Source organism: Flagellimonas pacifica (genome assembly GCF_900215465.1).
GTDB classification, from domain to species: Bacteria; Bacteroidota; Bacteroidia; order Flavobacteriales; family Flavobacteriaceae; genus Flagellimonas; species Flagellimonas pacifica.
Window position 1 is genome coordinate 1 of the sequence record NZ_OBEH01000009.1, and the last position, 57,671, is coordinate 57,671.

Here is a 57,671-nt window from a genome sequence, read left to right on the forward strand (position 1 = left end):
TTCTCTTTTACGCTGTCTATACAATATGTCAAATGAACTTCTCAATCTTACAAAGTGAGAAAAAAACCAGGTCAAACAACCCTCGCAATCCCCCCCCTTCAACACCCAGCCTCATCAGCTAAGCGGGTGCAAATATAGAACCCTTTTTTTCTTTTGACCAAACTATTCCCAAACTTTTTTTAAAGAATTTCAACCCCACTCTATAAACCCCTTTAAAACAGGGTGTTTCATAAAGGTTTGCTCCTAAAAAAACTTTAATTTATTCAAGTGGTAATTAAATATTGACTTATCCGAATAGCTAATTCCTTAGACATCAACTTTAGTTTGACTATTTAAGAAGGCTTTGTAGTTTACTTACATAAGCTTGGGCATAATGCCACATTCCCAAATCAGTTGGATGAACCCCATCTACAGTATCATCCATTTTTAAACCAATTTCTTCCTTTTTCATGTAATGAAGGTTTTCAACCCCTTGTCTTTTTAATTGAACATAAACTTGGTACTGAAGTTTATTCACTTTTTGAAAACGGTCTTTTTGCGAACCACTAACATATTCATCAGAATACCCGGCATGCTCTACTAGAAGTATAGGTATACTTCCTTTTTTAGACCTTAATCGATTTACCGCTTTCAAAACACGCTCCTTAAAAGCTCCCTCATTTTCAATACCAAGATTTTCCCATGTAACCTGTGTAAGGTTTGGCATACAGTCCAAGATGTATACTTTAGCATCTATCTCAGCAATAAGATCTATCATGGGCAGCTCCAAACGACCTGAACCACTGAAGCCAAGGTTTATCAAAGGTAAATCCAATGCCCTGCCCAATTGAGCGGTCCATGCCATCCCAGGCCTGGAAGCACAAGCACCTTGCGTTATGGATGTTCCGTACACTACAATAGGCTTTTTCTCTCGAACTGGCAAAAAATCAAAATCGGATTTTGATTCCACCCCTACTTCAAGATGTGTTATCTGATTATATAAAGGAAGATATAATCTGTACTCCCTAAATGTTTTTGTAGCTCCCAAATTCTTATAATCATATATTATAGTATCTGAAAACTTCCTTTCAGCAGCACACCATATTTCTTTTCCATGCTCATCAAAAGTATAAAGATCAACACCACTAACACCTGTAGCTGGCATATGATTCATGCCAAAACCACCCTTCCTACTTACTGTGTACCTCACAGTAATCTTAGCACTATTTGTATTAAACCTTATCATAAGTCCAGCGGATTGCCTTCCCAAATTGTAAACACCCTTACTAAGTGTATTCGCAACTCGTTCAGGGAGACGGGAATAATACTCCGCAACTCCATTAGGCCAAGCTTGACCTTCAATAACATGCTTACTATCATTTATCGGGCTCCACCATGTTATTCCATCTTTTTCTTGGGAAAAACAATGGGTGCAACTTATACTGAAAAGTATTAGAAGGATTCTGTTCATGATTTTCTTGTCAATTATAAGTTCGCTAAGCTTTTTCTTATCTATCAAAGATATACACTATTTCAGCTTTATAATTTAATTCGATTTCACACTATAATGTTCCTAAAATAAATCAGACCAAACTATATTGTGTGCGTTAAGGCAAGATGTTATCTTTGCCTCCTTATTATCATATAAAAAGGGAATGATTAAAATCACATTACCAGACGGGAGTATCAAGGAGCATCAAAATGGTGTCACTCCAATGGAGGTTGCAAAGGGAATTAGCGAAGGATTGGCGCGGAATGTTATTTCGGCCTCATTTAACGGTGTCACCGTTGAAAGCACGACCCCTTTAACCGAAGACGGCAGTTTGGTATTGTATACTTGGAAAGACAAAGATGGAAAAAAAGCATTCTGGCATTCAACATCGCACATTGTTGCCCAAGCTTTGGAAGAATTATATCCTGGAATAAAATTGACCATAGGCCCGGCTATTGAAAATGGGTTTTATTATGATGTGGATTTTGGAGAACAATCTATTTCTGAAAAAGATTTTCCTGCCATTGAAAAGAAAGTATTGGAAATAGCAAGAGGCAAGCATGATTATAAAATGCGAAGCGTTACCAAAGCTGAAGCTCTTGCGCTCTATAAAGACCAAGGCAATGAATACAAGGTAGAACTTATTGAAAACCTTGAAGATGGTACAATCACTTTTTGTGATCATAGTTCCTTTACCGATTTATGCCGCGGTGGCCATATTCCAAATACTGGAATAGTTAAGGCCGTTAAAATATTAAGTGTTGCGGGTGCTTATTGGCGAGGCGATGAGAACAACAAGCAGTTAACCCGTGTTTATGGAATTTCTTTTCCAAAACAGAAAGAGCTTACCGAATATCTTGAACTTTTGGAGGAGGCCAAAAAAAGGGATCACAGAAAACTTGGAAAGGAATTGGAATTGTTCACTTTTTCAAAAAAGGTGGGGCAAGGTTTGCCATTGTGGCTTCCCAAAGGTGCCGCACTTCGTGAACGCTTGGAACAATTTCTAAAAAAGGCTCAGAAAAAAGCGGGCTATGAAATGGTGGTGACACCCCATATAGGTCAAAAAGAGCTTTATGTTACCTCTGGTCATTATGCAAAATATGGCGAGGATAGTTTTCAACCCATACATACTCCAAAGGATGATGAGGAATTTTTGTTGAAGCCCATGAACTGCCCTCACCATTGTGAAATATATAATAGTAGTCCATTTAGTTATAAAGATCTTCCAAAACGATATGCTGAATTTGGTACTGTATATAGGTATGAACAAAGTGGGGAACTACACGGACTTACAAGAGTTAGAGGCTTCACCCAGGACGATGCACATATTTTTTGTACACCAAACCAGTTGAATGATGAATTCAAAAAGGTCATCGACCTATCATTATATGTATTGGGTTCATTGGGTTTTGAAAATTTTACAGCGCAAGTTTCCGTTCGTGATATGGAAAAGCCAGAAAAATATATTGGCGATGCCGATAATTGGGAAAAAGCGGAGCAGGCCATCATCAATGCTGCGGAAGAAAAAGGACTCAATTTTGAAATTGAAAGTGGCGAAGCTGCTTTTTACGGACCAAAATTGGATTTCATGGTAAAAGATGCCCTTGGCAGACAATGGCAATTGGGCACTATTCAGGTAGATTATAATTTACCTGAACGCTTTGATCTTACCTATAAAGGAAGTGACAATGACCTTCACAGACCCATTATGATACATCGTGCACCTTTTGGTAGCATGGAACGTTTTGTGGCCTTACTACTGGAGCACACAGGCGGAAACTTCCCGTTGTGGCTGATTCCGACCCAAGCTATTGTACTGCCCGTCAGCGAGAAACATGAAAAATATGCTGAAAAAGTTTTGAATTCGTTGGAAAATCACGAAATTCGCGCGCTCATTGATGACAGGAATGAGACGGTAGGGAAGAAAATCCGTGAAGCTGAGCTTAAAAAAATCCCATTCATGCTCATTGTTGGTGAGCAAGAAGAAGAAGCCCAAACCATTTCCGTAAGACGACATGGGGGTGAAGATTTTGGAAGCATCAGCATAAGTAAGTTTTCTGACTTGGTATCTACTGAAATAAATAGTACCTTAAAGTCGTTCTAAAAATTTAGTTTAATTAAAAAGTATACGTCATAGCAATACGAAGAAGATTTAGGCCCCAACCTAGGAGGGAAAATAAAAACCCTCACAAAATCAATGAAAATATTACAGCCCCTGAGGTAAGACTTGTTGGGGACAATGTAGAAATAGGAGTGTACCCCATTGCCAAGGCAATGGCGAAGTCCAAGGAATTGGAATTGGATTTGGTGGAAATTTCACCAAAAGCAAATCCACCGGTCTGTAAAATTATAGACTACAAGAAGTTCCTTTACGAACAGAAAAAACGTGACAAGGCCATGAAGGCCAAGGCCACTAAAGTAATTGTAAAGGAAATTCGTTTTGGTCCGCAAACTGATGACCATGATTATGAATTTAAGAAGCGGCATGCTGAAAAATTCTTAAAAGATGGTGCAAAATTAAAAGCCTACGTCTTTTTTAAAGGACGTTCCATCGTTTATAAAGACCAAGGTGAAATATTGTTATTAAAATTGGCGCAGGAATTGGAAGAATTGGGAAAGGTGGAACAAATGCCAAAATTAGAGGGCAAACGAATGACTATGTTCATTGCTCCAAAAACAAAAAAATAATTAAAGCGGGATGCTGAATGTATTTCAGCGGTAATATATAAAGAGGAGAAAATGCCTAAAATGAAAACAAAATCCAGTGCTAAAAAGCGTTTTAAGCTTACCGGTTCTGGTAAAATCAAAAGAAAGCACGCTTTCAAGAGTCATATTTTGACCAAGAAATCTAAAAAGCGTAAGCTTAAGTTGACGCACTCTACCCTAGTACATGAGTCTGACGTCAACAGTATTAAAGAGCAATTACGTTTAAAATAATTGTTCAACAACGGTACATTAATTATTAACCATGGAGTCAGGCTTTTAAAAGTGTCAAAAATTGACCGCCTGCTACAAAAAAATGAAACATTATGCCAAGATCAGTAAATTCAGTTGCTTCTAGAGCCCGTAGAAAAAAGGTGATGAAGCAAGCCAAAGGTTACTTTGGAAGACGTAAAAACGTCTGGACAGTAGCCAAAAATGCGGTTGAAAAAGCAATGCTTTATGCATACCGTGATAGAAGAAACAAAAAACGTAATTTCCGAGCACTTTGGATTACCCGTATCAATGCAGGAGCCAGAATCCACGGAATGTCTTACTCTCAATTCATGGGCAAGGTAAAATCCAACGGTATAGAGCTTAACAGAAAAGTTTTGGCCGATTTGGCAATGAACCATCCGGATGCTTTCAAAGCAATAGTTGAAAGAGTAAAATAAGATTCAATATAAACTTACCCCGCTTATTAAAATCCCGCTCAGTTGAGCGGGATTTTTGTATTTTAAGACATATAAATATGTATGAAATGTCTAAACGCCTTTTAATCTTTTCGCTTGTTAGTTTTATAACGGCAATTTCCCTTGGTCAAGATAATGGCGTTTCTTTCCTAGCCTTGGGCGATAGCTATACGGTAGGTACAGGAGAATCCAAAATAAACAGTTGGCCACTACAACTTGTTTACCTATCAAGAAAAAAAAACTTTCCAATACAATTCCCAAAAATTATTGCCAAAGCCGGTTGGACCACCACTAATTTACTGGAAGCCATTGAGGCTGAACAACCGAAACCCAATTATGACCTGGTAACCCTTCTTATTGGTGTAAACAATCAATATCAAGGAAAGGACATTCAAATATTTAAAAAAGAATTTCTAATACTTTTAAATAAGAGTATTGACTTAGCAAAAGGCAATCCAAAAAATGTATTTGTACTTTCTATTCCCGATTGGAGCGTAACTCCGTTTGCCCGTTTTAAGAATAAAAAGAAAATTGTTAAAGAATTGGGGGCATATAACGCTATAATTAAAAAAGAATCCAAAAAGCACGAAGTACCGTTTATTGAAATAACCCAAATATCAAGAAATGCTGCTGTAAATACTTCATTAATCACATCCGACGGCCTTCATCCATCTAAAAAAATGTATAAACTATGGGCAAAAAAAGTTGGGAAAAAATTATTCAAATAATCTGCAGTTTAAAATCAGTTGCCAAAAGCCGTGAGCACCAATTTTCTTCCAGACGCATAGTTCCGATGTTCACAAAGATAAATTCCTTGCCAGATTCCTAGATTCAACTTCCCTTTGGTTATAGGAACTTGAACCGAGCTTCCTAACAAAGAAGTCTTTATATGTGCCGGCATATCATCCGCCCCTTCATAGGTATGAATGTAATAAGGGGCGTTCTCAGGAACCATCTGATTGAAGTGACTCTCAAAATCAACACGAACGGTTGGGTCAGCATTTTCATTTATAGTCAAACCTGCTGAAGTATGCTTTATAAATACCTGTAGCATTCCAACATCTATTTTTCGTATCTCCGGAAAGGCATCAACAACAATTTCCGTTATCAAATGAAATCCTCTAGTATATTGCTTGAGTGTTATTTCTGACTGGTAATATTTCATAATTGGTGAAAATAATATAAACTTTACATCATTCCCCAATCAACCCATACCTTTGCAACTTTAAAAATTGACTATGGACTTTTCAAAAATAAAAATGGTTGTTTCAGATATGGATGGAACCTTATTAAATTCCAACCATGAGGTAAGCAATCGATTCTTTGAAATTTTTGAGGCACTCAGGGATAAAAACATACAGTTTGTTGCCGCAAGTGGGAGACAATATCACAGTATGGCAGACAAACTAGAGCCTATTAAAAATGATGTCATATTTGTAGCTGAAAATGGAGCTTACATTAAACAGAAGGAACAAGTATTGCTAACCACACCTATAGCCAAAAAAAGTATAACCTCCATTCTTTCTTCAATCAGCCGTGTTCCTCATGCCCACCCAGTCCTTTGCAGCAAGGACAATGCGTATGTGAATGGCAACTCTAATGCGTTTTTAGAAATGTTGCGGGAATATTACACAGAATTTAAAATTGTAGATAACCAAACAGAGGTAGAAGATGAAGTCTTAAAAGTTGCCATATATCATTTTGAAAGTTCCGAAGAACACATCTATCCAGCCGTAAAACATTTGGAAAACTCCTTAAAGGTTAAAGTATCAGGTTCAAATTGGGTGGATGTATCCCATAAAAATGCGCATAAAGGATATGCCTTGGAAAAATTAATGCAAGCACATAACATTACTTCAGATGAAATAATGGTTTTTGGCGATTATAACAATGACTTGGAAATGTTACAACTATCCAATTATAGTTATGCCATGGCCAACGCCCACCCTAATGTAAAAGAAGTGGCAAAGTTTGAAACTCTGAGCAATGATGATTTTGGAGTGGAACGTATTCTGGAAAAGGTATTATGAACGAAATAAATTTTCTTGTTAAAAAATTCAGCCTGGCTCCTCACCCAGAGGGAGGTTATTTTAAAGAAACCTATCGAAGTACCGATAAAATCAAACAGCAGGCTTTATCAGAAAATTATAATGGAGACAGAAACCATTCCACGTGCATTTATTATTTGTTGACTTCTGATACGTTTTCTGCTTTTCATAAAATAAACCAAGATGAAGTCTGGCACTTTTACAGTGGCTCTCCTTTAAAATTACATGTGATTACAGATGCTGGTGAATATTATGAACATATAATAGGAAACAATTTTTCAGAAGGTGAAATTCCTCAATTTGTGGTTCCGGGTGGTTATTGGTTCGCAGCTAAGACCACAAACCCTTATAGCTATTCATTTGTTGGATGCACTGTGTCTCCAGGGTTTGATTTTGAGGATTTTGTGCTACCAAAAAGAAAAGAACTGGTTACCAAATTCCCTGAACATGAAGAAATTATTACCCAACTAACCCGAATTTAAGTTTTCTGCTTCTTTTTTCGGGCAGCTGGAAACAATACATTGTTTAGAATCAATCGATAACCCGGAGAAGTGGGATGCAACTCCAACTCAGTTTTTGGATCTCCTACCCTGTGCTGGTAATCTTCAGGGTCGTGCCCGCCATAAAAAGTAAAAAAACCCTTTCCTTTTATTCCGTGAATGTATCGAGCTTCACTGTTCAATTTATTCTCACCAAGAACCATAACTGTGGGCTTTACCTCTGTTCTAGTAAAAGCAGTTGTCTGCCCCATAAAACCTTTCACCAAGGCTGTATGGTTTTGGGTCAACATTGTGGGTACGGGATCCCATTTGGCCGAGAATTCCATTAAGGAGAAATAATCAGATTCTTTGAGCACATTCCTCCTTTTATTGGTCATGTCAATGGACGAAAACTCATACCGCAGTGGATTACGCTCCAAAATAAAATTGGTAAATGCAAACGTTCTGCTAAAATCCAGTTTATTTTGATAATTCGCATCCGATGGGTCTCCGTCAAACATGGGTTCACAAATATCCACCCCTTCAGAAGCCAAGGCTATATCAAAACTATCTGTAGCTGAGCACATCGCAAACATAAAACCACCACCAATAACATAATTCCTTATTTTTAAGGCCACTGCCCTCTTTTCATCAGAAACTTTGCTAAACCCAAGTTTTTCAGCTAATGCTTCAGCTTCGGCTTTTGCCTCTATATACCAAGGTGCCGCTCTATAGGCTCCATAAAACTTACCATACTGCCCAGTGAAATCTTCATGATGCAAGTGCAACCAATCATAAAGTGCCAATTTATCGTCCAGAACCTCTTCATCATAAATGGTTACATACGGAATTTCAGCGTAGGTCAACACCATGGTCACTGCATCGTCCCAAGGCTGGTTTCCCTTTGGGGAATACACTGCTATCTTAGGTGCTTTTTCTAATATTACAGCTTCTTGATTTTGGGAAGGACTACTAATTTCGTCTAAAATAGATGCCGCTTGGGCATCTGAAAGTACCTCAAAGGAAACTCCCCTGATTTGGCATTCCTTTTGGATGGATTCACCATCAGGTAATAAAAATGAACCACCTCTATAATTCAACAACCATTGTACTTTTTGCTGTTTGTTCAATACCCAATAGGTAATACCGTAAGCTTTTAAATGGTTTTCCTGACTTTCTGCATCCATGGGAATCAGGATAACGGAGGCTGTTGATTTTAAAAAAAAGAAAAGAAAAAAGAAAAGAAAAAGACCTCTCGACTGCGCTCGAGGTGACTCAGGTACTATTTTTTTAGAAGGGTACGTCATTATCTGGGTCATCGTCACTGTTCATTGCGCTACCAAAAGCTTCATCTGTACTCGGAAGATTTGGTGTTGCAAAGGGGTTCTCTTCATCCGCATTCATCTTAGATTGGAATTCGAATGGGGAATCAAAGTCATCCAAGTTATCAAATTTACCTAATGCACCCACAAACTTTAACCTAATATTCTCTAATCCACCATTACGGTGTTTTGCAACAATAAATTCCGCCTGACCTTGTGTTGGGGTACGTTCTTCGTCATCCCACTCGTCAATCTTGTAGTATTCAGGGCGATAAATAAATGAAACAATATCCGCATCTTGCTCAATAGCTCCAGATTCCCTTAAATCTGAAAGGATAGGGCGCTTACTACCTCCCCTTGTTTCTACTGCCCTAGACAACTGGGAAAGTGCAATTACGGGAACACTAAGTTCTTTGGCCAGTGCTTTTAAGTTTCTAGATATTGTAGAAATTTCCTGCTCACGGTTACCTCCTTTTTGACTACCCCCTGCCGTCATCAACTGCAAATAATCAATAACTATGAGTTTTATGCCATGTTGGGATGCCAATCTTCTTGCTTTTGCACGTAGGTCAAAAATTGACAATGAAGGAGTATCATCAATGAACAAGGGAGCTTTTTCCAAAGCTTTTACCTTTACATTGAGCTGCTCCCACTCATGCTTTTCCAATCTACCCGTTCTCAGTTTTTCTGAAGACAATCCCGTTTCGGATGAAATCAAACGGGTAATCAACTGTACCGAAGACATCTCCAAAGAGAAGAATGCCACTGGAATCTCAGAATTTACGGCAATATTTCTTGCCATAGAAAGCGTTAATGCGGTTTTACCCATACCCGGTCTTGCCGCCACAATAATCAAATCACTGGGTTGCCAACCCGATGTCAGTTTATCCAATTTATCAAACCCAGAAGGGATTCCGCTCATACCTTCCTTATTGGAAATCTCTTCAATCTTCTTTTTGGCCTGAATGACTAAATCCAATGCAGTTTCTGCAGAACGTTTTAAATTTCCTTGGGTTACTTCGTACAATTTTGCTTCTGCATTGTCCAAAAGGTCAAAAACATCCTTGGAATCACTATAGGCATCTTCAATAATTTCACTGGAAATCTTGATCAAACTTCTTTGAATGAACTTTTGAAGAATAATTCGGGCATGAAACTCAATATGGGCAGAAGATGCTACCTTTTGCGTCAATTTAATGAGGTAAAAGTCCCCACCTACCGCTTCCAGCTTTCCATCTTTCTTTAATTGGGCAGAAACGGTTAATAAATCAACAGGTTCAGATGATTCGAACAATTTGAAAATCGCTTCATAAATAAACCTATGGGCATCTTTATAGAAAGCATCTGGATGTAGGATATCTATTACTTCATCTACACCCTTCTTGTCAATCATCATTGCACCAAGCACAACTTCCTCTAAATCAACAGCTTGAGGAGGTATTTTACCTCTCTCTAGATTAATAAGGGTAGACTTGTCAACTTTGTGACCAACAATTGGGCTTGGCTTGTCCATAAATGCGAATGTAGGTAATTAACCTTTAGTTAACTTTAAACTTACATCTTTCGATGTTCACAGGTCATCAACAAAATTAATGTTGAAAACTAAAAATAGTTGTTAATAACCCAAAAATGTTTGAAGAAAAAATCTAATAAAAAAAGAGGGGGCTAGAAAAACCGTTATTATCCGTTGAAGACTCCCATTTCGGCATATTTTTCCATTCTAGTTTTTACCAATTCTTTTGGTGATAACTTTTTAAGCTCTTCAAAATGGTTGGAAATTTTATTCTTAACGGTTTCGAAAGTTTTTTCCCTATTGGTATGCGCACCTCCCAATGGCTCACGGACAATTTCATCAACAAGTTTTTGCTTCTTCATGTCGGTAGCAGTAAGTTTTAACGCATCTGCCGCTTGTTCTTTATACTCCCAACTTCTCCAAAGGATAGATGAGCATGATTCCGGAGAAATGACAGAGTACCAAGTATTCTCTAACATCAACACCTTATCTCCTACTCCAATACCCAAAGCTCCACCAGAGGCTCCCTCACCTATAATCACTACAATAATAGGGACTTTTAGTCGGGTCATTTCCAGAATGTTACGTGCAATAGCCTCACCTTGGCCTCTCTCCTCAGCTTCAATACCGGGATAGGCACCAGGTGTGTCTATAAAACAAACTACTGGGATTCCAAACTTCTCTGCGGATTTCATCAGGCGCAATGCTTTCCGATACCCCTCTGGGTTGGCCATACCAAAGTTTCTATATTGACGGGTCTTAGTGTTATATCCCTTTTGTTGGCCAACAAACATATAGCTTTGATCGCCAATTTTACCTAAACCACCGATCATGGCCTTATCGTCCTTAACATTTCTATCTCCATGAAGTTCCAAGAAAGTATCTCCGCAAATGGCATTTATATAATCCATGGTATATGGCCTATTGGGATGCCTTGATAGCTGTACACGTTGCCATGCGGTCAAATTCTTGTAGATATCCTTTCGGGTCTCTCCTAACTTCTTTTCAATCTGCTGGCAAGTTTCGCTAACGTCAACATCACTTTCTTCGCCAATGACCATGCATTTTTGAAGCTGGTCTTCAAGTTCTTTTATGGGAAGTTCAAAATCGAGGTATTCCATGTAAAGTTTATTTCAGAAATATGGTGGGGACAAATATAAAACTTTAAAGATGACTCCTAAAAACTTGACAAGCTATTTAATGGATAAGATTGCCCTTCAATTTTGATCATCGTTTGGCTTTCATCAACAAATAAACTGCAAAAACACCAAAAATAAGGTTGGGAAGCAATACTGCCAACAGCGGCGAAAAACCAGATTGTTCTGCCAAGGTCCCAAATACCTTATCAAAAAAAATGTAGATAAAAGCCACCCCAATACCGAAGGCCAGGTTTAATCCCATCCCCCCCCTACGTTTAACAGATGAAACGGCAACAGCTATAATTGTAAGCACAAAAGCAGCAATGGGCAAGGCCCATCTTTTATATTTCACCAATACATATGCATTGATATTAGAGGCACCCTTACTTTTTTGATCTTCTATAAACTCATTGAGTTCAAACAAATTTTTAGTTTCCGCAACGTATGATATTGGTGTAAGGTCTTCTATTTTAAAAGTAAACAAGGTATCTAACCGCCTTTTAGTATGTATTTGCTCAACATTATTTTCTAGATTTCTTTTTACATAATTCGTCAACCTATAGATGCTATCCTTCTCTATCCATCTAATACTTGATGCAGAAATCTTGTAATCCAGTTTTTTATCTTCTCCAAAATGTTCGTAGGTAAAATTTGTACCATTCTTTCTATTGGGATCAAAACTACTTACATAGATATAATCGTTCTCATTTAATTGATTGAAGATATTATTGGTAACCTGTACTTTCCTCCCCTTTTTGAAGTATTTGTAATCAAACTCATTATATCCAATACTTGCATTGGGCACAATGAACATCCCCATCATAAAAATAAGGATGGCTACCAAAGTTGCCCCAATAAGATAGGGCCGTAAAAACCGCCAATAAGATACACCTGAACTTAGTATGGCAACAATTTCAGTATTACTGGCCAGTTTTGAGGTAAAAAATATAATGGATAGGAATAAAAAAATGGGAAGCAAGAGATTGCCAATAACCAATGTAAAGTTGCCATAAAATACTATTACTTCACTTAAAGGAGCCTCATTATCAATAATTTTACCCACTTTTTCCGCTAAATTGGCCATGATTCCTATGGGTACAAAGAGCATTAGCATCCCCAAGAAGGTAACCAAATAGCGTTTTAGGATATATTTATCAAGTATCGTAAGCATTACAATCTTTTGTCCATTTGTTGTACCATTTTGGTCTTCCATTCCTGAAAATCCCCTGCTAAAATACGTTCTCTTGCAGTACGCACCAACCATAGATAAAAACCGAGGTTGTGAATAGTGGCAATTTGTTTGCCCAAATATTCATTTGCTGCAAATAGGTGCCTCAAATAGGCTTTTGAATATTCGGTGTCCACAAAGGTGATTCCCATCTCGTCAATTGGTGAAAAATCATCTTCCCATTTTTTATTTTTGATGTTGATAGTGCCATGTGAAGTGAACAACATTCCATTACGCGCATTTCGGGTAGGCATTACGCAGTCGAACATATCAACTCCCAACGCAATATTTTCCAATATATTAATAGGTGTACCAACACCCATCAGATATCTTGGTTTCTCTTCAGGGAGAATATCGCAGACAATTTCTGCCATTTCATACATCTCCTCAGCTGGTTCTCCCACAGAAAGTCCACCTATAGCATTTCCTTCAGCACCTACTGATGCAATATATTCAGCTGATTGTTTCCGTAAATCTTTATAAGTGGAACCCTGTACAATGGGGAAAAAACTTTGCGAATACCCATATTTAAATGGGAGCTTGTCCAAATGGGCCATACATCTATCCAGCCATCTATGTGTCATGTGCATGGATCTTTTGGCATAGTTGTAATCACAAGGGTAAGGTGTACATTCATCAAAGGCCATAATAATGTCAGCACCTATGGTCCGTTGGATTTCCATCACATTTTCAGGTGTAAAAAAATGACGAGATCCATCAATATGAGATTTAAAATTTACACCTTCCTCCTTTATCTTTCTGTTGTTTGATAGTGAATAAACTTGGTATCCACCACTGTCTGTCAGGATATTTCTATCCCAACCCATAAATTTATGAAGACCTCCAGCATGTTCTAAAATACCCGTTCCAGGACGTAGATATAAATGATAGGTATTTCCTAAAATAACATCGGGGTTTATTTCATCTTTTAGTTCCCGTTGGTGTACTCCTTTTACCGATGCCACCGTACCTACTGGCATAAAGATTGGAGTCTCAATTTTACCATGGTCGGTCATCAACTCACCAGCCCTTGCCTTGCTCTTATCGTCTTTTTGTAAAAGGGTAAATTTCAATACTTGCTTTTAAGACCGCAAATATAGCCAACTCATTTCCACAAAGCCTTAACAAAAAAATAAAGTTTATTGGTAGGACACATTTCGTAAAATAATCCATTAGTGCTTGTATAGCAGCATGATTGCCGTTACTTTTGCCCCCATAAATTAAATACGATGCCAAACAATAATGAATTACAGGATTTAGTGACCCAGGTAAGAAGGGACATTTTAAGAATGGTACACAAAGTAAATTCAGGACACCCAGGAGGATCATTGGGTTGTGCCGAATTCTTTGTAGCACTGTATAACGAAATCATGGAGCTAAAAGATGGTTTTGATATGGATGGACATGGAGAAGATCTTTTCTTCCTTTCCAACGGTCATATCTCTCCTGTTTATTATAGTGTTTTGGCTAGAAGAGGGTATTTTCCTGTTGATGAACTAAGCACCTTTAGGTTAATAGACTCACGTCTTCAGGGCCACCCTACAACCCATGAAGGTTTACCTGGAATCCGTATTGCCTCTGGTTCCTTAGGGCAGGGAATGTCCGTTGCTATTGGAGCCGCTTTGGCTAAAAAATTAAATGGCGATAATCATTTGGTCTATAGTTTACATGGGGATGGAGAATTGCAAGAAGGCCAAAACTGGGAAGCCATTATGTACGCTGCTGGCAATAAAGTAGATAACCTCATTGCAACCATAGATAGAAACGGTCAGCAAATAGATGGTAGCACAGAAGATGTTCTGCCACTTGGTGATGTTTCCGAAAAATTTAGGGTCTTTGGATGGGACGTTATGGAGATTGAAAATGGAAATGACCTTGGACAAGTAATTAAAGGATTACAAGAAGCGAAAAGAAGAACTGGAAAAGGTAAACCTGTTTGTGTAGTAATGACCACTGAAATGGGTAATGGTGTAGATTTTATGATGCATACCCACGCTTGGCATGGTAAGGCTCCAAGTGATGAACAATTGGCAACCGCCTTAGCACAAAACCCAGAAACTTTAGGTGATTATTAATTTTTAAGAAAAAGACATGACAAAGTATATAGATCAAGGAAAACAGGACACTAGAAGTGGTTTTGGAGCAGGAATGACAGAATTGGGAAGAACAAACCCCAATGTTGTTTCACTTTGTGCCGATTTGGTCGGGTCACTTAAAATTCAAACGTTCATTGATGAAAACCCAGAGCGTTTTTTTCAAGTTGGTATAGCCGAAGCAAATATGATGGGTATTGCAGCTGGATTGACTGTTGGAGGTAAAATTCCCTTTACAGGCACCTTTGCGAATTTCTCTACGGGAAGGGTATATGACCAAATCCGCCAATCAATAGCTTATTCTGGTAAAAACGTAAAAATTTGTGCTTCGCATGCAGGTATTACTTTAGGAGAAGATGGTGCAACCCATCAAATTTTGGAAGACATCGGACTTATGAAGATGTTACCGGGTATGACAGTCATCAATCCATGTGATTTTAACCAAACCAAAGCTGCAACTATTGCCATTGCAGAACATGAAGGTCCAGTATATCTTCGGTTCGGAAGGCCAAAAGTGGCTAATTTCACTCCTGTTGATCAAAAATTTGAGATTGGAAAGGCATTAATGCTCAGTGAGGGAACCGATGTAACCATCATAGCCACTGGACATTTAGTATGGCAATCCTTAATCGCAGCTGAAAACTTGGAAAAACAAGGCATCTCTGCAGAAGTCATTAACATTCACACCATTAAACCGTTGGATGATGAAGCTATTTTGGCTTCTGTAAAGAAAACAGGGTGCGTTGTAACCGCAGAAGAACACAATTATTTGGGGGGCTTGGGTGAAAGTGTTTCTCGAGTACTCACCTCCAATTATCCAGTGCCGCAAGAGTTTGTGGCAACACAGGATACTTTTGGGGAAAGTGGAACTCCTGATCAGCTTATGGACAAGTATGGCTTGAACAATAAAGCCATTGAGGCTTCCGTTTTAAAAGTGTTGAAACGAAAATAGTTTTCGGTATCATCTTTGATATTCTTCAATCTATTAAAACGAAACACTTATGAAAAAAACACTTCTAGTAGCAGTGTTGTCCCTTATGGGTACAGCTGCATTTGCTCAAAGCGGAACAGGATTTGGTATTAAGGCTGGACTCAGCTACAACAAAAACGGAGATCTTATTCAAACGATAAGCAACTCTGCCCAAAATGCAGTTGAAGGAGCCGAAGGAAAAGCCGGGTATCATTTTGGCTTTTGGGGAAAATTGGATTTTCCTAAAATGTATATAAGACCCGAATTGGTTTATACCAAAACCAAAAGTTCTTATGATGTGGGTAGCAGTTCCAATGATTACGATTTGTCAAAATTAGACCTTCCAGTATTGATTGGCGTTAAAATTGTTGGCCCACTCCATGTTTTTGCCGGTCCAGCATTTCAATATATTCTTAATAATGATCTTGGAGATATAGAAGTTCAAGATGTGGAAAACGATTTTTCTGTTGGATTAAATACCGGAGTTGGTGTTAATCTGGGAAAAGTTGGATTGGATGTTCGCTATGAACGTGGTTTTTCTAAAAATGAAGCTCGAATCATCAGCAATAATGTTACAAACATTGAAGGTCGGGTTGATTCAAGACCATCACAAGTTATTTTTGCACTGTCTTTGAAATTGTAAAAAAGATTTCTGTAATAAAAAAGGCCACTTATAAGTGGCCTTTTTTATTATATATCAATTGACATCTGAATCCAGATAATCTGGTGTTCCATCATTATTGGAATCTGGGTAAGGAGGTCCAATAATATTGCCATTGTCGTCAGATATTTCATTTTTAGTAGACACCCCATCCCCATCATCATCAGCGTCTAGAAAATCGGCAAACCTTAAGGTAAATCCACCGTCAATTTCAGATTGCAAATCTGTATTATCATCGTACAGATAACCATTACCGTTAACATCTTCATCAATAGAAGGTATACCATCATTATCATGATCTGTTCTGTTCAAAGTAAACAAGTCTATATTGAACATCAGTGGATCATACTGTGGAATCTGTCCCTGCGCTCTATTGAAATTCGCTAGCCCAGAAGGGAAAATAATAAGTCCAACGCCATATTCATCAACGGTTACGGTTCCATCTCCATTATCTATTATAGCGTTTCCTTTCTTAAAATTGGGAATACCTTCAGCAAACCCTCTAAAACCCTGTGCAAGGTTTTGCAACTGGGCCAAATCAAACCAAACCGGGTTGTTCAAAGAAGCATCAAATGAAGTTCCGTTCAAAAGTTTGCCTTCATATCTTACATATACCGAATCGGCTACCGTAGGGAAACATTCGTCGCAGTTCCCTGCGCTCCGTATATCATCCAATTCGTCCAACGTAGGTCTGGCAGAAAGATAATATAGAGTATGTGGCACATCAGTTTCTTCCTCTGTCAATGCAGGATGTTCTGAAGACGAAACTTTAACTACCGAACTCCTTACAAAATCGGATAATGGCTTTTTATCAGCATTTTCACCAGCTATGGTGTCAATGGTAATCCTAAAGTCAAAACCAGCAGGTGGAGCCTCAAATTCTTCGTAGTTGTAAAAGTGGGTGTCTAAAAATTCCTTTATCTCTTCATCGTTTTCAGGAGCCACTTCTGCCAATAATCTTGGAGGCACCACTTCAATTGAAGGTCCTCCATCATCATTGTTACATGAAGAAAGTAATACCATTGAAAACAAACAAACAAAAAAACTGTACTTCATCAAGTATATTATTTAGCTGCGCAAGATACAATTTTCCGCTATTTTTGCTTATTCCATTAACAAAGATTTGCGGGTTCCATGCGAATAGACAAGTACCTTTGGTGTATTAGATACTATAAAACGAGAAACGTTGCTGCCAATGCCGTTAAAAAAGGCCAAGTAAAGGTCAATGGTAGTACTGTAAAGCCCTCTAGGGAAGTCTACCCAATGGACAAGGTAGTAATCAGAAAAAACCAAGTTGATTATCAACTCACAGTACTGGATATTCCTGAAAGCCGTGTAGGAGCCAAGTTGGTGGATATCTACAGAAAAGACACAACCCCAAAAGAAGCTTTTGAACATAGCGACCTGTTAAATTTAGCAAAGGATCACTACAGAAAAAAAGGATTAGGACGTCCCACTAAAAAGGATAGAAGAGATATTGATGGATATTTAGATGAATCCGAATAACAGGTTTCTTTATCTTTGAATTATATATACTTGATTTATGGAGAACCGTATTCTAACTCACGACCAAGTACAACATATTGCCAAACGTATTGCGTATCAAATCTATGAGGCAAATGTTAATGAGAAAGAAATTATTGTTGCAGGGATTGATGGGAGCGGTTCGCTTTTTGCCAAAAAGATAGCAACTGTACTAAAAAAGATAACAGAAGCCGATATTGTATTGTGCACAATGAAAATGGACAAGAAAAATCCTTTGCAAAGCGGAGTTAGTATTTCACTTGATGAAGAGGCCTACAAAAACAAATCTATAGTACTTGTAGATGATGTCCTTAATTCTGGCACCACTTTAATTTATGGTGCCCATCATTTTTTAAGAACTCCAATAAAACAATTGAAAACGGCGGTTCTAGTAAATAGAAATCACAAAAAATATCCGATTAAAGCAGATTATAAGGGTATTTCCCTTTCCACTTCATTAAACGAGCATATTAGGGTGGAGTTTCAAACTAAGAATGATGCGGTTTATTTAGAGTAATAAATCCTCAATTTCTGCTACAACTTCTTCCAATTCCTTTTTATCACAGCTGATGATATGCTTAGCAAGCTCATAGTATTGCCTTCTTTCAAAAATGTGTTTACCAATAAACTCGGGCAATTCATGATCTTCAAGATCTTTCACCAAAGGGCGCTGATCCTTTTCTTTCGAAATTCTTTCCACTAGAGCAGAAACAGATAGTTGTAAGTATATGGAATGATTTGAATTCTTTAGTATAGTATCCATATTGTTACTATAGCATGGTGTGCCTCCACCTGTGGAAAGAAGAACCGATTCGTTTTCATTCAAAACCTTTTGTAACATCTTATGCTCAAGTTTCCTAAAAAAAATTTCTCCATTTTCAGAAAAAATAGCACGAATAGTTTTTTTTTGATGTTCTTCAATATATGAGTCCAAATCAATAAACTTGGCTCCTAATTGCTTGGCTAACAACCTCCCAACAGACGACTTACCACTTGCCATATAGCCCACTAAAACTACTTTCATTAATTGGATTTAAAAGTGATTTCAAAAAAACACAAATTTATCATTAAATCATCTTGCAAAATAGATTATTGATATTATATTTGCACCCGCTTAGCGCAACATTCTGTTGTTCTAAATTGAAAGACCTGATAGCTCAGTTGGTAGAGCATCTCCCTTTTAAGGAGAGGGTCCTGGGTTCGAGCCCCAGTCAGGTCACTTTAAAAGGTAGTAATTATTCAAAAAGTCTGTAGTTAACTACAGACTTTTTTTATTGCTTCAATTGAATGACATATACTGATGCACAAGTACTTTTATCATATCATATGGTATTTGAAAAAGTTCAAAAGCATCAGATTAACTCTATTGTTCTAAACCAGATTCCCATCTTTTTCCGCTAATACCAGCTATTTTTTATCAGTATTATATATGGAAAACTCCCTGATAAAAGGTTTTGCGATACTTTTAGTTACCACTAACCTTAAAGAAAACACTTCGGTTTTATCAAATTTGGCAATATATTTATGTCCAATACAGCTTCCTTTTGCAAGTACTTTCCAACCACTCTTTGTTCTTCCTTCCACTTGGAACTCCCTTACCCTTTCTCCCTGAGTAATATCTTCCATAAGTACCACATGGTCAATTTTTTGTTTTTTCTTGATTTTTAGGCTTAAATGCTTTCCTGAACCCGAAGTGATTGCCAAGGGATTTGAAAATAGGTATTTGATTTCATCTCCAAATTCCTTTAGTCTATTCATATCTGGATCTGGAACTAATCCGGTAGGATTAATTACCACGCCTAAAAGAAGGTTGCTATTATGCCCAACTGAATTATAATACATGTCCAATAATTGATTTGTGGAAGAAATGCCATGTTCTTGATTTGGACTCCAAAACCAATTGTGCACTCCATTTTGCACTCTTAAAGGGACATCCACCATTGCGGGGGACCAGATTTTTCCATTAGGGTCTCCCTTTCCCAATATGGGTTTCCAGTTTTCTGCATTGTGAGAGACATTATCTCCCTTGGGCATAGTGGACCAACATGGATAATCTGCATAACCAGCTTCATTGCCAACCCATCTATGGTCACTTCGCTTGGAAGAATTATAGAATACCGAATTGGGTTGGTACTTATCAAAAATGGGAAGAACATCAGGGCCTCCTTCGTGTGGTAGTTTTACACCGGCATCGTACCAAATTTGCATTAAGTCACCATACCTTGAGCAAATCTCTTCTGTCATCTTTTCTGCCAAACGATTGAAAATTTCTTGCTTTTTGGAACCTTTTCCACTACCCCAATCAACAAAATGCCCCCAAAGTCCTTGATAAAAATTTCTATGTGTGCTAATGTATATCCCGGGCTTTATGCCAAATTTTCGACAGGAGGCCACAAAATCGCCGACAATATCTCCTTTTCCATCTCGCCAAGGAGACTGCTTTAGTCCATATGGATATAAATCGCTTTGCCATTGTAAAAATCCATTGAAATGTGTAGCTGTAAAAATGGCGTATGTAGCGCCCGCTGCCTTTGCTGCCTTTATCCATTGATCAGTATCCAATTTTTCTGGATTGTACAATTTGGGGTCAAAAACCTTTTTGGATGTATTGTTTGGAGAAAAATCTCCAGCTGGAATGGCAATGTCAAAATGAAACAGTACACCTATTTCACTGTCCTGCCAAGCTACTTGGCCGGGGGTTGGAATTGGTATGTCTTTCTGTGCCAAAATCAAGTTTGATAATAGGATGAGGCAACTCCATAGCAATAATGCCTTTTTATGGTTAAGCTTTGTGTTATTTTCTTTATTCATTTTGATTACTAAAATTATTAATAAGGTGTTTCAATTTTTAAATTTCAACACATAACTTACTGTAAATGCACCCCCATAAATATTTTGACCTGATGGCACGTACAAATACCATGGCTTTCCGTTTTTTAATAAGATCTGTGGTCGTTCAAATTTAGCATAAGGTCTATTTTTAGCACCGTAATGCACAGTTACATCTTTCATGTTAAAATCTACATATTGGTTGATACGATGAAAACCTTTTTCGTATCTATCAAAATGGATTCCATCATTAGATGTCCATAAAATTCCACCGCCAGATGTTATCATACCATGGTTATCTGTGGTCAATAGAGCAAACTTATCGTTGTACATAAAGGCATAGCCATCTTCAATATTGCGATCGTTCGCAGTAACAGGAAAAGGCATTTGAACATATGGTCCTTCCAAATTTTCTGCTATTGCCAATCCCATCCTTGCTTTCTCTGATTTGAAATAAAGAAAGAAACCTCCATTTGGATGCTGTAAAAAAGCTGGATTATTCACACCATTTCCTGCATTGTAATTCCAGTACTTCTTGTTTTTGGGAGGGCTTAGAATCATTCCATCCCCACCCACTCTATTCCATGGTCCATAAGGAGTATCGGCAAGTGCCATTCCAATTTGTTGATTAGATGGATGATGTGGTCTATTCGGGTTTGTATTTCCTATGTAAAGCAAAACATATTTGTTTCCCACTTTGTGAACGGTTGGATTGTGTGCTCCATATTTATCCCAAGTATCTTTTCCTGTTCCCTTTATTGCAATATCTGAAAATGTAAAAGGTCCCTCAGGTGAATCTCCAACATAATGCGCAATTTCACTTTGTGAACGCCAACCAGGTTCTACAGAGTTGCCAGGCCATCTAGCCACAAACAAATGTACTTTTCCATCATCTCCAACAATAGGTGAAGTGCCCCAAATAGTATATCCCGGTTCTTTAACGGCTATACCTTTGAACTCCCACATATCTGCAAAAGTGTTTTTTAAAAGTTCTGTGCTCACTTGACCGTTTACAAACTTTGAATACAAGAGCAACAACAAAATCGTTGTTAAGTTGATAAAATTTGGATAGTTCTTCATTTTGTAATACATGGTAAAAACCCAAACAGGAATAGTTTATTGGAAAAATAACGAATTACATTAATTGTTTGATTGAAAATCTGATTCCTAAATCATAATCAATATACATATGTGGTATATTAAACAGACCTGATTATTTATGTTATGAAAAATGATTCAAGATCGGATGCAAATTTGCAGTTATCCAAATCCACTTTTAAAACCATCAATAAAACTCAATTTATAACTTCATACTATTGCTGTCCAATTATTAGTAGTTTTAAACATGAATCATGCTCTTTTTAATAAGAAAAATGAAAAAGTATTAACCATTGCTTCCCTTTCAAAAAGTGTAATGAACACTCTTTTTGAAACACCTAACTTTTATGCCATATTTTTCTTTACCAAAGGTAAAGGCACTATACTCATGGACAAAATAGAAAGGGATATTCAGGACAATTACATTCTATTCTATTATCCATATCAACAACTGGAATTGAATGGGACTTTTGAAGGATTTTACATTCGGTTCCATCCTGATTTTTTCTGCATAGATATCCATGCCAAAGATATTGGCTGCCAAGGGCTTTTGTTTAACAATTTTTTAAATGATACCATTCTTCGCTGTTCTGTTGAAGAATACGAAGTACTCTACAACTCTTTTTTAGGTATAAAAAAAGAATTGTTGACCAAAGATATAGGACAGTTGGATATGGTATCCAGTCAACTGAAAATGTTCTTAATAAATGCTGTGAGAATCAAAAGAAGTCAACAACAAGGCCAGGTGCAAACCAAAGAAAACCTCCACCTCCAATTGGAGCAACTTATAGGAAAATACTACGCCACCGAAGCTTCACCTGAATTTTATACCAAAAAAATGGATGTATCATTGACTACATTTAACCGCTTGTGCAAAAAGTATTTTCGAAACAGTTTTGTTTCCATTCTAAATCAGAAAAAAATAGCTGTGGCAAAAAACCAACTGTTCCTAACCAATAACTCCATTAAAGATATTGCCTATCATGTTGGATTTAATGACCCACTGTACTTTACCCGGGTGTTTAAAAAATATAGTAGTGTTTCACCAAAAGAATTCAGAAAACAGCTAAAAGAAAACAGATTGGTTTAATTATCCATGTTTTGGTTTTATACTCCTAAAATTAGTGTTTATCTACCTTTTATTTTTGTTTCAAACCTTAAGCAATAGAAATTTAAGGTCATTACATTCGTCAATCCTGGCAATAAAACCAAGTAAGTAGCGGTATGATAATCAGGAGGATACCAGAAGATAAACAACACTTAAATATTAACACCATGAAACAAAATCAATTATGGCTAAACAGTCTAATAACCAGTAATCCACAAGAGGGTTTTGAGTTGGCAATAAAACTCTCAAGAATGGGTGTAAAATCTACACAACCCGATATGGAAGTTTTAAAAAAACTAAGAGTAGAATATGCCAATAGCGCTTCAGGGTTAACAATGGCCTCTCATGTAATAGCAGTAAATTTTCAAACTATTTCAGCAGCGAACAATTATTGGAGATAGTCAATAAATTTTAAGATATGTTGCAGTCTTAGCATGGCTGACACTAAATAGGTATACTTGGAAATTTCCATGATCTCACCCTACACAGATACTCATACTATGCTAAACTTTACCATGGCAACACCCCTAAAGACACTTACTTCTTAAATAGTTTTTGGAAATTGATTTAATCTCATTCAGCTGGTCACCAGCTTTGCCAAAGCTAATATTGGCTTGAGAATCCATTTCTCTTCCATTTTTATTAAACATATACCTTTCATCGAATATCAAAGAAATGAGCTTTAATAAAGTACAACATATGGCAAGAAAAACAGTTTAATAAGTAAAAATGCCCCATGAAAAGAATATTGGTTTTTGTTTTAAGCTGTTTATTGGTTACATCTTGTACCAAAGATGATGATTCGGAAAAAGATTTAGCAAAAGAACTAAGTGAACAACAAAAAGAATTTGTTAAAGAGTATAAGCATGTTGTAGTTGATGACTTAAATCTCAAATGGAAAAAAGAGATTAAGCTTTTTCTAGATGGTACCATAACCACCGATTATGAAGATATGGTTAAAAATACCTTGGCAACATTTAACAACTTTTTTTCAGATGGTATGAAAATCACTTTGGTCAATACCTTAGCTGAATCCAATGTACACCTTTACAATGGGCCAAAAAGTGAAATTGCCAATTTATGGCCAGATATTTACAATGCAATCGGTGATAGTGATGTGGGATATGGCTCTTCCTCTTGGTTTTCAAATTCCGCCGAAGGAGAAAAACTTATCGATTCTGGAAGAGTTTGGGTAAACCAAAATACAGGGATGCCGTTATTCTCGCATGAACTGGGTCATGTTTTAGGATTGGGACATAGCAGTCAAAAATATTGTGGTTCTTCAATTATGTGCAGTGTCCCTGCTCAGGAATTTTCATCTTTTGATATAGCAATGATGAAGATATTATATCATCCTCAGATTAAATCAGGAGCCACTTTTGAAGAAATTGAATCAATAGTAACAAAGTTATTGTTGAGCAATGAAATTTCATTTTAGACCATTAGGATAAGTAATCAAAAAAGCGGAGATTTTACTCCGCTTTTTTGATTGTTGTGGAACAAACGATTATATGTGGAATGTGCTGTTAATCTATTTTATATTTTCATTGGCGACCTGAATTTCAATGGAAGCTTTCTCTCCTGTAGCTTTCCAAAAATTATAGGTATTCCCCCAATAACTATCAGGTTCTCCTTTTCTAGCAAAATTCTCCAAATCCTTGTTAATGGAATCAATTTTTTCCTGGGCAAGTTTTGATGTAGATATGATAACGGTTAAAGCTTTAAATTCTTTTTGGGAGTCTTGAACAGACGGAATCCTCTCTCCATGTTCCGCTACAAGGTCTTCACTTGTAACTGTTATTATACGATCTGCCGTAAATTTTCCATATTCTCCGGTCGAAACAGGGTTTTCCGCTACCTGAATGGACTCCAATTCATCTTTGTCGATAAGTCCCATTACATAAAGCTCTACGTTACTATAAGGCAAGGAGTTGCCACCATTAGCGTTAGAGCCAAAACCTTCTCTACCATTTACTTTTCCATGGTATGTCCCATTGCCCAAATCGTCAAGCTCATCAAAACCTCCAAGTTGACCTCCGGCGCTCGAATAACCCCAATGTCCGCCAACTGTTGTTGATAGAAATCCATGATTGGCCCAATAATGGGCAATTTCATGTAAAAAAGGTCCGGAAACAATGTATTCTGTCCTAGGCATATAAATAACACTCTTTAACTTGCCTTGGGAGCCATAACTTGCAGTACCATCATAAGTGGAAGAGCCTATTCCCTGAATATCATTTTTTGCTTTATATGATATCCCGTAATACAAATCCTGCGGTTGACTTTCCTCCACAGATAGAATAAAAATGAAGTCAAATTCATCATTAAAATATTGATATACTTTTTTGGTAACCACCTTTAGGTCGCCATCGTCAGTTATAAATTTATTGTATTCCACATCCGACAGAACAAAGTTTACCAACTTCTTATCTTCATCTAACACAAAGCTTTCTTCAAATTCATTTGTATCTGATGGGTTTGTTACATCTGTATCGTTTGAATCTTCCTGGCTTTCTTCAGTATCTGTTGATTCTTCTTTATCAACAATTCCCACTTCTTCCAAACTATCTGTACTACACGATATGTTTGTAATTGAAAATAAAAAAAGGAAAAACAGGGCGTTAAAAAGGGAGATTACCCTTGGCGTAGAGGCTCTTAACATAAGTGTTCAATTTAAGGTTTGAGGTATGGTACTAACGCAGAAAAGGAGAACATATTTTATCAACCCCGGTCCTAAATGGCTGATTAGTTATAGCATAGTGTTTAAACCTATACGACCAACAACAAAACTGCTTTAAAACTTACAAGGGAAGTATGGATTTGCCATCCCTAACATCGGCAATTAAACTTTCAATAGTGGTTTCTTCCAAATTTTTTATAAACGAACTGTTTGCATCACCAACCAAGCGGTGCAGTGCACAGGGATTTTCATTATCGCACTCTTTTAAACTCAGCATACATGAACGTAGCCGTTGTTCACCGTCAATGATATCAACAATCTTAATTAATCGAATGGATTTGTTTTTGTCATCCAAATAAAAACCGCCTTTTGGCCCTCTTGAAGATGAAACAATATTGTGTTTGGAAAGTTCCTGTAACAATTTTGCCAAATAGGATTGCGGAACATTTATACGTTCATATATATCCTTTACCATCATTTTATTATTCTCATTGGTGTTCAATGCCAAAAAAAGGACCGCCTTCATGGCATATTTAGCAGAATTGGTAAGCATATACTTATTTCAATTTTTATACAATACTAAAAAGATGTTTTTGTCGCAAATATGACGAATATCATATTCTAACCTAATACAGGACAATACATTTGGTAAAAATTTAACAACTATTGTCCAATGAGAATTATTCTAAAAAACAGCATTTTCTTTTTCGTGTTACTCCTTTTAAGCTGTGGAGGGAAAGAAGAGAAAAAAAAGGATGGCTTTGAGGTTCAAAGACAAAAAACAAAGGAACAACCGGTAAAAGCTGCTGAAACAAATACACAAAAGGCCTCAGAAAAGATAGACCTTACCAACAAGGGTGTAGGGCCAATTACATCAATAAACATACCTGATGAAATAGATCAAACTCTTGCCGCTGAGGGCAAAGCTGTTTTTGATCAAATGTGTATGGCCTGTCACAGAGTGGGCAAAAAATTTATTGGTCCCGCTCCCAACGGTATTTTGGAAAGACGTAGTCCTGAATGGGTAATGAACATGATTCTTAACCCAGAAGGCATGGTAAAAGAAGACCCGTTGGCAAAAGAACTTTTATTAGAATTTAATGGATCACCCATGGCTAACCAGGGCCTTACAGAGGAACAGGCCAGAGCCGTGCTCGAATATTTTAGAACCTTATAACATTTTACTATGAAAGTACTGACCAAAATCAAATTATGCTTTGGTTCGTTACTAGCGGTTTTTATTATGATGAGCTGCAAGAACGAAGCTAAAACAGAGACTACCTCCACTAAAACGGAAGAAGCCCAAAAGAGTGCTAAAAAGCAAGGACAGGCATTCCTTAAAGATGACGAAGCCCAACCCAATGTTCTAGATATAGCCATTGGTTCCGAAGCTCACAGTACTCTAGTTGCCGCAGTACAAGCTGCTGAACTAGAGAATGCCTTGGTAAATGCAGGACCATTGATGGTTTTTGCTCCAACAAATGAGGCATTTGACGCCCTGCCCGAAGGAACCGTGGAGAACCTGTTAAAACCAGAAAACAAAAACGCATTGGCCAACATTTTAAAATACCATGTTACTCCTGGTAGGTATACCAAGGATTTTCTCAAAAAATTTAAAAAACTGGGGCAAGCCAATAACCAAAATGTCCCTGTAGAAGTTAAAGGGGATGATGTTTATGTGGGCGGAGCCAAAATTGTGGCCAGCGTTCCTGCTGGTAACGGAATAGTCCATGTAGTGGATAAAGTAATATTACCTCCTAATTAGAAAACGAAACTTTCATAAAAACGATGACAATGAAAAAAATACATTATTTACTGTTTACCCTAGCTGGAGTCGCCATGCTATTTACCAGCTGTAATCAGCAAGGGAACAAAAGCTCTAACGGAGCTCTTTCTTCAAGTGCAGCGGAAAAAGTATATGTGGCTCCAGGGGAGCATGATGAATATTACGCCTTTGTTTCTGGTGGATTTAGCGGTCAGTTATCCGTATATGGTCTTCCATCTGGGCGACTTTTTAAAGTAATTCCTGTGTTCTCTCAAGATGCTGAAAAAGCTTGGGGATATAATGAAGAAACCAAGCCCATGTTAAATACCTCCCATGGCTTTGTACCTTGGGATGATTCCCACCATCCTGATATTTCGCAAACCAATGGGGAACTTGATGGTCGCTACGTTTTTATTAACGGAAACAATACTCCTCGTATTGCAAAAATCGATTTATCCACTTTTGAGACTACAGAAATCATTGAAGTTCCCAACAGTGCGGGTAACCACAGTTCTTCCTTTGTAACCGAAAATACCGAATATGTGGTTGCAGGTACACGTTTTTCAGTTCCAGTACCACAAAGAGATATGCCCATCAAAGAATATAAAGGGAATTTTAAAGGAGCATTGACATTTATCAGTGTTGCTCCTGAAGATGGCGGTATGGATATCAAATTCCAGTTATTGATGCCTGGTTTTGACTATGACCTTTCTCACCCAGGTAGAGGGGCATCACATGGTTGGTTCTTCTTTACCACCTATAATACGGAAGAATCCCATACCTTGATGGAAGTTAATGCTTCACAAAACGATAAGGATTTTATTGCCGCTGTAAACTGGAAAAAAATAGAGGAATATGTAAATAACGGCGGTGGAACCATGATGCCATCAAATTATGCACATAACGTCTATGATGAGCATACCCATACGGCCACTTCTACCATGAAAAAAGAAGTATTGACCGTAGACCCAACTAAAGTTCCAGGTGCTGTTTATTTCTTACCTACTCCAAAATCCCCGCATGGCTGTGATGTAGATCCATCTGGAGAGTATATAGTTGGTAATGGTAAATTATCTGCAGATTTAACAGTGCATTCCTTTACCAAAATGTTAGCCGCCATAGAAAATGAGAAATTTGACGGTGAAGCGTATGGCATTCCAATCTTAAATTTTGAAGATGTTCTTGCAGGAACCGTAAGTCAACCAGGACTTGGGCCATTGCATACAGAATTTGATGGACAAGGAAATGCGTATACAACCTTCTTTATTTCCTCCGAAGTTGTAAAATGGAAATTGGGAACATGGGAAGTTGTAGACAGACAACCTTGTTATTACTCTGTGGGCCACTTGATGATTCCTGGAGGTAATTCAAGAAAACCTTTTGGAAAATATGTGTTGGCCATGAACAAGATAACCAAAGACCGTTATCTACCAACAGGGCCAGAGGTAACACAATCAGCTCAATTATATGATATCTCCGGTGAAAAAATGGAGTTGTTGTTAGACTTTCCAACTGTAGGTGAACCACACTATGCCGCCGGTATTGCTGCAGATATTGTAAAGCAGAGATCTAAGAAAATCTTTAGTCTTACGGACAATAAACATAAATATGCCACCACCTCAGATGCCGATGTTAGAGTTGAGCGTAATGGAAAAGAAGTTCATATTTATATGACCATGATCAGAAGTCACTTCAACCCAGATAATATTGAAGGTGTTAAAGTAGGTGACAAGGTATACTTCCATGTAACCAACCTGGAGCAAGATTATGATGTTCCCCATGGTGTAAGTGTAATCGGCGCTAATACCTCAGAGCTTTTAATCATGCCAGGACAAACGGAAACATTTGTTTGGGAACCCAAACAAGTTGGTGTATGGCCATTTTATTGTACAGATTTCTGTTCTGCTCTCCATCAAGAAATGCAGGGTTATATCAGAGTATCTCCAGCTAATTCAAACATTGATCTAAGCTGGTCACTAGGAGAAGATTAAACTAAACAAATATTAACTCTCTTTATGAAAAGCGGGAGGGGAAGCCCTTCCGCTTTTTACAAATACACAAGTATTGAACAGATGAAAAAGAAAGCTAAAATTTTGATGTTTGCAGGTGCATTATTGCCCCTATTGCTCTTTGTGTTTCCACTTTGGAAAATAACCTTGGAAGCCCCTCAATATCCTACTCCTTTAGGTATGTACATCTACATCAACGATTTTGCAGATGCCAATCCTCATGACATCAAAAATATCAACTTGATGAATCACTATGTTGGCATGAAATACATTCCAGATGCCATACCAGAATTTAAAATATTCCCTGCCGGTATTATCATAACCACTATTATTGGGCTTCTAATTGCCTTTAAAGCCAATTACAAATGGTATTTATACTGGTTTATTTTGATGGGGGTCTTAAGTGCCGCTGGGCTTTACGACTTCTATTTATGGGAGCATGACTATGGATATGACCTTGACCCAAAGGCCATCATGAAGTTTACTAATCCTGATGGCTCCATAATGGGCTTTCAGCCTCCCCTTTTTGGCTCAAAGGATATTCTTAACTTTACTGCACACTCCTACCCCCAATTGGGTGCATTTGGTCTTGCTTTGGGTATGGGGATTTCTTTTGTCGCTTACTTGATTGGAAAGAAAAACAACAAAATTCAATAATATGAAAAGGCAATTTGGGGCTTACATATTAATTGTTATGGCAGCAACTGCTTTTATTCAATGTAGTATCAAGCCCCAACCTATTGTCTATGGCACTGACGGATGTCATTTTTGCAGTATGACCATAGTAGATACCCAACATGCTGCCCAAATGGTTACCAAAAAAGGTAAAGCATTTAAGTTTGATGCCATTGAGTGCATGATCAATTACCGCAATGAAATTGATGCTGATGACATAGCCCAATATGTATGTAACCATTACACAGCTCCAGAGGAATTAATTGATGCCACACAGGCAACCTTCCTAATCAGTGAGGGAATCCCAAGCCCAATGGGCGCCTATTTAACCGCTTTTGATTCTAAAACTGGGGCCGAATCAGCACAAAGCAAGCACGAAGGCAAATTATTTACGTGGGATGAATTGTTGGAACACCTCAATAACTGAATTCGAAAACCCTGAGCACCGTATAGCACTATGAAAGAACTAGTATTGGTTTTACTCCTCCTATTGGGCTTGTTCTCCCATGCCAAAACAATTGAAATATGCGCTTCATGTGAAGTAAAGACAATCAAAAACGGCATTGTAAAAGCTTCAGATTTTGATACCCTTCTTATCAAAAAAGGTACTTATAAAGAATTCAATATCATAGTTGACAAGCCCCTCACCCTACTGGGAGAAAATTATCCGGTAATAGATGGAGAAGATAAAGGTGAAATTATCACCATAATATCAGATAATGTAACAGTAGATGGTCTTTTCATTATAAATGTCGGTACAAGTTACACCTCTGACTATGCTGCTGTAAGAGTTGTAAAGAGCAAAAAATTCTTAATCCAGAATGTTGTCTTGGAGAAGCTCTTTTTTGGCATTTATTTAGAAAAATCCAGAGATGGTAAAGTCTATCACAACAAAATTATAGGTGACGCGGTGGAAGAATTCAATTCTGGTAACGGAATACAATTGTGGTACTGCAAGAACATTGAAGTGGAGCAAAACATTGTACAACATGTACGGGACGGTATTTATTTGGAATTTTCCGATGATATCATAATCAAGAACAACATCAGTTCCAACAACGTGCGCTATGGGTTACATTTTATGTTTTCAAATAACGATATTTATGAAGACAATGTTTTTGAGAAGAATGGATCTGGTGTAGCCGTCATGTTTTCTAAAAAAATTAAAATGTACAATAATACATTTAGCGAAAATTGGGGAACGGCATCATTTGGTATACTGTTAAAAGAAATAAACGATGCAGAAATAATCGGAAATACATTTGAACAAAATACGGTCGGCATCAGTATAGAAGGCTCCAATAGGATCAAATATTCAAAGAATGATTTCATCAATAATGGCTGGGCGCTAAAAGTTAGGGGCGCATGTTATGGCAATACATTTTCTTCCAATAACTTTATGCACAACTCCTTTGATGTTTCCTATAATAGCAAATTGAACGACAATCTTTTTCAAGGGAATTACTGGAGCAAATACACCGGATACGACCTAGATAAAAATGGAACTGGTGATGTCCCCTACCGCCCCGTAAAACTCTTTTCCTATATTGTTAACCGTACCCCTGAAACCATTGTTTTATTACGAAGTCTGTTCATGGATATTATCGATTTTTCGGAAAAAGTATCTCCCGTCTTTACTCCTGACAACTTGATGGACAATGCCCCCTTAATGAAAAAAATGTAATGATAGCTGTAACTGACCTTTATAAAAAATTTGGAAAAAACCAGGTGTTAACTGGATTGAATCTCACTATTGATGGAGGTGGAGTTTTTGCCGTACTAGGACCCAATGGTTCTGGAAAAACCACATTGATAAAAAGTATTTTAGGAATGGTCACCATGAACAGGGGAGAAATATTGGTCATGGAAAATCCTGTAAAAACTAAATGGAAATACCGCAAAGAAATCAATTACCTTCCACAGATAGCCAATTTTCCGGGAAACCTTAAAGTAAAGGAACTTATCAGAATGATCATAGATCTAAGACAAAAACCTAGTGATTCTGAAAGGTTGATCAAGATGTTCAAATTGGAACCTTTTTTAGATAAAAAATTCTCGACTTTATCAGGAGGTACAAAACAAAAAGTAAACCTTGTGCTTACTTTTATGTTTGATAGTCCCCTACTCATTTTGGATGAGCCCACCACTGGGTTAGATCCTGCTGCCTTGATCAAGCTTAAAGAATTGTTACAAGAAGAAAAGAAAAAGGGCAAGACCATTTTGGTAACCTCACATATATTGCAATTTGTTGAGGAAGTAGCTGATGAAATTGTATACCTACTTGAAGGAAAAATATACTTTAAGGGGGGCATTTCACAATTAAAGACTATGACCAAACAAACTGATTTTGAACACGCCATTGTGGCCATTGCAACTCAAGAAATACATGCTTAAGATTCTAAAATATAGTTTTTACGACCTTATGCGTAGCCGATGGAGCTACGTATATTTCTTTTTCTATCTGGCATTGGGGTTTGTACTGTTGTTTTTAAACAATGATGTATCCAAAGCGGTTATAACACTCATGAACGTCATTATTGTTCTGGTACCCTTAATAGCTACCATTTTTGGTGTAATGTACTACTACAACTCTAAGGAGTTTACAGAATTGTTACTGGCACAACCTATTAAACGCACTTCTATTTTTCTGGGTCAATATTTCGGAGTAGCGGGCTCTTTGTCTTTGAGTCTGGTACTTGGCCTGGGTATTCCATTCATCTTTTATGGACTTTTTAGGAGTAATGCCATCTGGGATTTCTCACTTTTATTGGTTACCGGAGGGTTTCTTACCTTGATTTTTACAGCGCTGGCATTCAATATTGCGCTTTCAAACGAAAACAAGATTAAAGGTTTTGGCTACGCCGTTCTGTTATGGTTGTTCTTAGCAGTTATTTATGATGGATTGTTTTTAATGTCGTTGATTGTATTTGAAGAATATCCCCTGGATACCTTCTCATTGGTTTCCACTATGCTCAATCCCATAGATTTATCAAGGACTCTTATTCTATTAAAATTGGACATTTCTGCATTATTGGGATATACTGGAGCTACTTTCAAGAAGTTTTTTGGAACGGATTTTGGTTTTTTCGTGTCGATGGGCATTCTAATACTGTGGACCATATTCCCAATTTGGAGATTAGTGTACAAGGCTAGAAAAAAAGATTTTTAGAAATTGTGTAGCTTTTGATTCGATAAATAGGCAAGATTAGAAAAACATTGTCTAAACAAAAATCAATTACCTTTCTATCAATAAGTTATAAGACAAATTCCTACCAACAAAAGGCAATCGCTCTCTTTGATTTAAAATCACCCTATTGACATTCTTCTAAATTAATTGTCAAAAAACGTAAAAAACGCTGATCAATCCTCCGATATTTTATATTTTGCTGGAATAATTTTTCAATACAATGCAGATAATAGAATCTTCCCAGGTTTATGATGTAATTATTGTAGGCTCAGGTGCTGGTGGTGGAATGGCCACTAAAATTCTCTCCGAAGCTGGACTCAAGGTGGCTGTTGTTGAGGCAGGCCCGTTTTTTGACCCATCGGATCCCGAACAAATGACCCAATTAAAATGGCCTTACGAATCACCACGACGAGGTGCAAGCACAACTAGACCCTTTGGGGATTTTGACTCAGCCTATGGCGGATGGGATATTGAAGGAGAACCCTATACAAATACTGAAGATACTGACTTTAAGTGGTTTCGTTCCAGAATGCTAGGTGGGCGTACAAATCACTGGGGAAGAATTTCGCTTCGTTTTGGACCAAAAGATTTTAAAAGAAAAGATCAAGATGGCCTAGGTGACAATTGGCCCATTGGCTATGACGATGTTAAGCCTTATTACGATAAAGTGGATAAGTTAATAGGTGTTTTTGGAACCAATGAAGGACTTCCCAATGACCCGGATGGTTTCTTTCTACCACCCCCAAAACCAAGGTTGCATGAGCTATTTTATATAAAAGGTGCCAAAAAATCCAACATTCCCGTGTATCCATCAAGAATGTCCATGCTTACCAAAAAAATCAATAATGACAGAGGAGTATGTTTTTATTGTGGACAGTGCTCAAGGGCATGTCAAGTATCTGCGGATTTTTCGTCAGGTACCTGTCTTATTTTCCCAGCACAAAAGAATGGCGGGCAAATAGATTTATTTGTCAACTGTATGGTTCGGGAAGTGACTACTAATGACGAAGGAAAAGCAACTGGCGTTTCATACATTAACAAAGAGGATAGAAAAGAATATAAACTAAAAGGAAAAGTAGTGGTGATGGGTGCTTCTGCATGCAGTACTGCAAGAATTCTTTTAAATTCCAAAAGTTCACAACATCCCAATGGCTTGGGCAACAGCAGTAATATTGTTGGCAAATACCTTCATGATTCTACAGGGAGTAGCCGGGTAGCTTTTGTTCCCGATATGATGAACAGAAAAACCTATAATGAAGATGGGGTGGGTGGTATGCATGTATATACCCCATGGTGGTTGGATAACAAAAAACTGGATTTTGCCAGAGGATACCACACCGAAATGTGGGGCGGAATGGGAATGCCCAGCTATGGTTTTGGTTTCAACCCAAATGACTTCAATAAATTCTTTGGGCTTAAAGTGGGAGGTTATGGCAATGACCTAAGAAAAGATGTTAAAAAATACTACGGCTCTGTTCTTGGTATCGCTGGAAGAGGAGAATCCATTCCTCAAAAAACTAATTATTGTGAAATTGATAATACCAAAGTTGATGAATATGGTATCCCAATTTTGAAGTTCAATTACCAATGGACGGATCATGAAATAAAGCAGGTTAAACATATGCACGATACTTTTGAAGAAATCTTTCACAATATTGGCGCTGAGCCTCTTGGAAGCAAACCTGGTAAAGAACAGGATTATGGCATTTTAAAGCCTGGAGAAATCATTCATGAAGTAGGTACTACCAGAATGGGCGATAACGAAAAAACATCTGTGGTCAATAAATACCAACAGTTGCATGATGTTGATAATGTTTTTATAGTGGATGCAGGACCGTTTGTATCCCAAGCGGATAAGAATCCAACATGGACCATTTTAGCACTCTCATGGAGAACCTCAGATTATATAGTTGAACAACTTAAACAGCAAAACATCTAAGTAATGGATAGAAGAAAAAGTTTAAAATCGATTTTGCTTGGTGGTGTTGCCAGCGGATTGGCTGTTCATGGATGTAAACCCAACCCTAATGAAGCAGTTACCCAAGAAGTTGTTACCGCTAGCAACTATACTTATGGTAGAACCCCTAAGGAAAAAGAACTTGATGAAAAGTTGTTGAAAGAAGTCTTTTTCAATCAACATGAAATGGAGAGTATGTCTGTACTGTGTGATTTAATTTTGCCTGCCAATAACGATTCTGGTAGTGCCACCGACGCAGAGGTTCCCAATTTTATTGAATTTATGGCCAAGGACCTTCCTGAGTTGCAAACTCCTTTACGAGGTGGTTTTATGTGGTTGGACCATAAGAGCAACACAGATTACAATGTTATGTTTATGTCCGCTTCAGAAGAACAGCAAAAAACCATATTAGATACCATAGCTTATCCTGATCCAGCAGTTCCCGCTGAAGAACAACCCTTGGAAGTCCAATTTTTTACACTCATGCGAAATTTGACCCTTACAGGGTATTATACTACTAAAATGGGTATAAAAGATCTTGGCTATAAAGGAAATATGCCCAACGTTTGGGACGGAATTCCTGAAGATGTGCTGGCACAGCACAATGTAGCTTATGATGATGAATGGTTGGCCAAATGTGTAGATCAAAGTAAGCGGGGCATTATAGCTGAATGGGATGAGAATGGGAATCTGTTAACATAGGTTATTCAAACTTTCATTGAAACATTAGCTTTTTATTAGGGCCTATTAGCGCAAATACTTTGCGAAACATTATTGGTGCAATTTAAATTTTGACGATATTTGCCCGCAAATTCCAAAGAGGCCCACGTGGTGGAATTGGTAGACACGCTACCTTGAGGGGGTAGTGTTCGTAAGGACGTGCTGGTTCGACTCCAGTCGTGGGCACAAAAAACCGCATTTTATGCGGTTTTTTTTATGTCTACAGCTAAACACCAGCAGCGGTTAAAGACAATCATCATAAAAACTGTAGCTTAAAATAATTTAATAACATCAACAGGCAAGACATCCTAGTGAAAAATCCCTCTAATGCTTTGAGATTTCCTTAGATTGTTTTTCTCCTTTTAAATGGCTTGTTTCTTCTGACCTCTAACCTTCTAATATTTAAAGACATCCTTGAATTTATAAAAAATTCTTTCCGCAACACTAAGGTCTTCAGTGATGATTTCTGCATTACCAATAAGTTCCTGATCAAAAGGCAGCTTCCGGTTATAAGAAGTCATTGTTCCATTGGGAAGCGAAATGTAAACAAAATAGTTCCCTTCTTTATCTGGCGATATTGATATATTCTTGACCTTACCAGATAGCATACCATACTGTTGGTATGGGAAATTATCAAGTTTAACCAATGTCTTTTGACCCAAGGTTACCTTTCCAGCATTTTGGGAAGGGATGGTCAACTTACCTACCAAAACCGATTTATCCGTAGGCAATATGGAAAAAACAACCTCACCTGAATTTATAAATTGGTTAATTCCCCAAAACTCTTGAAAACTGACAATGCCTTCAATGGAAGAAGAGAGCACATAGGTGTGTTCCCAATCCCTAATTGCTTTTTTAAGTGCATTGTACGATTGTGAAAGATTGGTCAAAAACCGAGTATCATCTTCTTGTCTGTTTATTTGTGTTGTTTTAAGCGTCTGTCCTGCCGAGGATATGGCCTCTCGCATCTGGGAAACGGAAATGGCCATAGCACTAATATTCTTTTCCATCTGGAGAAACTCCAGTTTTTTGGATTCGAATTCTTGTTGGGATATTACCCCTTTTTTGAATAATTCTTCATGCCTTTCAAAATCCCTCTCTTCCAGTTTATATTCCTGTTCCAAGACCTTCTTTTGCCTTATCTGGTCTTTCAGCCGTAACTTAATTTCTACCAATGATCGCCTATTTCCAGACAATTGGTTGGTGTACGGATCTAATTCCTTGAGCAAGGAATAGTCCACATAGCTCTTTTCAAAATTTATATAAGCGGTTTCCACATCTCCCAATACTAGATCAGAGGTCAAATCCAAAGGAAACATCAAACCTTCCGAACTTAGAGGTAAAGTATCCAATATTGCCTTTAAAAAATAAACGTCATTGGTGTTTGCCGTATTCCTAATTACCGCCAAACGTTGTCCAACCCCTACCGTGTCTCCGTTCTGTATGTAAATATTAGCCAAAGCTCCAGAATACCTTGTTACAATTCTTTCGGTAGGTTTCTCGGTGGTTACAATAATTTTTGCAGTGACAAAATCTGGGTATTTTATGATAAAGGACAGAATGAGTATGATAATGGTGAACATAAAAACTAGGGTAATCCCCCACCTCACAATCCACGCGGGTGGATTGGACAGTATTTCCTGTACCTCTTCAGACCTCAGATTAAGTTCATCCGTGTTGTGATTTTCCGGCATATTCCTTTAAGTATTAAGTCTTTCAAGTTCCAACTGGTTTTTTACCAAATTATAGTAAGCACCTTTTTGATTCAATAGTTCCTGATGTGTTCCAGATTCCGTTATCCTACCTTCATCCATGACTACGATTTGATCTGCATTCTTTACCGTACTTAATCTATGTGCAATAATAATGACGGTTCTGTTCTTAAAGAACTTGTTTAAGTTCTCCATAATCACCCGTTCGTTTTTGGCATCGAGAGCAGAAGTGGCTTCATCAAAACAAAGTAGATGAGGGTTCTTGTAGACAGCCCTGGCAATAAACAACCGCTGTTTTTGACCAGTGCTTACCCCTATGCCCTCATTGCCAATCTTAGTATTGAACCCTAAAGGCAATGATTGTATAAAATCATAAATATTGGCAATCTTGGTAGCCGTAATAAGACGTTCTTGGTCAATTGTGTCTTCACCAACAGCAATGTTATATGCAATTGTGTCATTGAACACGTAACCTTCTTGCATAACCACACCACAATAATCTCGCCATGTCCTATGAGAAATACTGTTTAAATATTGGTCCCCATATAAAATATTTCCTTTATTGGAATCGTAAAACTTCAGCAATAGTTTCATCAATGTGGTTTTACCGCTACCACTTGCTCCCACAATAGCCGTAACCTTGTTGGCGGGAATTTCCATATCCAGCCCTTTTATGACATTCTCATCACTACCCAAGTATCTGAAATAAATATTTTTAAGAAAAAGACCTTGCTCGGGCTTTATCTTATTGACTAATTGCTTTTCCCTGTCCTCTTCTTCTTTTTTGTCATGGATCTCTGCCAAACGTTCCATACTGATTTTGGCATCCTGATAAGAACGGATAAAATCTACCATTTGACCAATTGGAGAATTTAGTTGCCCGATGATATATTGTATGGAGAGCATCATCCCCAAGGTAATATTGCCTTCTATTACCAAAACGGCAGAAGTAAAGGTGATAACAATGTTTTTGAGTTCGTTGATTACGGATGAGCCTACTCCTTGGGTCTGTTCCAGTGCCAAACTTTGTATGGATACCTTGAACAAACGTGCCTGCACAAATTCCCACTTCCATCGCTTCTGTTTCTCCGCATTGTGCATTTTAATCTCCTGCATCCCATTAATCATTTCAATAACAGTGCTTTGTTCCTGACTTAACTGGGAAAATCGCTTGTAGTCAAGTTCTTTTCTTCTTTTGAGGAAATACATAATCCATAGAACATAAATGATACTGCCAATAGCGAATATTGCAAAAATGGATGGACTATAATAAATGAGTACCGCCCCAAACACTACTAAATTGAACATGGAGAATAACGTGTTCAGAGTAGAACCGGTCAAAAGGTTCTCTATCCGGCTATGATCATTAATGCGCTGCATGATATCCCCTGTCATACGGGTATCAAAATAAGCAATGGGAAGTGCCATAAGTTTGATGAAAAAATCCGAGACAAGTGATATGTTGATACGGGTACTGAGATGCAATAATATCCAGCTTCTAAAAACCTCCACGCTGGTGCGGCCCAAAAACAACATCACCTGCGCGGCAAGTACAACGTAGATAAAATTAACATCCTGATTTTGGATACCCACATCCACAATGCTCTGAGTGAGAAATGGGAAAATGAGCTGTAACAAACTACCCACTAATAACCCAATACAGAGTTGAATCAACAACCCTTTGTATTTGAACAAGTATTGAAATAGAAAACGAAGCGATTTTTTATCAGTATCCTCCCAATGAAATTTTTTGAACTTTGGGGTAATTTCCAACAACAATGCAATACCTTCTTTGGTATTTTCGGTGGCATTGTTGCCAATCCATCTAGCCAAAAACTCTTCCTTAGAATATGTAATCAGTCCATAGGAGGGGTCAGAAACAGAAACAATGCCCTTTTTTATTTTATAGACAACCACAAAATGCTTTTTGTTCCAATGCACTATACATGGTAAAGGGGCATCCTCCAGTTGAGTAAAATCCAACTTTACCCCAATTGATTTAAAGCCAATAGCTTCAGCAGCATCACTCAACTTTAAAAGATTGCTACCCTCCCTTGTTGTTTCTGACAACTCCCTAATCTCCTGCAATGAAATCAGCTTACCATAATGCTTGGCAATAATCCGAAGACAAGTAGGACCGCAGTCCTTGGCATCGGGTTGTTTGTAGAAAGGGAAGCTATTGTTTTTTCTATTCATAAAACTTATAAACAAATCATCGGCCAATAATTTTTAGAATAATTAGCCGATGATGAAGCATTATACAATTATTAACAGGAGCAGCTTGCTATAACACTTCCTGGACCTCCAAAGTGATAGCAAATATGATTCCCAACACTTAAACAGTCTGATCCAACAGGATGCGGGAATGTTCCACCAATTGTACATGTAAGTGTACAATTACCACTTCCTCCCAGAATTGTCTTCAATGCATCTCTTTGAAGAAAATTAGAAGAATCTAATTTCAACGTTTTTAAACTCTTTTTTTTCATGACTAAACAAATAATAAAATTAATTTTGCCTGGACGGTTAGGGTCACCCAGGTTTGTGACCACATTTCGCGAAAATGTATCGTCTTGGCCTAGGTTCTCCTAGGCCATTTTTGTTTTTTACTCCAAAACGTCTTTTAAATCTTCCACATTATACTCCTTGGGTAGTTCATGTCCATTTACAAAAATGGTTGGAGTATGGGTTATTTTCTCCGCTTCGCACCAAGCACTCATTCTTTTTATTTTTTCTTCCTGTTTTTCCAATTCACCATTCATAGGGTACTTGTTTGAAAAAGCCTCGTAATCTTTATCATCAGCCAAGTACCAATCATCCAATGCCTGCTGTGTCCTTTGCCTGTCTCCCTGAGCTTCTATAGCTAAAAAATGAGCTACCGTCTTTGATCTAATATCATTTTTGTTTGCCCGAGCAGTAAATAATATCTGTAGATTGATTTTTCCTTTCTTGACCAATTCTTCCAGAACTGGGTGCGCATTGGCACAGGGGCCACAATATGGATTACATACTTTTACTATATTATATCTTGCCGTTTTGTTCTCAAAAGCAATTCCCAACCCTTCCGTACTCTTTTCAATTTTTCGGGTCTTGGCAAGGAGGCCAAGAAGTACATCGGGATTGTTCTTTATCTTTTTAAGCCCTCTTTTATATAGATTCTTCTCCTTTTTTCCTTCAAGCAAAGGTTTTAGCCATTTCCATATTGGAATCGGCAACATAATTAGAACCACCAACAAAGGAAGTGCGTTGTATGAAATTTGTCCATGATGAAAATTTCCAAAATAAGCTAATACGATCTCTATCAGAAGAACCGCTTGTACAATTATGCAAAACTTGCACCATTGTTTGAGAATCAGTCCTTGATAATACAAGGAAATAATTATTGCTGGAAGGGTTAAAAAGCTTAGATAAGCCATTGGAACCAATGATACATCAGAAAACCCCATAAAAAGCAGATAAAACAAAGTGCCGAAAAAGTAAGCAAATCCAATAAGGCCAAGACTTAACTGACCATTGAACAATTTGGCATACTTTGAATTTAAGACCGAATCGCAATTAATTTTTTTACCACCAGAACAAATACTTTGCAAAGTGGGGTTGTACTTGTCGACCTCGTACCATAAAAGCATGAATCCTGCAGATAATCCGATCAATTTTAGCAGAAGATAACCACCAAAAAAAATGGAGCCTGAATTATCAACCAATGAAAAACTAGAAATACTAAGACCAATCCATAGAAGCAGGAATATACCAATTGTCCACTTAAAGATATTTGATATCCTTTTTTGGTACAGTTTTTTTTCTATCCCAGGCTCCTTTGACTCTTCAGTAGTTTCTGCCAAAAGACAAATACCAGTCCATCTTTTTGAAAAATCCTGGGTAGACAGGGTGATAGATTTTCCCTTTTCATCCAAAAATACAGCCACACCGCTGGAAAAATGCTTCAGCACATGAAACATTCCGCCACTATCAGACAATTGAACAATACAAGGAAGAGGTGCTTCTTCTAATTTGTCCGAATCTATTTTAACGGCCAAGTTATTTATCTTGTATTCTTCCAAAGTATCTGAAATACACAACAAACTAGGGTGTTCAGGATGAGACAATATGCTATCTTCAAGAAACTGTCTCGTATACTCAATGTTTAGTTCGGGCAATAGATGTCTTGCCGCCGATATGCAGTTATCCATAGTGAGGTACATTTCAATTTGAGGGAATTACCAACTTAAAAGTAGGAATTAATATACAACAATATCCGTATTTTCTGTTAAATAATTATGCTCATAGTTTAAATCCGTTAATTCTCATAAGCAATAATTTAGGAAGACCTCATCGGCATAAAATCATCGGTGTTTTTAGAAAATCAATCGAATTGTCCTTTTTGACACTTTCAAAATTTTATTGCGATAAATTAGGTCAACTCCAATTTAATTGTAAATTTGTTTAACGTTTATATTGAAAAGATGAACAATGTAAAAAGCTCTTTCAGCATCCGGGATATGGAGAATCTCTCCGGAATTAAGGCCCATACCATAAGAATTTGGGAAAAAAGATACAATCTGTTCGCTCCAGAAAGAACTACTACAAACATTAGGACCTATAGTCTTAGTAGTCTGCAAAAGCTGCTCAATATTACCTTACTATACAATAACGGTTACAAAATTTCCAAAATCGCAAAACTGGAAGAAGCACAAATTCCGGTGGTTGTTCGGGAAATTGTTTCTAACAATAGTGAAAAAAGTCATGCAATCAATGCCTTTAAACTGGCCATGGTCAATTTTGACCAGACTTTATTTCTCAATACATATAACAGCTTACTTTCCGAAAGGTCATTCAGGGATATCTTCAATGAGGTTTTTATTCCTTTATTGAATGAGTTAGGGCTTTTATGGCAAACGGACACCATAAGTCCAGCTCATGAGCATTTTATTTCTCATCTCATCAAACAAAAAATATACATCAACACTGAAAAGTTACAACTGATAGAGCCTTCGAAAAAGGATAAGATCTTTGCACTTTTTCTACCAGAAAATGAAATTCATGAACTTGGGTTGTTGTATCTCAATTATGAAATAACCTTGAGAGGGTACAAATCTATTTACTTAGGGCAAACCATGCCTATGGATAGTTTGACCGACCTATTAAAGTATTATGACAATGTTCACTTTGTATCCTATTTTACTGTTGCGCCAACCAAGGAAAAACTAATTTCCTATCTAGATAAATTCTCTACAACCCTAAATGCCTCTAACAACTCAAAACTCTTTGTTTTAGGACATCAAATTCAATACGTTACGGAGGAAGAACTTCCAAATACCATTAAAATATTTCATTCCATTGAACAATTAATTGCTACCTTTTAAATTGTTTGACCCCCATGAAAAAAGTCATTATCATTGGTTCTGGGTTTTCGTCACTATCAGCTGCATGCTATTTGGCAAAAGCTGGATATCAAGTGGAGTTGTTTGAAAAGAATAATAGTGTTGGTGGAAGGGCTAGACAATTGACAAGGAATGGTTTTACTTTTGATATTGGTCCTAGCTGGTACTGGATGCCTGACATCTTTGATAAGTTCTTCGCCGATTTTGAAAAAAAAACCTCTGATTATTACCGGTTAGATAAGTTAGATCCTGCCTACAAGATTTTTTTTAAGGATGATATAATGACCATTGGCGATTGTATGGACAAGATAAGTGCAGAATTTGAACGCATAGAATCAGGAAGTGGGAAACATTTAAAAGCTTTTATTGACAAAGCTCAAGAGAACTATAACATTGCCATTAACAAGGTTGTTTTGAAGCCAGGCCTCTCCCCTCTAGAACTTGTTACCAAAGAGACTGTATTTAGGGTTGATCAATTCTTTAAAACCATAAGCCAAGAAGTGCGCAAAAGGTTCAAAAATCCAAAATTGATTTCCACTTTGGAGTTTCCTGTTCTTTTTTTGGGAGCCAAACCCAGTAAAACTCCTTCATTCTATAATTTCATGAATTTCGCAGATTTTGGATTGGGTACATGGCATCCAAAAGGAGGTATGTACGAAATCATTAAAGCCATGAAGAATCTTGCGGAAGAATTAGGAGTAAAAATCAATACCAATAGCGCAGTGGATAAAATTCTGGTTGCTAATGGAAAGGTATCCGGAATACAGAGTACTAACAAAAGTTATAATGCGGATATTGTGGTCAGTGGTGCAGATTATCATCATTCCGAAACCTTATTGGAGAAAAAGCATAGACAGTATTCTGAAGCTTATTGGGATAGGAAAACATACGCTCCATCCTCCCTGCTCTTCTATGTTGGTTTCAATAAAAAATTAAAAAACGTAGAGCACCACAACCTTTTCTTTGATACTGATTTTGAAAAACACGCCCAAGAAATTTATGATAGTCCCAAGTGGCCTAGCGAGCCATTGTTTTATGCAAATTTCCCTTCTAAAACAGATTTCTCGATGGCACCCAAAGATTGTGAGACTGGTTTTTTTCTAATTCCCATTGCTCCAGGGCTAAACGACACTCCAGAACTAAGAGCTCAATACTTTGATATTGTAATAGATAGATTCAATAAACGCACAAAACAAGATGTGAAAAATTCTATTATCTTTAAGGAGAGCTTTTGTGTTAACGATTTTATTGAACAATACAATTCATATAAAGGCAATGCTTATGGCATGGCAAATACACTTAAGCAAACCGCCTTTTTAAGACCCAACCTCAAAAGTAGCAAAGTAAAAAATTTGTTTTTTACAGGTCAACTCACTGTTCCGGGGCCAGGAGTTCCGCCATCCTTAATTTCCGGAAGGTTGGTTTCCGACCTTATAACCCAAAAAACGTAAGCCTATGAAAACTATTTTTGATCGCGTCTCTTACGATTGCAGTAAAATTGTAACAGAATCTTACAGTACATCATTTGCTCTAGCCACCAAAATGTTGGCAACTTCCATAAGAAAGGACATTTACAATATTTATGGTTTTGTCCGCTTTGCAGATGAAATTGTGGACACTTTTCACGATTATGACAAAGAAAAGTTGTTTGCAAATTTTGAACAATCTTTGGAGAATGCCCTGACCAGTAAAATTAGCTTGAACCCAATACTTAACTCTTTTCAATATACCTATCACAAATACGATATTCCCCATCATCTGGTTGAGGCTTTTATGAAAAGTATGCGCATGGACCTCTCCAAAAAAGAATATAACACCATTGATGAATACAAAGAATACATCTATGGATCAGCAGATGTGGTTGGGTTAATGTGCCTCTATGTCTTTGTAAATGGCGACAAAAAAAAGTATGAAGAGTTAAAAGAATCAGCAATGGCATTGGGGTCTGCCTTTCAAAAAGTAAATTTTCTTCGTGACCTGAAAGCTGATTATGAAGATTTAAACCGTTCTTATTTCCCTAATACCAATTTGATGGAGTTGGACGAGGTTTCCAAAAAACGGATTGTAGACGAGATTAAATCGGACTTTGCACTGGGTTACTCAGGAATTGTGAAACTACCGGAAGCAGCCAAGTTCGGAGTGTATACCGCATATAAATACTATAAAAAATTGCTTCAAAAACTGCAAAGCACACCACCTGTGGAAATAAAAAATACCCGTATTCGTGTTCCCAATTATCAAAAATTCGGACTTTTGGCTGAATCGTACGTGAATTATAAACTACAATTGCTCTAGATGAAGGTTTTTGTTTGGATTCTCATATTTCTTGCCACCTTTTCGGTTATGGAATTTATGGCATGGTTTACCCACAAATATGTTATGCATGGTTTTCTGTGGAGCCTACATAGAGACCACCATAAAAAAGACCATGACTCATGGTTTGAACGAAACGATGCCTTCTTTATTTTTTATGCCATAGTAAGCATGATTTGCTTCTATTCAGGTGCGGAAACTGCATTCTGGTATGGGTGGCCCTTGGGTTTTGGTATTTTGGCCTATGGTATCGCCTATTTTTTAGTACACGATATTTTCATTCACCAACGGTTTAAGCTTTTTCGTAATGCAAATAATTGGTATGCCCGAGGCGTAAGGAGAGCGCATAAAATGCATCATAAACACTTGGAAAAAAAAGAAGGTGAGTGTTTTGGGATGTTAGTAGTACCCTTCAAATACTTCAAGAAATAAGGCTATTCCTGTAAGAGTTTATCTAAAAGGTTTCTAGTACTTTTTGAATTCCAATTTGCTGCACCCTTTTCATCCACTACTATCTTTCCCGATTTACTTATGATATACGTAGCTGGTATGCTTTTGGAAAAAAACATATCGGGGGTTGAAGATCTTTCAAAATATATGGGAACCGTATAACTTTTTTTCTGAACGAAATGAGAAACTTTTTCAGGTTGTTCATTAGTCACCAATACAAATTTCACCTTGTCCCCATAATCAGCATACAATTTTTCTAAGCTTGGAAGTTCAGCTACACAAGGTGGGCACCATGTAGCCCAAAAATTGACCAGAAGCACTTCTCCCTTACTTGATTGAAAGTCCATTTGGTTGCCATTCAAACTTACCAACTTCCAATCATAATCTTCAAGAATTTTCTGCTCATCAGCTTCAACAATTACAGCGCTTGCAGCAAAAAACTTTCCAATAAAAACCTTTAAATGAAATCCAACTGGGGTGAATACGATTAAAACAATGGCCAATATCCAAAGGACATTGCTAATTTGATTTTTAGAAAGTCTCATTTAATTATTCAGCAATCAGTTTATCCAACAAGTTGTAAACCTTGGTCGTACTCCAATCAGCAATCTTTCTTTTATAGATAGCAATATTGCCTTTTTTGTCAATAAGGTATGAAGAAGGCACTTCATCAGGATTAATCGGTGTTTTTTCACCAATGATCAAATAAGTAACCGGAAACGTGAAACCATGTTTTGCCATGAATTCCTCAACCGGTGGCCTGTTCTCATTAGTGATGATATAAAAGTCCATTTTGCCATTATATCTATTGTACATTTCCTGGATACTCACAAGTTCTGCCTCACTGGGCAACTTCCATGAAGCCCAGAGATTAATGAAAACTACATTGCCTTTAGATTTTTCAAAATTAAAAAACTTCCAATCGGCATCCTTTAACTTCCAATCGTAATCTGTAATCCTTTCTCGTTGAGCTTCTTCAATAATTGGTGGAGAAAAGGAGAATAACCGGTTCAATATAACCTTACCATAATGTCCCATTGGGGTTAAAAAAAATGATAGCACAAAAAGAATCAGTGCAATGTTTACTATGGTCTTTTTACCGATTTTCATTTTTTGAATTTGGTCAAAACTAAAAAACTCCTGAAACAATATCAGGAGTTTTCTTAATTATCTAAAAATAGATTTATTTAGGCATTCTCTTTTTTAATCACATTCAATGCTGATCCTTCTTTAAACCACTCAATCTGGGATGCATTGTAGGTATGATTGACCATAATGGTATCCGTACTTCCATCCGAGTGAACAACTTCCAAGGTCAATGGTTTTCCAGGTGCAAAATCCGTGATATCCACAAAGTTAAATGTGTCGTCTTCTTGAATTAGATCATAATCATTCTCATTGGCAAAGGTCAATGCCAACATTCCCTGCTTTTTCAGGTTGGTTTCATGGATTCTTGCAAAAGATTTCACCAATACTGCTGCTACACCCAAATGCCTTGGCTGCATTGCCGCATGCTCTCTTGAAGAACCTTCGCCATAGTTATGATCTCCTACCACAATGGTTTTGATTCCTTCCTTTTTGTAGGCACGTTGCGCATCCGGTACTGCTCCATATTCACCTGTCAACTGGTTTTTAACAAAATTGGTTTGATTGTTAAAAGCATTGACCGCACCGATTAGGGTGTTATTTGCAATATTGTCCAAGTGTCCACGATATCTTAACCAAGGACCAGCCATGGAAATATGATCCGTAGTACATTTTCCAAGTGGCTTAATCAACAATTTAACGCCTTGAAGGCTCTCTGCAGCAATAGGAACAAATGGCTCTAGAAGCTGTAATCTTTCAGAAGTTGGGGAAACAACAACCTGAACGCCGCTTCCATCTTCCATAGGAGCTATAAATCCAGCATCTTCCACAGCAAAACCTTCTGGTGGCAATTCATATCCTCTTGGTTCATCCAACATTACTTCCTCGCCATCTTCATTGATTAATTTATCGGTGACAGGATTAAAATCCAAACGCCCGGCAATGGCTATGGCAGTTACTAACTCCGGTGATCCCACAAAAGCAAGAGTATTGGGGTTTCCATCGGCTCGTTTAGCAAAGTTTCTGTTGAAGGAGTGAACAATAGTGTTTCGTGGTCCATCAGCCGCCTTATCGCCATAACGGTCCCACATTCCTATACAAGGTCCACAAGCATTGGCAAAAACCGTTGCTCCAATGGAGTTAAACGTATCTATAAATCCATCTCTGTCAATAGTATACCTCACTTGCTCGGATCCCGGTGTTATGGTAAACTTAGATTTTGTTTTTAAGTTTTTATCTGAAACTTGCTTGGCCAAAGATGCCGCTCTTGAAATATCTTCATAAGAAGAGTTGGTGCATGAACCAATCAATCCTACCTCTACATTGATAGGCCAATCGTTTGCCTTGGCAGCTTCACTCATTTTAGAGATTGGAGTTGCCAGGTCTGGTGTAAAAGGACCATTTAAATGAGGCTCCAAGGTGTCCAAATTGATTTCAATTACTTGATCAAAGTATTGTTCTGGATTGGCATAGACTTCTCCGTCTCCCGTTAAATGTTCTTTAACTTCCAGGGCCGCATCAGCAACATCTGCTCTGTCAGTAGCTCTTAAGTAACGATCCATGGATTCGTCATATCCGAAAGTAGATGTAGTTGCACCCACTTCAGCACCCATATTACAAATAGTACCTTTCCCTGTGCAGGACATTGAAGTTGCGCCTTCTCCAAAATATTCAATGATAGCTCCGGTTCCTCCTTTGGCAGTAAGGATGTCGGCCACTTTTAAAATAACATCTTTTGGTGCTGTCCAGCCAGAAAGTTTTCCAGTTAATTTAACCCCTATTAACTTAGGGAATTTCAATTCCCAAGCCATTCCAGCCATTACATCAACAGCATCCGCACCACCAACTCCAATGGCAACCATTCCTAATCCGCCAGCATTTACCGTATGGGAATCCGTACCAATCATCATTCCTCCCGGAAATGCATAATTTTCAAGTACCACCTGATGAATAATTCCTGCTCCCGGCTTCCAAAAACCAATACCATATTTGTTAGAAACCGATTCCAAGAAGTTAAAAACTTCATTACTGGTTTCGTTAGCTCTTTTTAAATCGGTCTTTGCATCTATTTTAGCCTGAATTAAATGATCGCAATGTACCGTTGTAGGCACAGCTACTTTTGGTTTTCCGGCATGCATAAATTGCAATAATGCCATCTGCGCAGTGGCATCTTGACAAGCTACTCTGTCTGGGGCAAAGTCCACATAGTCCTTACCTCTTGAAAATTGTGTGGAAGGTGTACCTTCCCAAAGGTGTGAATACAATATTTTTTCAGCGAGTGTCAAAGGTTTTCCCACAAGCTCACGGGCTTTTTCTATGCGCTCACCCATAGAGGCATAAACCCCTTTTATCATGTCAATGTCAAATGCCATTCTAGATTGGATTTAAGATTTTTGTAATTTGGCTAATTTACTAAAATACCTTCGATTTAGTAATTAGAATTTGGCAAATAAGTCGGGGAGATTTTGTATTTATAACAATTCTGAAATGATTTTTTCTTCAGAAACGCCTTCTGCCTCGGCTTTATAGTTTTTTAGAATTCTATGTCGAAGAATTCCCATGGAAACAGCTTTTACATCTTCAATATCTGGTGAAAACTTACCATGCACAGCTGCATGGGCCTTTGCCCCCAATACCAAATTCTGTGAAGCTCTTGGTCCTGCTCCCCAATCTACATAATTGTTTACAAATTCTGACGAGTTCTCAGTGCCAGGTCGAGTTTTATTGACCAATTTGACCGCATAGTCAATTACATTGTCCGGTACTGGTATTCTACGAACCAAATGTTGCACTGCTATAATTTCTTCTGCATTGAACAATGTTCCTACCTCTGCTTCCTCATCAGTTGTGGTAGACTTCACAACTTGAATCTCTTCAGCTATAGATGGATATTTTAGTTCAATTGCGAACATAAAACGATCTAACTGAGCCTCAGGTAACGGATAGGTTCCTTCTTGTTCTATTGGATTTTGTGTAGCTAACACAAAATAGGGCATATCCAATTTATGTTGTTCACCGGCAATTGTTACAGCTCTCTCTTGCATGGCTTCCAAAAGTGCTGCCTGCGTTTTGGGAGGAGTCCTGTTGATCTCATCCGCCAAAATAATATTGGCAAAAACGGGACCCTTGATGAATTTAAAGTTTCTGTTTTGGTCCAACACTTCGCTTCCCAAAATATCACTGGGCATTAAATCTGGTGTAAACTGAATCCTTTTGAAATTGAGCCCCAAAGTTTGCGCAATGGTATTGACCATCAACGTTTTTGCAAGGCCGGGAACACCAATCAGCAAAGAATGTCCTCCTGTATATATGGAAAGTAGGATTTGCTCAATTACTTGCTCTTGACCAATTATGATCTTGGCAATTTCATTTTTTAATGCTTGATGTTTTTTAACAAGATTTTCAATGGCAACAACGTCCGACATGCATTTATTCCTTTACCCAGTTGTTAGCAAAATCGCAACCTCTATTTCCGGCATTGACGTGTATATAGGTGTCTTCGATATGCTCTTCCATCCAATCTTTAATGGCCTTGAACTGCTTTTCCCGAAGTGCCAATTCTTGAATTTTCATATAATCTTTGGCAAAATCTGCTTTGTGCTCATCATATCTGTTGGAGATTTTCATAATCTTGAACTTAGGAGCTCCACCTCTTGGGTTGTCTTCCCTAAGTGGTTTGGTTATTTCACCATCCTTTATATTTCTTACCTGATTGTATAATGTTGGGTCCATATTAGTCAGTTCAAAACGGGAACCAAAGTTAATAGGGTTACGCAGAATACCACCATCAAATTTTGTCTCTTTCTCATCTGAAAAATTTAATGCGGCATCCCCAAATGTATATTTCCCATCCAAGATATGTTGACGGATAGAGTCCAACTCTTTTACTGCTACATCCATTGCTTCTTGCGGAATTTCTGGAATTAATAGAATATGGCGTAAATCCAACTCTTGCCCTCTAATTTTTTCGATATAAATAATATGGTACCCAAAATCTGTTTCAAAGGGCTCTGAAATCTCACCCTCTTGTAAACTGAATGCCACATCTTTAAACTCTTTCACAAACTGTGTCTCCCTGGTCATACTGTAAAACCCGCCTTTGGATTTTGACCCTGGATCCTGTGAATATAGTATTGCCTTTACATTAAAGCTTGCATCGTTATCCTCAACATCCTCTTTTATTTGCTTTAATCTGTCTATTACCTTTTGCTTTTCCTCTTCTGGAGCGGTAGGTTGTTTTACAATTTGTGCAATCTCTAGTTCAGCACCAAAAACAGGTCGCTGGTCTTCTGGTATCTTATTAAAGAACTGACGAACTTCTTCCGGTGTAACCTCAATTTCCTCTACAATTTTTGATTGCATTTTTTCAGAAAGCATACGAAGTTTGTTGATTTCAAAAAGCTCGGTTCTGAAACTTTCAACATCTTTCTTTTTGTAAAACTTCAGCACTTTTTCCATAGAGCCAACTTGTGCCACCAGTTGTTGGATTTGCCGATCGCTCTGGGCATTTACCTCGTCATCAGAAACCAATAAACTATCTTGTACCGCCTGGTGGGCATATAAACGATCCTCCATCAGTTTGCCCAAAAGACCACATTTTGTTATATCTTGAGTAGATGCTCCCTGGCTTTTTAAATCGATCAATGTCTTGTCCACATCAGAATCCAAGATTACATAATCCCCAATTACCGCCGCAATGCCATCTAGTTTTATCTTCGTGGTTGAGCTTGTGGTATCCCTCTTTGTAATTAGACTTTCATCGGCATCTTGCGCGCTCACATAGCCAAGTGCCAAAATAAAAGTTATTGCAAATACTATTTTATTCTTTTTCATAAACCTCAAATTCATTCTTCTTAATTGCTTCATCAATGATTTCCGTTTCCAACTTTCTTATGTAATCCAGTCTTCTCCTGTTCAATATCAGTTGTCTTATGTCTGGTGAAATATATTCAAATGGTGCGGTATCATTAACTTCTAGAACATCGGTCACCTTTCCCAAATATACCCCTAAGGAATCTTCCAATTCAAAAAATTGTGATTTTTTTAAGTACTTCTCCTCATTGAGTGATGTAAGCAGTGGTATTTCTTGTTTAACCCTTGATGCACTTACCCAAATGGAATCGTTAAAGTGAATTTTTTTAAACTGTACGGCAATGGAATCTAAATAATTCTTGTCCTCTACCTCCCAATTCTTCATTTTGGTTATCACTCCTCCCTTATCCAAAAACTGGGCAGGTAATCCAACAAACCGTAATTGCACCAGCTTTTCATTAAGTTTAAAGTTCTCTTTTTCTTTTTCGTAGTATTGCCTAAGCTGTGAGGTGGTCACCGCTGTGTCTTGAGCCTTGAGCACCAATGCTTCTACATAGGCTCTTGTATAGAGGTCTGCCCTGTAATCAGAAACCAAGCGATCAAACTCTGCGAGTTTTTCTTCAGGAAGGTTAATCTTTGACTTGGACAACAACAACTGTTTTGATGCCCAATTGTTTATATAATCTGTAACAAAGAGTGTGCTATCCTCTGCAGACATATCTTCCCTAATTAGAGAAGATATATCTTCTTTATACAAAAAAGTGTCTCCCACCCTTGCCAAAGGTTCTTTTTCCTCTTTTTCCTTAAATAGAGAACTACATGAGGAAAGAGTAAAAACCACGATTGCACAAAAGATAGAGGCAATATTTATTTTAGGGAAAAACATTCCGCAAAAATAACAATTACATAATGGCACGCAAGCAGGTTGCTTTCTCATTAACAGATTTTTATCATGTTCCTTAAACTGTGAAATTTATTACATTAGTGCAACCACAACCAAACCAACATGAAAAAAATCTTGGACCGCAGAATAAAGATGATATGGGATTTTCGTGGACCCGGTGCAGCCAACACCGCTCAACACTATCAAAAACACTTAGAAGAGTTTATTGTAATTGAGGAGCTAAAATTTGACATTACCGGAGTAAAGCATTTCAGTGAAACTCATAGTATTACCTATATGGTGGTAGCAGAGTTTGAAATGGGCGAAGTCCGAGATATTCTTAAACCACATAGAGGTGAAGTTTATTTGGATGATACTTAAATAACTTCTATAAATAATAACTAAATATATTACATGCCGAACAAATTTGCCGTACTTATTATAATACTGTCCTTTTTGGCCTTTTCTTGCAGTGAGGTAAAAAATACAAATCCTTTAGATGAGATTCTTGCTTCTGAAAATTCTATGATAAAAATAGTCATGGATAGCTTGGAGCAACATGAAGTTCAAATATTGTATACACGAATTGATAGGAAAAATGATACCATCCAGTTTACGGATTTTGAATTTCAGGTAGATAAGGATAATTATTTTTATCCTGCCAGTACTGTCAAGTTTCCCGCAGCGGTTGCCGCGTTGGAAAAACTCAATGAAATAGATTCTCTTGCTATGGGCACCCCTTTTTATATTGAAGGAGATTCTATAGAAACCAGTTTTACTAAAGCCATTTCTGAAATATTTGCAGTCTCGGATAATGCCGCCAACAACAGGTTGATTGAATTTTTAGGTCAAGATGACCTAAACAATCGTATGAAATCCAAAGGGGTTGGACCCATCCGTATTGCACATCGTCTATCTACTCTAAATGCTGATGAAGTAACCACCAAACCCTTGATTATATATTTGAACGATTCCACAACGGTTACCGGTGTTCCTATTATGAATGGTTTTCCCACTCCTATAGAATTGAACAAAACCTTAAAAGGCAAAGGTTTTTATGCTGATGATTCACTTTACCATGATCCTTTCGATTTTTCATTAAAAAATTATTATCCCATTGAAGCCCAACATGCTCTTTTAAAAAAAATTATTTTCCCAGAAGCTTTTCCAGAGGAGCAACGATTTAACTTAAGCCCAGCGCAACATAAGTTTTTACTCAAGACCATGCATGCCCTTCCTAAAGATTTGGGTTATGATAGTGAAATCTATTATGATAGCTACGTAAAGTTTTTAATGTTCGGTGATTCTTCGGAACCCATACCTGAACATATTAAAATCTACAATAAAGTAGGTTATGCCTATGGAACACTAACTGATTGTGCCTATATTAATGATGAATTGAACAATATAGATTTTATGGTCACAGCTACTCTTTTGGTCAACAAAGATGGTATCTTTAATGACAATGCCTATGAATATGATGAAATTGGAATACCTTTTTTGGCACAATTGGGCAGGGAATTGTACAATTATGAATTAAACCATAAGCGATGAGCAAACTGACTTTTGATTGTTTCACAAAAAAAATCTATATCAAGGCCTCTGTGGAAAAGTTGTACTGGTCTTGGGGAACCTCTGAAGGAATAACTTCGTGGTTTTTGAGTGAGGCGGACTACAATTCCGCTTCAGGAGAGAAACGGGCCATTGATGAAAACATTCAGCCAGGGGATGCCTATACTTGGAAATGGCACAACTGGGACAGCAAGGAGATTGGAAAAGTCCTGAAGGCCAATGGAACTGATTTTTTGGAAATTTCCTTCGCAGATAGCAAGGTTTCTGTATCCTTAGAGGATTACGACAAAGCCGTTTTGCTTACGTTAAAACAGTATGAAATTCCAATAGATGAAGAAAGCAAATTAAGTATTCATCATGGCTGCAGCAATGGCTGGACATTTTGGTTGGCCAACCTAAAAGCATATTTGGAACATGGAATATTGCTCAACGAAACCGAATTCGATTTAAGAAATATTCCCCTATCCGGTTACGAGTTTGTGAATATGTAGCAAATCCTTATCCTTCCAAAATCTTGTTAGGTGCTTCCCATTTTCCATTAAAAAGCAAAACCTCATCAAAATTCACCCCTTCTATAGGTTTGAGTATCTCATTTTCAGAATCCCATTCAATTCTTCTTCCCAATTTCCAAGACAATCCAGCCATGTGGGCAGATATTACTTCCTCGAAACCTTCTTTGATTCCGCAACTTACCTTACCGCCATTTTTGATAACACTTAACCACTCCCGCATGTGCAAAAAGGTTGAATCTACCCGAACTCCGTCAATATAAGTCCACATAAGGCCTTTATCGGCAAAATATTGCGAAGTCGCCGATGATATGGCATCTGGAACATTAGCAGCAGGATTGTACTGATAAATCGGAATATGCGGCTTCATTTTTTCCGCTTCCAACATATCGGCATATCTGGTAGATGCAGTATCAGGCCAAATTGTAAGTTTGTTGCCCAATTCCATGGTGGCATCATGTCCCATTAAAATGGTTGGTCTGCCAAATGAATTTCCAAGAGAAGCACTATAACAGAACGTCATTCCTTTTTCTTTTCCTTTGGATTGACTGCTACCTGTTGAAAATCTAGGAAATTCCATATTTACCTGAAGTACGTCGGGTACGTTCCTACCGTCATTATGGGTATAAATACCTCCGGATGCAGATACGGCATCTGGGATGCCCATATTAAGCACACAGTTCAATCGGTCGTAATCATGCGTTAGTAGGTCGCCTGAAAGTCCTGAACCATAGGCCCACCATTTGCGCCATCTAAAAAAATGGTTTTTGTTAAATGGAATTTTAGGAGCCGACCCTAAAAACTGTTCCCAGTCAATGGTCTGAGCACTGGCTTGTTCATGAATATCATAATTCCATGCTCCGTTATCATCGTTTCTATTGGTATTGGTCTGTATCAAGGAAACATGGCCCAACGTACCTTTTTCCACAATATCTCTGGCCGTTCTAAAACTCAAAGTTTGTCTATGCTGGTGCCCAACCTGCAAAGTAGCTTTAGATGCCTGGGCTGCTTCCTTCAAGCGATAGGTTTCTTCAACCGTATGCGTCATGGGTTTTTCCACATAAACATGCACATTGTTGTTTAATGCCTCAATGGCCATTGGTGCATGCCAATGATCTGGTGTAGCAATAACCACCGCATCAATTTCCCCACTATGAATCATTTCTTTATAAGTGGTAAACCGCTTAATTTTATTTTCTGGTGTCGAAAATGATCTAAGGGCTTTCTCTGCCCTAACATCAAAAACATCGCAGATTCCTGCCAAATTCACATTGAGTCTGTCTTGAGCCAAAAAGTCTTCCAATACTTTATTGTTTGGGTCTTCTTCCTCCGCCAATCTCATTTCCTCTTTCCATTCGTCCGTGGCAAAGCCCAATGATCGGCAGAGTTGCTCTCCTCTGATCCCAAAACCAATTATTCCAATCCTAACCGGGTTACCGTCAATTCCAGGGATAGCTGGAGGCAAAGATGGACTTATGTTCAATTGATTTAAAATCTCCGATCTTTTCTTTTTACGGTTGACCACTGAAGCTGCACCGGCCCACCAGACAGCACCCAAAATGGGAAGTCCCCCTAAACCTTTCAATAAATCTCTTCTAGTCCAGTTCATTGCTATTGTGTTTTGGTTAATTGTCCTTTTCTAAAATGACCCAGCCCAAAAAAGTGGGCAGTTGGATAGTTATAAATTAAAATACAGGCTGCCAATTCAATTAGATTTTTGTTCACCAACCAGTAATTGCCTTCTACATTGATTTGTTGCACTCCTGGTAATGACGGATGGGCCAGGTAATAAAGACTCAATAGACCGATACCGACCAAGGCACCTTTTTTTTCAAAAATTCCAAGAATGAAGGTAATCCCTACTACCAATAGAGCTGTAACATTCATGGTATCCACCCAATCTATCAATGAAGGAGATGTTAAGGAATGAAAAATGGATTTGAAAGGTCCTTGGGCAGAGGCAAGGTATCCGAACGAAGTCCATTCTGGATTGTACAATTTAACAATACCTTCGTATAAAAAGTGCCATCCAATCAAGATTCGCAAAAGTGTAATGCTGATTTTGACCCTACGGTCGTGAGCTGTGGTGACCATAATTTGGTGTTTTTGATTAGTATTGAACCTATCAAATCTACAACAAACTCAAAAAAAGTATTATGACATTTATCAAAAATATGTCTTCACGAGCCTGCTAGGATTGGCTTGGTATACCATAAAGATCAAAATCGGAGGCATCGGTAATCTCAATATCAACAAAACCACCAACTTTTACGTAATGTTTGGTGGCATCAATGAGTACTTCATTATCCACATCAGGAGAATCAAACTCTGTTCTGGCCACAAAATGGTTGCCTTCCTTGCGATCAACAATACATTTAAAGGTCTTACCTATTTTTTCTTGGTTGAGTTCCCATGAAATTTGGGACTGCAGTTCCATAATCTCATTGGCCCGTTGCTGTTTTATTTCTTCAGGGACATCATCCTCCAAGGAATAGGCATGGGTATTTTCTTCATGGCTGTAGGTAAAGCATCCCAAACGCTCAAAACGCATGGCTGCAACCCAATTTTTTAAGATTTTAAAGTCTTCTTCTGTTTCACCCGGGTATCCAACGATCAAGGTGGTCCGAATAGCCATTTTGGGGACAGCTACTCTAAAATCCTGCAGCAACTTCGTTGTTTTTTCTTTTGTGGTACCCCTTCTCATACTTTTTAAAATGGGGTCGGCAATATGTTGAAGTGGAATATCGATATAATTGCAAATCTTTGGTTCGTTTTTCATCACTTCCAAAACATCCATTGGAAAACCCGTAGGAAATGCGTAGTGCAAACGAATCCATTCTATACCTTCTACCTTTACCAAAGCTTGAAGCAATTCGGCCAGATTTCTTTTTTTATACAGGTCCAATCCATAATAGGTCAAGTCTTGAGCAATTAGGATCAATTCCTTTACTCCTTTGGCAGCCAGCTTTGCTGATTCTTCTACTAACTCTTCAATAGGTTTGCTTTTATGCTTACCGCGCATTAAGGGAATGGCACAAAAAGAGCAGGGCCTGTCACAACCCTCTGCTATTTTTAAATAGGCATA

Annotated in this window: 56 protein-coding genes, 2 tRNA genes and 1 pseudogene (1 of these 59 running past the window's edge); 34 read left to right on the forward strand and 25 right to left on the reverse strand. The window is 37.7% G+C overall.

Features of this window, described 5'->3' with window-relative positions:
* Window positions 1-328: 328 nt before the first annotated feature.
* Window positions 329-1,450, reverse strand: coding sequence for an SGNH/GDSL hydrolase family protein (locus tag CRO15_RS19035; protein ID WP_133067296.1), 1,122 nt, complete (start codon window positions 1,448-1,450; stop codon window positions 329-331).
* A 184-nt stretch (window positions 1,451-1,634) separates the two neighbouring features.
* Here CRO15_RS19035 and thrS point away from each other — a divergent pair, with 184 nt between their 5' ends.
* The 5 genes from thrS to CRO15_RS19060 all read left to right on the forward strand — a co-directional run bounded on the left by thrS (window position 1,635) and on the right by CRO15_RS19060 (window position 5,591).
* Window positions 1,635-3,575: a threonine--tRNA ligase gene (thrS, locus tag CRO15_RS19040; RefSeq protein WP_097047450.1), complete on the forward strand. Its 1,941-nt coding sequence runs from the start codon at window positions 1,635-1,637 to the stop codon at window positions 3,573-3,575.
* A gap of 35 nt (window positions 3,576-3,610) precedes the next feature.
* Window positions 3,611-4,159 (forward strand): translation initiation factor IF-3, encoded by a 549-nt coding sequence (gene infC, locus CRO15_RS19045; protein ID WP_280950998.1) that lies wholly within the window; start codon window positions 3,611-3,613, stop codon window positions 4,157-4,159.
* Window positions 4,160-4,210: 51 nt separating this feature from the next.
* Entirely contained in the window at window positions 4,211-4,408 is a 198-nt protein-coding gene (rpmI, locus tag CRO15_RS19050; protein WP_073181711.1) for a 50S ribosomal protein L35, read from the forward strand.
* Between the two features lie 92 nt (window positions 4,409-4,500).
* Window positions 4,501-4,845 carry a 50S ribosomal protein L20 gene (gene rplT, locus CRO15_RS19055; RefSeq protein WP_097047452.1) on the forward strand — a complete coding sequence of 115 codons (345 nt, stop codon included), beginning with the start codon at window positions 4,501-4,503 and terminating at the stop codon, window positions 4,843-4,845.
* A gap of 86 nt (window positions 4,846-4,931) precedes the next feature.
* The gene (locus CRO15_RS19060) at window positions 4,932-5,591 is read left to right on the forward strand and encodes an SGNH/GDSL hydrolase family protein (RefSeq protein ID WP_165770006.1); all 660 of its coding nucleotides are present in this window, start codon (window positions 4,932-4,934) and stop codon (window positions 5,589-5,591) included.
* Window positions 5,592-5,605: 14 nt separating this feature from the next.
* On the opposite strand, the gene CRO15_RS19065 is transcribed toward CRO15_RS19060, so the two are convergent.
* On the reverse strand, window positions 5,606-6,028 hold the full coding sequence (locus CRO15_RS19065; RefSeq protein ID WP_097047534.1) for a secondary thiamine-phosphate synthase enzyme YjbQ: 423 nt from the start codon (window positions 6,026-6,028) through the stop codon (window positions 5,606-5,608).
* A gap of 73 nt (window positions 6,029-6,101) precedes the next feature.
* Between CRO15_RS19065 and CRO15_RS19070 the strand changes: the two genes are divergently transcribed.
* Both CRO15_RS19070 and CRO15_RS19075 read left to right on the forward strand, forming a co-directional pair.
* On the forward strand, window positions 6,102-6,893 hold the full coding sequence (locus CRO15_RS19070) for an HAD family hydrolase (RefSeq protein ID WP_097047454.1): 792 nt from the start codon (window positions 6,102-6,104) through the stop codon (window positions 6,891-6,893).
* Window positions 6,890-7,393 carry a cupin domain-containing protein gene (locus tag CRO15_RS19075; RefSeq protein ID WP_097047455.1) on the forward strand — a complete coding sequence of 168 codons (504 nt, stop codon included), beginning with the start codon at window positions 6,890-6,892 and terminating at the stop codon, window positions 7,391-7,393. Before CRO15_RS19070 ends, CRO15_RS19075 begins: the two co-directional genes overlap by 4 nt.
* On the opposite strand, the gene CRO15_RS19080 is transcribed toward CRO15_RS19075, so the two are convergent.
* The 5 genes from CRO15_RS19080 to tgt all read right to left on the reverse strand — a co-directional run bounded on the left by CRO15_RS19080 (window position 7,390) and on the right by tgt (window position 13,665).
* Window positions 7,390-8,709: an asparagine synthetase B gene (locus CRO15_RS19080; RefSeq protein ID WP_243397027.1), complete on the reverse strand. Its 1,320-nt coding sequence runs from the start codon at window positions 8,707-8,709 to the stop codon at window positions 7,390-7,392. The two genes, CRO15_RS19075 and CRO15_RS19080, sit on opposite strands and share 4 nt — an antisense overlap.
* Entirely contained in the window at window positions 8,681-10,225 is a 1,545-nt protein-coding gene (gene dnaB / locus CRO15_RS19085) for a replicative DNA helicase (RefSeq protein WP_097047456.1), read from the reverse strand. Before dnaB ends, CRO15_RS19080 begins: the two co-directional genes overlap by 29 nt.
* A gap of 167 nt (window positions 10,226-10,392) precedes the next feature.
* Window positions 10,393-11,346, reverse strand: a complete 954-nt coding sequence (locus CRO15_RS19090) for an acetyl-CoA carboxylase carboxyltransferase subunit alpha (RefSeq protein ID WP_097047457.1) — start codon at window positions 11,344-11,346, stop codon at window positions 10,393-10,395.
* A 106-nt stretch (window positions 11,347-11,452) separates the two neighbouring features.
* Window positions 11,453-12,535, reverse strand: coding sequence for an LptF/LptG family permease (locus tag CRO15_RS19095; protein ID WP_097047536.1), 1,083 nt, complete (start codon window positions 12,533-12,535; stop codon window positions 11,453-11,455).
* Window positions 12,535-13,665, reverse strand: coding sequence for a tRNA guanosine(34) transglycosylase Tgt (tgt, locus tag CRO15_RS19100; RefSeq protein WP_097047458.1), 1,131 nt, complete (start codon window positions 13,663-13,665; stop codon window positions 12,535-12,537). Before tgt ends, CRO15_RS19095 begins: the two co-directional genes overlap by 1 nt.
* Window positions 13,666-13,818: 153 nt before the next feature.
* Between tgt and CRO15_RS19105 the strand changes: the two are divergent.
* The 3 genes and pseudogenes from CRO15_RS19105 to CRO15_RS19115 all read left to right on the forward strand — a co-directional run.
* A pseudogene (locus CRO15_RS19105) lies at window positions 13,819-14,667 on the forward strand (transketolase); the annotation flags it as partial.
* Between the two features lie 16 nt (window positions 14,668-14,683).
* Window positions 14,684-15,637, forward strand: a complete 954-nt coding sequence (locus tag CRO15_RS19110) for a transketolase family protein (RefSeq protein WP_097047460.1) — start codon at window positions 14,684-14,686, stop codon at window positions 15,635-15,637.
* A 49-nt stretch (window positions 15,638-15,686) separates the two neighbouring features.
* Entirely contained in the window at window positions 15,687-16,298 is a 612-nt protein-coding gene (locus CRO15_RS19115; RefSeq protein ID WP_097047461.1) for an outer membrane beta-barrel protein, read from the forward strand.
* 54 nt (window positions 16,299-16,352) lie between these two features.
* Here the strand turns inward: CRO15_RS19115 and CRO15_RS19120 are convergent, their stop codons facing one another.
* On the reverse strand, window positions 16,353-17,372 hold the full coding sequence (locus CRO15_RS19120) for an FKBP-type peptidyl-prolyl cis-trans isomerase (protein WP_116458929.1): 1,020 nt from the start codon (window positions 17,370-17,372) through the stop codon (window positions 16,353-16,355).
* Window positions 17,373-17,450: 78 nt separating this feature from the next.
* Here CRO15_RS19120 and CRO15_RS19125 point away from each other — a divergent pair, with 78 nt between their 5' ends.
* Window positions 17,451-17,822: an RNA-binding S4 domain-containing protein gene (locus CRO15_RS19125; RefSeq protein ID WP_097047463.1), complete on the forward strand. Its 372-nt coding sequence runs from the start codon at window positions 17,451-17,453 to the stop codon at window positions 17,820-17,822.
* Between the two features lie 37 nt (window positions 17,823-17,859).
* Window positions 17,860-18,357 (forward strand): phosphoribosyltransferase family protein, encoded by a 498-nt coding sequence (locus CRO15_RS19130; protein WP_097047464.1) that lies wholly within the window; start codon window positions 17,860-17,862, stop codon window positions 18,355-18,357.
* Here CRO15_RS19130 and CRO15_RS19135 read toward each other — a convergent pair.
* Window positions 18,349-18,864, reverse strand: a complete 516-nt coding sequence (locus tag CRO15_RS19135) for a shikimate kinase (RefSeq protein WP_097047465.1) — start codon at window positions 18,862-18,864, stop codon at window positions 18,349-18,351. The two genes, CRO15_RS19130 and CRO15_RS19135, sit on opposite strands and share 9 nt — an antisense overlap.
* 122 nt (window positions 18,865-18,986) lie before the next feature.
* Here CRO15_RS19135 and CRO15_RS19140 point away from each other — a divergent pair.
* Window positions 18,987-19,059, forward strand: a tRNA-Lys gene (locus tag CRO15_RS19140).
* 188 nt (window positions 19,060-19,247) lie between these two features.
* Here CRO15_RS19140 and CRO15_RS19145 read toward each other — a convergent pair.
* Together CRO15_RS19145 and CRO15_RS19150 are read right to left on the reverse strand one after the other, a co-directional pair.
* Entirely contained in the window at window positions 19,248-20,651 is a 1,404-nt protein-coding gene (locus CRO15_RS19145; protein ID WP_097047466.1) for an alpha-L-fucosidase, read from the reverse strand.
* Between the two features lie 30 nt (window positions 20,652-20,681).
* Window positions 20,682-21,749 (reverse strand): glycoside hydrolase family protein, encoded by a 1,068-nt coding sequence (locus CRO15_RS19150; RefSeq protein WP_165770007.1) that lies wholly within the window; start codon window positions 21,747-21,749, stop codon window positions 20,682-20,684.
* A 265-nt stretch (window positions 21,750-22,014) separates the two neighbouring features.
* On the opposite strand from CRO15_RS19150, the gene CRO15_RS19155 reads away from it, so the two are divergent.
* The 3 genes from CRO15_RS19155 to CRO15_RS19165 all read left to right on the forward strand — a co-directional run bounded on the left by CRO15_RS19155 (window position 22,015) and on the right by CRO15_RS19165 (window position 24,313).
* Entirely contained in the window at window positions 22,015-22,857 is an 843-nt protein-coding gene (locus CRO15_RS19155; protein WP_097047468.1) for a helix-turn-helix transcriptional regulator, read from the forward strand.
* 185 nt (window positions 22,858-23,042) lie between these two features.
* Complete coding sequence (locus CRO15_RS19160) at window positions 23,043-23,276, forward strand: hexameric tyrosine-coordinated heme protein (protein WP_097047537.1); 234 nt, start codon at window positions 23,043-23,045, stop codon at window positions 23,274-23,276.
* A 335-nt stretch (window positions 23,277-23,611) separates the two neighbouring features.
* Window positions 23,612-24,313: a DUF2927 domain-containing protein gene (locus CRO15_RS19165; protein WP_097047469.1), complete on the forward strand. Its 702-nt coding sequence runs from the start codon at window positions 23,612-23,614 to the stop codon at window positions 24,311-24,313.
* A gap of 93 nt (window positions 24,314-24,406) precedes the next feature.
* Here CRO15_RS19165 and CRO15_RS19170 read toward each other — a convergent pair whose 3' ends face one another.
* Window positions 24,407-25,537: a hypothetical protein gene (locus CRO15_RS19170; protein WP_097047470.1), complete on the reverse strand. Its 1,131-nt coding sequence runs from the start codon at window positions 25,535-25,537 to the stop codon at window positions 24,407-24,409.
* 139 nt (window positions 25,538-25,676) lie between these two features.
* A complete protein-coding gene (locus CRO15_RS19175) occupies window positions 25,677-26,108 on the reverse strand; it encodes an RrF2 family transcriptional regulator (RefSeq protein WP_097047471.1) in 432 nt (143 codons plus the stop codon).
* Window positions 26,109-26,228: 120 nt separating this feature from the next.
* Here CRO15_RS19175 and CRO15_RS19180 point away from each other — a divergent pair, with 120 nt between their 5' ends.
* The 11 genes from CRO15_RS19180 to CRO15_RS19230 all read left to right on the forward strand — a co-directional run bounded on the left by CRO15_RS19180 (window position 26,229) and on the right by CRO15_RS19230 (window position 36,054).
* Window positions 26,229-26,732, forward strand: coding sequence for a c-type cytochrome (locus CRO15_RS19180; protein ID WP_097047472.1), 504 nt, complete (start codon window positions 26,229-26,231; stop codon window positions 26,730-26,732).
* A 9-nt stretch (window positions 26,733-26,741) separates the two neighbouring features.
* On the forward strand, window positions 26,742-27,320 hold the full coding sequence (locus tag CRO15_RS19185) for a fasciclin domain-containing protein (RefSeq protein ID WP_097047473.1): 579 nt from the start codon (window positions 26,742-26,744) through the stop codon (window positions 27,318-27,320).
* 29 nt (window positions 27,321-27,349) lie between these two features.
* Window positions 27,350-29,311: a Sec-dependent nitrous-oxide reductase gene (gene nosZ / locus CRO15_RS19190; RefSeq protein WP_097047474.1), complete on the forward strand. Its 1,962-nt coding sequence runs from the start codon at window positions 27,350-27,352 to the stop codon at window positions 29,309-29,311.
* 105 nt (window positions 29,312-29,416) lie between these two features.
* On the forward strand, window positions 29,417-29,986 hold the full coding sequence (locus CRO15_RS19195; RefSeq protein WP_097047538.1) for a hypothetical protein: 570 nt from the start codon (window positions 29,417-29,419) through the stop codon (window positions 29,984-29,986).
* A gap of 1 nt (window position 29,987) precedes the next feature.
* The gene (locus CRO15_RS19200; protein ID WP_097047539.1) at window positions 29,988-30,431 is read left to right on the forward strand and encodes a nitrous oxide reductase accessory protein NosL; all 444 of its coding nucleotides are present in this window, start codon (window positions 29,988-29,990) and stop codon (window positions 30,429-30,431) included.
* A gap of 30 nt (window positions 30,432-30,461) precedes the next feature.
* The gene (locus CRO15_RS19205; RefSeq protein WP_097047475.1) at window positions 30,462-31,688 is read left to right on the forward strand and encodes a nitrous oxide reductase family maturation protein NosD; all 1,227 of its coding nucleotides are present in this window, start codon (window positions 30,462-30,464) and stop codon (window positions 31,686-31,688) included.
* Entirely contained in the window at window positions 31,688-32,398 is a 711-nt protein-coding gene (locus CRO15_RS19210; RefSeq protein WP_097047476.1) for an ABC transporter ATP-binding protein, read from the forward strand. The genes CRO15_RS19205 and CRO15_RS19210 overlap by 1 nt, the downstream gene beginning before the upstream one ends.
* Window positions 32,391-33,173 (forward strand): ABC transporter permease, encoded by a 783-nt coding sequence (locus CRO15_RS19215; RefSeq protein WP_097047477.1) that lies wholly within the window; start codon window positions 32,391-32,393, stop codon window positions 33,171-33,173. The genes CRO15_RS19210 and CRO15_RS19215 overlap by 8 nt, the downstream gene beginning before the upstream one ends.
* A 238-nt stretch (window positions 33,174-33,411) precedes the next feature.
* Entirely contained in the window at window positions 33,412-35,130 is a 1,719-nt protein-coding gene (locus CRO15_RS19220; protein WP_097047478.1) for a GMC family oxidoreductase, read from the forward strand.
* Window positions 35,131-35,133: 3 nt separating this feature from the next.
* Complete coding sequence (locus CRO15_RS19225) at window positions 35,134-35,850, forward strand: gluconate 2-dehydrogenase subunit 3 family protein (protein ID WP_097047479.1); 717 nt, start codon at window positions 35,134-35,136, stop codon at window positions 35,848-35,850.
* Window positions 35,851-35,970: 120 nt separating this feature from the next.
* A tRNA-Leu gene (locus CRO15_RS19230) sits at window positions 35,971-36,054 on the forward strand.
* 209 nt (window positions 36,055-36,263) lie between these two features.
* Here the strand turns inward: CRO15_RS19230 and CRO15_RS19235 are convergent.
* The 3 genes from CRO15_RS19235 to CRO15_RS19245 all read right to left on the reverse strand — a co-directional run bounded on the left by CRO15_RS19235 (window position 36,264) and on the right by CRO15_RS19245 (window position 41,770).
* Window positions 36,264-37,562 carry an HlyD family secretion protein gene (locus CRO15_RS19235; RefSeq protein ID WP_097047480.1) on the reverse strand — a complete coding sequence of 433 codons (1,299 nt, stop codon included), beginning with the start codon at window positions 37,560-37,562 and terminating at the stop codon, window positions 36,264-36,266.
* Window positions 37,563-37,568: 6 nt separating this feature from the next.
* Window positions 37,569-39,776, reverse strand: coding sequence for a peptidase domain-containing ABC transporter (locus CRO15_RS19240; protein WP_097047481.1), 2,208 nt, complete (start codon window positions 39,774-39,776; stop codon window positions 37,569-37,571).
* A gap of 410 nt (window positions 39,777-40,186) precedes the next feature.
* Complete coding sequence (locus CRO15_RS19245) at window positions 40,187-41,770, reverse strand: vitamin K epoxide reductase family protein (protein WP_165770008.1); 1,584 nt, start codon at window positions 41,768-41,770, stop codon at window positions 40,187-40,189.
* Between the two features lie 273 nt (window positions 41,771-42,043).
* On the opposite strand from CRO15_RS19245, the gene CRO15_RS19250 reads away from it, so the two are divergent.
* The 4 genes from CRO15_RS19250 to CRO15_RS19265 are packed head-to-tail and all read left to right on the forward strand — an operon-like array spanning window position 42,044 to window position 45,706.
* The gene (locus CRO15_RS19250; protein WP_097047483.1) at window positions 42,044-42,943 is read left to right on the forward strand and encodes a MerR family transcriptional regulator; all 900 of its coding nucleotides are present in this window, start codon (window positions 42,044-42,046) and stop codon (window positions 42,941-42,943) included.
* Between the two features lie 14 nt (window positions 42,944-42,957).
* Complete coding sequence (locus tag CRO15_RS19255) at window positions 42,958-44,412, forward strand: phytoene desaturase family protein (protein ID WP_097047484.1); 1,455 nt, start codon at window positions 42,958-42,960, stop codon at window positions 44,410-44,412.
* Window positions 44,413-44,416: 4 nt separating this feature from the next.
* Complete coding sequence (locus tag CRO15_RS19260) at window positions 44,417-45,256, forward strand: phytoene/squalene synthase family protein (RefSeq protein ID WP_097047485.1); 840 nt, start codon at window positions 44,417-44,419, stop codon at window positions 45,254-45,256.
* Entirely contained in the window at window positions 45,257-45,706 is a 450-nt protein-coding gene (locus CRO15_RS19265) for a sterol desaturase family protein (protein WP_097047486.1), read from the forward strand.
* Window positions 45,707-45,708: 2 nt separating this feature from the next.
* On the opposite strand, the gene CRO15_RS19270 is transcribed toward CRO15_RS19265, so the two are convergent.
* The 6 genes from CRO15_RS19270 to CRO15_RS19295 form a co-directional block, all read right to left on the reverse strand.
* Complete coding sequence (locus tag CRO15_RS19270) at window positions 45,709-46,269, reverse strand: TlpA family protein disulfide reductase (RefSeq protein WP_097047487.1); 561 nt, start codon at window positions 46,267-46,269, stop codon at window positions 45,709-45,711.
* A gap of 4 nt (window positions 46,270-46,273) precedes the next feature.
* Complete coding sequence (locus CRO15_RS19275) at window positions 46,274-46,834, reverse strand: TlpA family protein disulfide reductase (RefSeq protein ID WP_097047540.1); 561 nt, start codon at window positions 46,832-46,834, stop codon at window positions 46,274-46,276.
* 77 nt (window positions 46,835-46,911) lie between these two features.
* Complete coding sequence (locus CRO15_RS19280; RefSeq protein WP_097047488.1) at window positions 46,912-49,182, reverse strand: aconitate hydratase; 2,271 nt, start codon at window positions 49,180-49,182, stop codon at window positions 46,912-46,914.
* Between the two features lie 99 nt (window positions 49,183-49,281).
* Window positions 49,282-50,235: an AAA family ATPase gene (locus tag CRO15_RS19285; protein WP_097047489.1), complete on the reverse strand. Its 954-nt coding sequence runs from the start codon at window positions 50,233-50,235 to the stop codon at window positions 49,282-49,284.
* 4 nt (window positions 50,236-50,239) lie between these two features.
* On the reverse strand, window positions 50,240-51,643 hold the full coding sequence (locus CRO15_RS19290; RefSeq protein ID WP_243397028.1) for a peptidylprolyl isomerase: 1,404 nt from the start codon (window positions 51,641-51,643) through the stop codon (window positions 50,240-50,242).
* Window positions 51,630-52,559 (reverse strand): peptidylprolyl isomerase, encoded by a 930-nt coding sequence (locus tag CRO15_RS19295; protein WP_097047491.1) that lies wholly within the window; start codon window positions 52,557-52,559, stop codon window positions 51,630-51,632. The genes CRO15_RS19290 and CRO15_RS19295 overlap by 14 nt, the downstream gene beginning before the upstream one ends.
* 69 nt (window positions 52,560-52,628) lie before the next feature.
* On the opposite strand from CRO15_RS19295, the gene CRO15_RS19300 reads away from it, so the two are divergent.
* Genes CRO15_RS19300 through CRO15_RS19310 form a run of 3 tightly spaced genes read left to right on the forward strand, consistent with a single transcriptional unit; the run spans window position 52,629 to window position 54,568 of the window.
* A complete protein-coding gene (locus CRO15_RS19300) occupies window positions 52,629-52,886 on the forward strand; it encodes a hypothetical protein (protein WP_097047492.1) in 258 nt (85 codons plus the stop codon).
* Window positions 52,887-52,919: 33 nt separating this feature from the next.
* Complete coding sequence (locus CRO15_RS19305; protein ID WP_097047493.1) at window positions 52,920-54,059, forward strand: serine hydrolase; 1,140 nt, start codon at window positions 52,920-52,922, stop codon at window positions 54,057-54,059.
* Window positions 54,056-54,568: an SRPBCC family protein gene (locus CRO15_RS19310; RefSeq protein ID WP_097047494.1), complete on the forward strand. Its 513-nt coding sequence runs from the start codon at window positions 54,056-54,058 to the stop codon at window positions 54,566-54,568. The genes CRO15_RS19305 and CRO15_RS19310 overlap by 4 nt, the downstream gene beginning before the upstream one ends.
* A 7-nt stretch (window positions 54,569-54,575) precedes the next feature.
* On the opposite strand, the gene CRO15_RS19315 is transcribed toward CRO15_RS19310, so the two are convergent.
* From CRO15_RS19315 to rimO, 3 genes are all read right to left on the reverse strand, one after another.
* Window positions 54,576-56,195, reverse strand: coding sequence for a Gfo/Idh/MocA family protein (locus tag CRO15_RS19315; RefSeq protein WP_097047495.1), 1,620 nt, complete (start codon window positions 56,193-56,195; stop codon window positions 54,576-54,578).
* A 2-nt stretch (window positions 56,196-56,197) separates the two neighbouring features.
* A complete protein-coding gene (locus tag CRO15_RS19320; RefSeq protein ID WP_097047496.1) occupies window positions 56,198-56,680 on the reverse strand; it encodes a DoxX family membrane protein in 483 nt (160 codons plus the stop codon).
* 97 nt (window positions 56,681-56,777) lie between these two features.
* A protein-coding gene (rimO, locus tag CRO15_RS19325) for a 30S ribosomal protein S12 methylthiotransferase RimO (protein WP_097047497.1) crosses the window boundary here: on the reverse strand, window positions 56,778-57,671 show its 3' portion. The gene runs 414 nt beyond the window's last position; only the last 894 of its 1,308 coding nucleotides appear in the window; its start codon lies beyond the right edge, outside the window — the gene reads right to left on this strand; the stop codon is at window positions 56,778-56,780.

Excerpts from the sequence above, each read along its gene's own strand:
- CRO15_RS19305 (WP_097047493.1), top strand. The coding sequence starts at position 52,920 with ATGCCGAACAAATTTGCCGTACTTATTATAATACTGTCCTTTTTGGCC.
- rpmI (WP_073181711.1), top strand. The coding sequence starts at position 4,211 with ATGCCTAAAATGAAAACAAAATCCAGTGCTAAAAAGCGTTTTAAGCTT.
- CRO15_RS19220 (WP_097047478.1), top strand. The coding sequence starts at position 33,412 with ATGCAGATAATAGAATCTTCCCAGGTTTATGATGTAATTATTGTAGGC.
- CRO15_RS19080 (WP_243397027.1), bottom strand. The coding sequence starts at position 8,709 with ATGACCCAGATAATGACGTACCCTTCTAAAAAAATAGTACCTGAGTCA.
- CRO15_RS19180 (WP_097047472.1), top strand. The coding sequence starts at position 26,229 with ATGAGAATTATTCTAAAAAACAGCATTTTCTTTTTCGTGTTACTCCTT.
- CRO15_RS19255 (WP_097047484.1), top strand. The coding sequence starts at position 42,958 with ATGAAAAAAGTCATTATCATTGGTTCTGGGTTTTCGTCACTATCAGCT.
- CRO15_RS19245 (WP_165770008.1), bottom strand. The coding sequence starts at position 41,770 with ATGGATAACTGCATATCGGCGGCAAGACATCTATTGCCCGAACTAAAC.
- CRO15_RS19310 (WP_097047494.1), top strand. The coding sequence starts at position 54,056 with ATGAGCAAACTGACTTTTGATTGTTTCACAAAAAAAATCTATATCAAG.
- CRO15_RS19315 (WP_097047495.1), bottom strand. The coding sequence starts at position 56,195 with ATGAACTGGACTAGAAGAGATTTATTGAAAGGTTTAGGGGGACTTCCC.
- CRO15_RS19225 (WP_097047479.1), top strand. The coding sequence starts at position 35,134 with ATGGATAGAAGAAAAAGTTTAAAATCGATTTTGCTTGGTGGTGTTGCC.
- thrS (WP_097047450.1), top strand. The coding sequence starts at position 1,635 with ATGATTAAAATCACATTACCAGACGGGAGTATCAAGGAGCATCAAAAT.
- CRO15_RS19145 (WP_097047466.1), bottom strand. The coding sequence starts at position 20,651 with ATGAATAAAGAAAATAACACAAAGCTTAACCATAAAAAGGCATTATTG.
- CRO15_RS19200 (WP_097047539.1), top strand. The coding sequence starts at position 29,988 with ATGAAAAGGCAATTTGGGGCTTACATATTAATTGTTATGGCAGCAACT.
- CRO15_RS19215 (WP_097047477.1), top strand. The coding sequence starts at position 32,391 with ATGCTTAAGATTCTAAAATATAGTTTTTACGACCTTATGCGTAGCCGA.
- CRO15_RS19115 (WP_097047461.1), top strand. The coding sequence starts at position 15,687 with ATGAAAAAAACACTTCTAGTAGCAGTGTTGTCCCTTATGGGTACAGCT.
- CRO15_RS19125 (WP_097047463.1), top strand. The coding sequence starts at position 17,451 with ATGCGAATAGACAAGTACCTTTGGTGTATTAGATACTATAAAACGAGA.
- CRO15_RS19240 (WP_097047481.1), bottom strand. The coding sequence starts at position 39,776 with ATGAATAGAAAAAACAATAGCTTCCCTTTCTACAAACAACCCGATGCC.
- CRO15_RS19120 (WP_116458929.1), bottom strand. The coding sequence starts at position 17,372 with ATGAAGTACAGTTTTTTTGTTTGTTTGTTTTCAATGGTATTACTTTCT.
- CRO15_RS19035 (WP_133067296.1), bottom strand. The coding sequence starts at position 1,450 with ATGAACAGAATCCTTCTAATACTTTTCAGTATAAGTTGCACCCATTGT.
- CRO15_RS19130 (WP_097047464.1), top strand. The coding sequence starts at position 17,860 with ATGGAGAACCGTATTCTAACTCACGACCAAGTACAACATATTGCCAAA.
- CRO15_RS19210 (WP_097047476.1), top strand. The coding sequence starts at position 31,688 with ATGATAGCTGTAACTGACCTTTATAAAAAATTTGGAAAAAACCAGGTG.
- CRO15_RS19095 (WP_097047536.1), bottom strand. The coding sequence starts at position 12,535 with ATGCTTACGATACTTGATAAATATATCCTAAAACGCTATTTGGTTACC.
- rplT (WP_097047452.1), top strand. The coding sequence starts at position 4,501 with ATGCCAAGATCAGTAAATTCAGTTGCTTCTAGAGCCCGTAGAAAAAAG.
- CRO15_RS19275 (WP_097047540.1), bottom strand. The coding sequence starts at position 46,834 with ATGAAAATCGGTAAAAAGACCATAGTAAACATTGCACTGATTCTTTTT.
- CRO15_RS19070 (WP_097047454.1), top strand. The coding sequence starts at position 6,102 with ATGGACTTTTCAAAAATAAAAATGGTTGTTTCAGATATGGATGGAACC.
- CRO15_RS19290 (WP_243397028.1), bottom strand. The coding sequence starts at position 51,643 with ATGAAAAAGAATAAAATAGTATTTGCAATAACTTTTATTTTGGCACTT.
- CRO15_RS19065 (WP_097047534.1), bottom strand. The coding sequence starts at position 6,028 with ATGAAATATTACCAGTCAGAAATAACACTCAAGCAATATACTAGAGGA.
- CRO15_RS19160 (WP_097047537.1), top strand. The coding sequence starts at position 23,043 with ATGAAACAAAATCAATTATGGCTAAACAGTCTAATAACCAGTAATCCA.
- CRO15_RS19285 (WP_097047489.1), bottom strand. The coding sequence starts at position 50,235 with ATGTCGGACGTTGTTGCCATTGAAAATCTTGTTAAAAAACATCAAGCA.
- CRO15_RS19280 (WP_097047488.1), bottom strand. The coding sequence starts at position 49,182 with ATGGCATTTGACATTGACATGATAAAAGGGGTTTATGCCTCTATGGGT.
- nosZ (WP_097047474.1), top strand. The coding sequence starts at position 27,350 with ATGAAAAAAATACATTATTTACTGTTTACCCTAGCTGGAGTCGCCATG.
- CRO15_RS19185 (WP_097047473.1), top strand. The coding sequence starts at position 26,742 with ATGAAAGTACTGACCAAAATCAAATTATGCTTTGGTTCGTTACTAGCG.
- CRO15_RS19170 (WP_097047470.1), bottom strand. The coding sequence starts at position 25,537 with ATGTTAAGAGCCTCTACGCCAAGGGTAATCTCCCTTTTTAACGCCCTG.
- CRO15_RS19205 (WP_097047475.1), top strand. The coding sequence starts at position 30,462 with ATGAAAGAACTAGTATTGGTTTTACTCCTCCTATTGGGCTTGTTCTCC.
- CRO15_RS19150 (WP_165770007.1), bottom strand. The coding sequence starts at position 21,749 with ATGAAGAACTATCCAAATTTTATCAACTTAACAACGATTTTGTTGTTG.
- CRO15_RS19075 (WP_097047455.1), top strand. The coding sequence starts at position 6,890 with ATGAACGAAATAAATTTTCTTGTTAAAAAATTCAGCCTGGCTCCTCAC.
- CRO15_RS19110 (WP_097047460.1), top strand. The coding sequence starts at position 14,684 with ATGACAAAGTATATAGATCAAGGAAAACAGGACACTAGAAGTGGTTTT.
- CRO15_RS19175 (WP_097047471.1), bottom strand. The coding sequence starts at position 26,108 with ATGCTTACCAATTCTGCTAAATATGCCATGAAGGCGGTCCTTTTTTTG.
- CRO15_RS19060 (WP_165770006.1), top strand. The coding sequence starts at position 4,932 with ATGTCTAAACGCCTTTTAATCTTTTCGCTTGTTAGTTTTATAACGGCA.
- CRO15_RS19155 (WP_097047468.1), top strand. The coding sequence starts at position 22,015 with ATGAATCATGCTCTTTTTAATAAGAAAAATGAAAAAGTATTAACCATT.
- CRO15_RS19265 (WP_097047486.1), top strand. The coding sequence starts at position 45,257 with ATGAAGGTTTTTGTTTGGATTCTCATATTTCTTGCCACCTTTTCGGTT.
- CRO15_RS19295 (WP_097047491.1), bottom strand. The coding sequence starts at position 52,559 with ATGAGAAAGCAACCTGCTTGCGTGCCATTATGTAATTGTTATTTTTGC.
- CRO15_RS19300 (WP_097047492.1), top strand. The coding sequence starts at position 52,629 with ATGAAAAAAATCTTGGACCGCAGAATAAAGATGATATGGGATTTTCGT.
- dnaB (WP_097047456.1), bottom strand. The coding sequence starts at position 10,225 with ATGGACAAGCCAAGCCCAATTGTTGGTCACAAAGTTGACAAGTCTACC.
- CRO15_RS19250 (WP_097047483.1), top strand. The coding sequence starts at position 42,044 with ATGAACAATGTAAAAAGCTCTTTCAGCATCCGGGATATGGAGAATCTC.
- CRO15_RS19090 (WP_097047457.1), bottom strand. The coding sequence starts at position 11,346 with ATGGAATACCTCGATTTTGAACTTCCCATAAAAGAACTTGAAGACCAG.
- CRO15_RS19235 (WP_097047480.1), bottom strand. The coding sequence starts at position 37,562 with ATGCCGGAAAATCACAACACGGATGAACTTAATCTGAGGTCTGAAGAG.
- CRO15_RS19260 (WP_097047485.1), top strand. The coding sequence starts at position 44,417 with ATGAAAACTATTTTTGATCGCGTCTCTTACGATTGCAGTAAAATTGTA.
- CRO15_RS19270 (WP_097047487.1), bottom strand. The coding sequence starts at position 46,269 with ATGAGACTTTCTAAAAATCAAATTAGCAATGTCCTTTGGATATTGGCC.
- CRO15_RS19195 (WP_097047538.1), top strand. The coding sequence starts at position 29,417 with ATGTTTGCAGGTGCATTATTGCCCCTATTGCTCTTTGTGTTTCCACTT.
- CRO15_RS19135 (WP_097047465.1), bottom strand. The coding sequence starts at position 18,864 with ATGAAAGTAGTTTTAGTGGGCTATATGGCAAGTGGTAAGTCGTCTGTT.
- CRO15_RS19320 (WP_097047496.1), bottom strand. The coding sequence starts at position 56,680 with ATGGTCACCACAGCTCACGACCGTAGGGTCAAAATCAGCATTACACTT.
- CRO15_RS19165 (WP_097047469.1), top strand. The coding sequence starts at position 23,612 with ATGAAAAGAATATTGGTTTTTGTTTTAAGCTGTTTATTGGTTACATCT.